Consider the following 57026-nt stretch of genomic DNA (forward strand, 5'->3'; position numbering starts at 1 on the left):
CAACAGTTCTGGGGCAACGCGTGTTCAGTCGGAGATCATGACGTACCTGAACAAGGTGGGCCCCAGATGCCGCTTACGTCAGAATCTACTGTTACCCTTGTCGATGCGAATGTCCGCTTCTCTGTTTTCGTGTCCGGAAGTCGCCAGTCAGCAGGCGGTCCCATTCCCGTCATTCGTTCCGACTGCAACAAATGACCGCTCCCCACCCTCTATAGACCTTTGCACGTCGCGCAAACAACGACCGCTTTGGAGGTTGGGCGGAAATCCAGCGAACGTCCGTCTTGGCGGCGCTTTCCGGACCGCGGTAGCTTCCATCAATACCGGTAACAGCGGTTCCGGGCAGTGCCGTGGTCCGGAAAGCGCTCAAAGGTGTGTCGGAACCGGTCCCGTTCATCGGCTGTCAGCAAGAGGCTTGCAGCATCCCGAGATAGTCGTCAGCGGTTGCGTCAATGGGGTTGGTCTTGTGGCTGTGGTCGGCCAGTGCACCGGAAATGATGCGGTCGAAGAGATCTTCCGAAACACCCAGCTCCGACAGACTGACCGGCAACCCGATGGCCGCCGTCATCTCCTTGATGGCCGCTCCGATTTCCGTTCCGGCAGCCAGACCCATGGCGGTGGCCATCCGGGCATACTTGTCTTCGCTGACGGACGCCGGGGCCGGCTTGTTGAATTCCAGAACCGCGGGCATGAACACCGCGTTCAAAGTGCCGTGGTGCAGCTTCGGATTGAGCCCGCCGAGCGCATGACTGAGGCTGTGCACACAGCCCAAGCCCTTTTGGAAGGCCATCGCGCCCATGGTTGCGGCAATTGCCATGTTGGCGCGGGCGTCCTTGTCATCCGGTGTTTCCGTCGCCTTGCGGATATTCGCCCAGGCGCGGCGCAGTCCTTCAAGCGCGATGCCGTCTGCCGGCGGATTGAAGGACGGGGCAAGATACGTCTCGACGCAGTGCGAGATAGCGTCCATTCCGGTGGCTGCAGTCAAAACGGGCGGCAGCGTCATGGTCAATTCCGGATCGACAATGGCGGCTTTCGGGATGAGGAATGGAGACAGCAATCCAACTTTCCGGCCGTCATCCAGTATGACAATCGCCCCGCGTCCAACTTCGCTACCGGTGCCTGACGTTGTCGGAATAGCGATGGTCGGCCAGGTCCTGGCCGTGATCTTTTGCAGGCCGCCCTCGATGACCGCATAGGTCTTCAGGCTCCCGCCATGTGCGGCGAGGATGGCAACTGCCTTTGCAAGATCGATGGATGATCCGCCGCCAATGGCGATAATCCCGTCGGCTTCGACCTCCTTGAACAAATCCGCCGCGACACGGACGGCCGCCTCGTTCGGGTTGCCGGGGGTCTCGTCGTAAATGCCTGCCGGCGCCTCGCCGAGGACGGCTTCAACCTTGTCGAGAAACCCGAGATTACGGACGCCCTTGTCTGTCACCACGAGCGGGCGCGAAATTCCGGCGAGCGTCAGTTCTTCCTTCAACGTGACAAGCTCGCCAAAACCAAACTGGACTCGGGTTACGTAATTGATCAGAGGCATGTCGCTCACTTTGCTGATATGCCCAATGGAAACTGATCCGGACAGAAATTAAGCCATTGGGCGAATATTTTCCGATTGGCCGCAAGATAAACTCTAAAGGCGACCTGTAAATCCACTCTCTTTCAATTCGGGTATAACGAGAAGGGAATTGACGCTTACTGCAAAGCCTCTTCGTCAGTTCTCTGTCATTTCGGCGATCAATGATAACGGCTGACTGGCAACGAACGGCGGTTTTCAGGGCCGGCCGGAGACCAACCGAACGACCGACCTTGGGGGGTGAAGTTGTCGTTCGCAGCGGTGCGACCGATATCTGTTTCGACCTGAGAAATCGCGCCGGATGTCCTGGATCCAGAGTGCCCCGTTTCACTCTTTCCGTCGCAACCGGATCAGGCCTTCCTGGGCGGTGGAGGCGATCAGGGTGCCGTCTCTGGTGTAGAGCGCGCCCCGGTTCATGCCGCGCGATCCGGAGGAAGACATGCTGTCGGTTGCGTAGAGCAGCCAGTCGTCCGCGCGGAACGGCCGGTGGAACCACATGGCATGGTCGAGGCTGGCGGCCTGGATCTTCGGGCTGAAAACGGATGTGCCGTGAGGAAACAGCGACGTGTCCAGCAGCGTCATGTCGGAGGCATAGGCGAGGACGCATTGGTGGATGCGTTCGTCGTCCGGCAGCGGCCCGCTGGCCCGGACCCAGACATACTGCTGCGGCGGCAGGGGCTTCTTGCTGAAATAATGGGTCATGTCGACCGGGCGCATCTCGATCGGCCGTTCGCGTTCCCAGTAGCGGCGGATGTTTTCCGGCGCCATGGTCAGGAACTTGTCCTTCAACTCCTGCTCGCTCGGCAGGTCTTCGGGCGCGGGCACGTCCGGCATGTCGCTCTGGTGCTCGAGGCCTTCCTCGATCACCTGGAACGATGCGGACATGGAAAAGATCGCCTCGCCATGCTGGATGGCGACCACCCGCCGGGTGGTGAAGCTGCCGCCGTCGCGGATCCGGTCGACCTCGTAGATGATCGGCACTTCCGGATCGCCGGGGCGCATGAAATAGCCATGGAGGGAGTGAACGTGCCTGTCCTCCACCACCGTCCGGGACGCCGCGACAAGCGCCTGGCCGATGACCTGGCCGCCGAAGACACGCTGCCAGCCGACCTGGGGGCTGCGACCACGGAACAGGTTGCGCTCCAGCGGTTCCAGGTCAAGTATCTGCAGAAGGTTGTCGATGGCCCTGTTCATCGGCGCGATCCCTGTTAGATAGAGTGCCGGGTATTGAAGCCGGGACAACCGGCCTTACGTGCACTCTTGAACGTCACCTGACGTTAAAGTCAAGATGTCGTTCGGGAAGGTGGCGGCAAGGAGATAGAGACGATGGCCAAGAAGGCAAAGACAAGCGGTTCGTCGGACATGTTCGATGTCGTGATCGTTGGCGGCGGCTATGTGGGCCTGTCCCTGGCCGTGGCCCTGAAGCAGGGCGATGCCGGTCTGACATGCGCGGTGGTCGATCCCAAGCCGATGGATCAGCTCCACAAGGACCCGCGGGCGTCAGCCATTGCGGCTGCTGCCTCGCGCATGCTGACACAGCTCGGTATCTGGCAGCAGATCGAGGCCGAATCCCAGCCGATCAACGAAATGATCGTCACCGACAGCCGGCTGCGCGATGCCGTGCGTCCGGTGTTCCTGACCTTCGACGGCGAGGCCACCGAAGGGGAAGCCTTTGCCCATATGATGCCTAACGGCGTCATGATGCCGGCGCTCTACAAGGCGGCCAAGAAGCTCGGTGTTTCCTTCTTCGCACCCGCGACCGCCGATAGCTTCCGCACGCTTCCGGACCACGCGGAAATTACGCTTGAAGACGGCTCCCTGCTGAAGAGCCGGTTGCTGGTCGCGGCGGACGGCGTGCGCTCCAGGCTCCGCGATCTGGCGGGTATCCGCACCGTCAACTGGGACTACGGCCAATCCGGCATCGTGACGACGGTCTCGCATGAGCGCCCGCATGAAGGCCGGGCGGAAGAGCATTTCCTGCCCGCCGGCCCGTTCGCCATCCTGCCCCTGCCCGGCAACCGGTCTTCTCTGGTCTGGACAGAAAAGACGGCGGATGCGGACCGTCTGGTGCGCTCCGACGATTTTACCTTCGAGCTGGAGCTGGAGCGGCGGTTCGGCCATCACCTCGGGGCGCTCAAGGTGGAGGGCCCACGCCGGGCCTACCCGCTGGGGCTGAAACTGGCCCGGGATTTCGTGAAGCCGCGCTTCGCCCTGATCGGCGATGCCGCGCACGGCATTCATCCGATTGCCGGACAGGGTCTCAATCTCGGTTTCAAGGATGTTGCCGCGCTGGCAGAGGTGCTGGTGGACGCGCGCCGCCTCGGGCAGGACCTGGGTGGTCTCGACGTTCTGGAGCGCTATCAGCGCTGGCGCCGGTTCGACACGTTCCAGATGGGCGTGGTCACGGATGTGCTCAACAGGCTATTTTCGAACGACAACGATTTTCTGCGCGCCGTGCGGGATTTCGGTCTCGGTCTGGTCGACCGCATGCCGGGCCTCAAGACACAGTTCATCCGGGAAGCTTCCGGCTTTGCGGGGCCCGTTCCGAAATTGCTTTCAGGGGAACCAATCTGATAGGAGTTCGGGACCGAAATATTTCACCACCGGATTCTTCCTGAATGAGTGGCTACCCCGACAGTTTTCCTGAACCGAAATCCATACTGATTACGGGGTGTTCTTCCGGCATCGGAGCCATGGCATGCCACAGGCTGCGCGGGCGCGACTGGCGGGTGTTCGCGTCCGCCCGGTCCCAGGCGGATGTGGACCGGCTGCAGGACGCCGGATTCGAGGCCTACCGTCTGGATTACGAGGATGCCGACAGTATTCGGGCGACGGCCGATGCCGTGCTCGAGAGAACCGACGGCAAACTCAATGCGGTGTTCAACAACGGCGCCTTCGCTGTGCCCGCGGCCCTGGAAGACCTTCCGACCGCAGCACTGCGGTCGCTTTTCGAAGCGAATTTCTTCGGCTGGCACGATCTGACCAGGCAGCTCCTCCCCGCCATGCGGGCCAACCGGTCCGGGCGTATCGTGCAGTGTTCGTCTGTGCTAGGGCTTGTGGCGCTGAAATACCGCGGTGCTTACACCGCCTCGAAATTTGCCCTGGAGGCCTATTCGGACACGCTGCGGCAGGAATTGGCCGGGACGGGTCTGCATGTGTCGCTGATCGAACCGGGACCGATCGCAACGAAGTTCACCGAAAATGCCCTGGCGAATTTCGACCGCTGGATCGGTGAGGACGGATCGAATTCCTCTGTCTATCGGGAAACCTACGAAAAACAGCGCCGGCGCATGGAAGCGGGAGAACCGGGACCGTTCAAGCTGGGCCCGGAAGCGGTCGTCAAGAAGCTCATTCATGCGTTGGAAGCAAAGCGGCCGAGGGCGCGCTATCATGTCACTGTTCCGACAACCGTCATGGCTGTGGCAAAACGGGTGTTGCCGACGGGTCTTCTCGACCGTTTCTGCATATGGGCCGCCGACGGCGAAAAATAGCTTCTCCGGACCGCGGGCTCATGAAACGCAGGCCGGGTGCGGCGCGGGGCTGAAAAGGATAAAAAATGGCTGATATCATCAACACTCTTATTCCGATCGGGCTGGCGGCCGTGGCTATCGTGCTGCTGCTCGGCATCTGGAACATGTTCCGCAACGGACCGGCGAACCGTTCGCAGATGCTCATGCGCTGGCGGGTCGGGCTGCAGTTCCTGGTCATTGTCCTGGTGATGGGCGGGCTCTATTTCTTCGGAAACCGCTGACGGAAATCGTTGACGGAAATTTGGGGGACGGCGAGCAATGGTTATTCTGAACAAGATCTACACAAAGACCGGCGATGACGGCACCACCGCGCTGGGGTCCGGCGAGCGCCGGCCGAAGAACGATCTGAGGGTCGAAGCCTACGGCACGGTGGATGAAACCAACGCGGTTGTCGGGCTGGTGAGGCTGCACACGGGCGAAACCGCGCCGGAGGTCGATGTCTTTCTCGGCTCCGTCCAGAATGACCTGTTCGATCTTGGCGCCGATCTCGCGACGCCGGAGACGGACAAGGATCTCGGCTATGAGCCGCTGCGCGTCACGGATGCCCAGGTGGAAGCCATCGAGCAGGCAATCGATGTCCTGAACGCGGATCTGTCGACCTTGCGGTCTTTCGTTCTGCCCGGCGGCAGTGCCGCCTCGGCGCAACTGCACCTGGCCCGGACCGTGTCGCGGCGCGCGGAACGGCTGATCGTGGAGCTTGCCGGCAGAGAGAAGGTCAATCCGGCCGCCGTGCGCTACATGAACCGCCTCTCGGACTATTTTTTCGTCGCATCCCGCTATCTCAACGACAAGGGCGGGCAGGACGTTCTCTGGGTGCCCGGACAGAACCGGTAGACGCCAGCCGGTACGCCACGGCGCAGGCCCGGAGGGCTGATGTTTATTCCACTTTACGATCACAAGCGGCGGGTCCATGTCCCCCACCCTTATGTGAACCTGACGATCATCGCCGCGAATGTGTTGATTTTCCTGTTGTATCAGGGGGCGGGCAACCAGCTGGCTGTCGGGGCCTCGTCGTATTCCTTCGGGCTGATACCGGCGGTGTTTTTCGATATTCGCGAACTCGCGCCGCAGCTGCAGATGCTGCCGGAGTGGATGTCGATCGTGACATATGCCTTCCTGCATGGCGGCTACATGCACCTAATCGGCAACATGCTGTTTCTGTGGGTGTTCGGAGACAATGTCGAAGATGCCATGGGGCATGTCCGTTACCTGGCTTTCTACCTGATCTGCGCGGCGGCGGGAGGCTATGCCTATGCCGTGCTCGACATGAATTCGGAAGTGCCGCTGATCGGGGCGTCGGGCGCCGTATCGGGTGTGGTCGCCGGCTATCTGATGCTGCATCCGCGCGTGAAGATCTGGGTGCTGGCGCTCGGCCGGATCCCGCTGCGGCTGACTGCCAACTGGTTGCTGGGTGCCTGGATCCTTTACCAGATCGTCAACGCCGTCGTGGTGGAAGGGGGACAGGTGGCTTTCATCGCCCATGTGGGCGGACTGGTTGCCGGAGCGGTTCTGGTTGTCTTCTTCCGGCGCAAGGGCGTGCGGCTTTTCGACAGGAACATTGCCTGAAGATTTTCCGGATCGTGGCGGGTGCCGGGTCCTCCAGGGTCTCTGGGGCAACGGTCTCGACGCAGCGTTGAACTGTCATCTTTGCGACCCTCGATTTTCCAGGTGCGGCAAATTGCGGCGTTAGAGCGTGTCTCATCACTATGGATCCATTTGATGTCGATAAACGGTTCACTCGGCAAGGCGCGTCGCGCAGCGCGATGCAGTGCATCGGGCAAGCGGGGCAACGCTGCCGATGGGCCGTTTATCGACACCCTGGAAAGATCAGAGCTATCGGAATTGCAGCTGGATTGGGCCGAACAATCTTGCCCTCAGGCGTCGTTGGTTTGCGCTTATGGTGGGAGGCACCACTGCGCGCAAACCGTCTAGCCTGAGACCAAAATTGTCTCGGTCAAATGAATCCATATTGATGAGATACGCTCTAAACCGATTAGCCCGATTGACAGCTGCCGTGCTGGTCATTACGGTCCCCCGCCATGCGCTACGATTGGCTCATTTCCGCCGTTTGTACCCTAAGGTCATCCCGGGGCGGAGAGCCTGAAAATGCGGTGCGGTGAAAGCCGGCCCAGCAAGAGGTTGAGACCAGATGAAAATCCTCGTACCCGTCAAGCGGGTCATCGATTACAACGTGAAAGTCCGTGTTAAGGCGGATGGTTCGGGTGTCGATCTTGCGAACGTCAAGATGTCCATGAACCCGTTCGACGAAATCTCCGTCGAAGAAGCCCTGCGGCTGAAGGAAGCCGGAAAGGCGACCGAGGTGATCGTCGTGTCCGTCGGACCGCAGCAGGCGACCGAAACGCTCAGGACCGGCCTTGCCATGGGCGCCGACCGGGGCATTCTCGTGAAGACCGATGCCACCACCGAGCCTCTGGCCGTCGCCAAAATCCTCAAGGCGATCGTGGAAGCCGAAGAGCCGGGTCTGGTGATTCTCGGCAAGCAGGCGATCGACGACGACTGTAACCAGACCGGCCAGATGCTGGCGGCCCTGCTCGGCTGGAGCCAGGGAACTTTCGCCTCGAAGGTCGATCTCGGCGAAGGCACCGTCGATGTGACCCGCGAAGTGGACGGCGGCCTGCAGACCATCAAGCTGAAACTCCCGGCAATCGTCACCACCGACCTGCGTCTCAATGAGCCGCGCTATGCTTCGCTGCCGAACATCATGAAGGCGAAGAAGAAGCCGATCGACGAGAAATCGCCGGAAGACTTCGGCGTCGACATTTCGCCGCGGCTGACTGTTGTCTCAACAACCGAACCGCCTGCCCGCCAGGCCGGTATCAAGGTCGGATCCGTCAGCGAACTCGTCGACAAACTCAAGAATGAGGCCGGTGTCCTTTAAGGGCGTTGCAGGAGAACCAAAATGACAACACTTCTTGTGGCTGAACACGCCGGCGGCGCATTGAACGACATGACGGCCAAGGCCCTGACGGCAGCCGTCGCGCTGGGCTCCGATGTCCATATTCTCGTGGTCGGCAAAGGCGTCCAGGGCGTCGCGGAAGCTGCCGCGAAGCTGACCGGCGCTTCCAAGGTGCTGGTCGCCGAAAGCGACGAGCTGGAGCACCAGCTCGCCGAACCGACAGCTGACCTGATTGTCGGACTGGCGGGCGATTACGACGCCATCGTCGCGCCAGCGACGGCCAACGGCAAGAACACGCTGCCGCGCGTCGCCGCTCTGCTGGACGTGATGCAGATCTCCGACATCACCGCCGTTGTCGATGCGGACACTTTCGAGCGTCCGATCTATGCGGGCAACGCCCTTCAGACCGTCAAGTCCGGAGACCCGAAAAAGGTCATCACGGTGCGGACCTCCACTTTCGCGGCCGCGGAAGAAGGCGGTTCTGCTGCCATTGAAGCCGTCGCGGGTACCGCATCGGGCGGATTGTCGGAATTCGTCGGTGAGGAGCTTTCCAAATCCGATCGTCCGGAGCTGACGTCCGCGAAGATCATCATTTCCGGTGGCCGCGCGCTCGGCTCGGAAGAAAAGTTCCAGGAAGTCATCATGCCGGTGGCGGATGCGCTCGGTGCTGCCGTCGGTGCGTCCCGTGCCGCTGTCGATGCCGGATATGCTCCGAACGACTGGCAAGTCGGGCAGACCGGCAAGGTCGTCGCCCCGGATCTCTACATTGCCTGCGGCATTTCCGGTGCGATCCAGCACCTGGCCGGCATGAAGGATTCCAAGGTGATCGTCGCGATCAACAAGGATGAGGAAGCGCCGATCTTCCAGGTGGCCGACTACGGTCTCGTCGCCGATCTGTTCGATGTGCTGCCGGAATTGAAAGCCGCCGTCGAGTAAAGCCTGCGGCAAATTCATCACGGACCCCGTAGCGATTGACAGTTTTCGCTACGGGGTCCTTGCTGTTCGGCGCAAGACTTGCCAAAAATAGCCTCAACACGGCGATCGGGCCGGCGATCAGGGTATTTTTTTAAAAGATCGGATTCTCAGGATGGCTGTCGAAATCAAAAAAGTCGGCATTATTGGCTCGGGGCAAATGGGCAGCGGTATCGCGCATGTGTGCGCGCTTGCCGGCTACGAGGTCGCCTTGAGCGACATATCCATGGAACGGATAGAGTCGGGGCTGGCTTCGATCAACGGAAACCTGGCGCGCCAGGTTTCCAAGTCGCTGATCACCGAGGAAGCGAGAAAGGCGGCGCTCGACCGGATCAAGCCGGCCGAAGACCTGGATCTCGTCAGCGATGCCGATCTGGTGATCGAATCCGCGGTGGAGAACGAACAGGTCAAGCGGAAGATCTTCTCCCAGCTCTGCCCGATCCTGAAACCGGAAGCCATTCTGGCCACCAACACCTCGTCGATTTCCATCACCCGTCTGGCGGCGTCGACCGATCGCCCCGAGCGCTTCATCGGCATCCATTTCATGAACCCGGTTCCGTTGATGGAACTCGTGGAGCTGGTTCGCGGCATCGCCACCGAGGACGAGACCTTCGAGGCTTCGAAGGAATTCTGCGACCGGCTCGGCAAGCAGGTCGCGGTCGCCGAGGATTTCCCGGGCTTCATGGTCAACCGCATCCTTCTGCCGATGATCAACGAAGCCATCTACGTGCTTTATGAAGGTGTCGGATCGGTGGAGTCCATCGACAAGGCCATGCGTCTCGGTGCCAACCATCCGATGGGCCCGCTGCAACTGGCGGATTTCATCGGCCTGGATACCTGTCTGTCGATCATGCAGGTGCTGTACGAAGGCCTGGCGGATACCAAATACCGCCCCTGTCCGCTGCTGGTGAAATATGTCGAGGCCGGCTGGCTCGGCCGCAAGACACAGCGCGGATTTTACGATTATCGTGGCGAGACACCTGTCCCGACGCGATAACTCCCGATGAATCTTGCGCGGTATTGTCTGACCAGGGCCGGCGCCGACCCGGGCAAGACGGCGCTGGAAGTGGTCGGTCCGGGCGGGGAACTTCTGGAAGTCCATACATTCGAAGCAATCACGCAATCGGTTCTGTCCGTTGCGGGAGGTCTTGCGGCCGCCGGTCTTCAGGCCGGGGACCGGGTTCTGCTGCGCATCGGACATTCGAGCGATTTTCCGCTGCTGTTTTTCGGCGCGATCGCCGCTGGCTTCGTTCCCGTGCCCACGTCCGCGCTGCTGACGGCGCTTGAGACAGAGGCGATCCTGAAAGATTGCGGTGCGTCGATGGTGCTGCACGACGGCAAGACCACGCTGCCGGTGAGCACGAACGTGCCTTTTCTGGGGCCCGAGGGCATCGACGGGCTGAAACGCTCCGCTCCTGCGGATTTCGCGGATACCGGTTCGGATGACCCGGCCTTTCTGATCTACACCTCCGGAACGAGCGGCTCACCGAAGGGTGTCCTGCATGCCCATCGGGCGGCTGCCGCCCGTGCGCCGATGTACCGGGGCTGGTATGGCATTTCCTCCGCCGACCGGCTGCTGCATGCGGGTGCCTTCAACTGGACCTATACGCTCGGGGTCGGACTGATGGACCCCTGGGCAAATGGGGCGACCAGCATCGTCTATGACGGTCCCCGGGACCCGGAGATCTGGCCGCTGGTCCTGGAGGCCAGCCAGGCAAGCCTTTTCGCCGCCGTTCCGAGCCTCTACCGGCGCATCCTGAAATACGGGGAGGTCTCGAGAGACGCCTTTCCGGCGCTGCGTCACGGACTGACCGCCGGGGAAGCGCTTTCCGCCGCGCTTTATAACGACTGGAAAGAGCGGTCGGGCCGCGAGCTTTATGAAGCCCTCGGCATGAGCGAAATTTCGACCTATCTTTCCAGCGGCCCCGATGTGCCGGTGAAACCGGGTTCACCGGGGAAACCGCAGGCCGGACGCAAGGTGGCGATTCTGGAAGAGGACCCGACGGCAGATCCGGAGCTTGCGGCTGCGGAAAAAACCGGACTTCTCGCCATTCACCGCGACGAGCCCGGTCTGATGCTGGGTTACTGGAACCGGCCGGAAGAGACAGCGGCGGCGTTCAAGGGGGACTGGTTTCAGACGGGAGACCGGGCCCGCCGGGACGAGGATGGTTACTACTGGTACGAAGGCCGTTGCGACGATCTGATGAATGCCTTCGGCTACCGCGTCGCGCCGGAGGAAGTGGAACGGGTTCTGGCGGCCGATCCGCAAGTGCTGGAAGTGGCCGTCACATCGGTCGCTGCCCGTGCGGGCGTAAGCTTGATCACGGCGTTTGTCGTTCCGCGCGATCGCCACAGTTTCGATGCGGATCGCCTTGCTGCCCACGCAATGTCCGCCCTTGCCGACTACAAGCGTCCGAAGGACTACCGGGTCGTCGATCAACTGCCGCGCACACCCTCCGGCAAGGTGCGCCGGAAAGCGCTCGGCAACGACGGGAATTGAAAAGGTAAGCCTTTGTTAACGCTTGTTTAAGGGCTGGAAGTTAGGGTCCGGTTTCAATCAGGAGACCCGTTCGGTATGGACAGCGCCGGAATCGCCAACACCTATGTTGCCATGACTCAGGCCCAGACGGGCCAGCAGCTGCAGTCGGCGATGATGAAAATGGCGGCCGAGCAGGACGCCAGCCTGGTTGCTCTCCTGCAGGAAGGCGCTGACAACCTTCAGGCGGTCCAGGCCGCTCCGGCCGAGGGTCTGGGGACCCAGGTCGACGTAACCGCCTGACATCTTTCTTTCTTCAAATTCTTAACAGCAGACCTGTTCCGAGCCCTTCGGAAGGCGATTCCTCGCGTCCAGGCACCTCTCTCGGGATGTGACCGAGCGATTAAGAACGATCACGCGTCTTTTGGGATACTGAGCAACTTCAATAGATTGCTCAAGAGTACTTAAATTTTTATATAAAATTTCTATTGTCTGTCAGTAGCTTCTCAATCAACTGAAGCGTTTCATTTTAAAATTTACCTTTGAATTCAGTTGTGTAAGGCAAAATACCCTTCGAACGAATTTCAGGGATTGGAAAGACCATGACCGCTTCAATAGGAAGTGGAACATCTCAGGCTTTTCAGCCCGCGCTCAGTTCGGCGCGGACGGAAAAGGCTGCTGAGCAAGCGGAAGCGGCCAAGGCGCGGCAGTCTGAAGCCGTTGCTGAGACGGTCAAGCGTCAGGCCAATTTCAGCTCCAATCGCGCGGAGGTCCTGTCGCGGCAGGCCGAGCAGATCGAAAACCGCGTGCAATCGCAGGATCCCGGAAAGGGACTCGGCGGTCAGGTCGATATCACGGTCTAGAACATTCCGGTTTCAGTCGAGAGCAGGATGCTCTCGACAAGCAAAATACGGTGAGATCTCTTCACCACGCCAAAGGAGTACGGCTTATGTCGAGTATATCCGAAACGTCTTCTTCCGCTGCCTACAGCGCTGCCGACACGCGCAGCCAGCTTGCGGCCAATGCCGTTCGCGATCAGAACGAGCAGGAACGTCAGGTGGCCACCAGGCTTGACGAGGCGCAGGAAACCGACCAGACGCGCCGCGAAGCCCGCAAGATCCCCGGCCTCGGCGAAGCGGTCGATATTTCCGTTTAAAATTTACCTGTCAGGCCCATTGATATTCCGGCGCGCGCTCAGCCCGCCGGTTTTTTCATGACGCTTCGAACAAGCTCCTTGGCCTCGCCCGAGGCCCACTCGGCGGGGCCGTACATGGTGCCGATCTCGCAGCCTTCCGGACTGACCAGGATGGTCGTCGGCAGGCCTGTCGCGCGGGCAACCTTTCTCAGGTCCTTCAGGAGCCCGTTCGAGCTGTCCTGATAGTAGGTCAGGTGGCTGACACCGATTTCCTCAAGGAAGGCCTTGGGTTTGTCCGGCCCGCCGCGATCCAGATTGACCGCGACCACTTCAAAGCTTTCATCGCCCATATCCGCCTGAAGCTGATCCAGAGCCGGCATCTCCTTGCGGCAGGGGGCGCACCATGTTGCCCATAGATTGAGAAGAACGGTCCTGTCGCTGAAGTCGGCGAGGCTGACCTGCTCGCCATCCGGTCCCATGAACGTCAGGCCCTTGAGATCAAGCGGCTGGCTCGCGGGCAGGAACGCGGCCACTTCGCCGGTGGCGTGGGGTTTGGCCGACGCCGCGGTCTCCAGGGTGGCCGAGCAGGTTTCGGCGCCTGCAATGTTGCCATCGGGTCCGGCGATCACGTATAGAGCCGCTACAGCAGCTACGGCGCCTGCAAGCCCGGCGGCCAGAAGGCCGCGACCGGAGCGTTTTGCGGGTTCGGTTGGCTTCGTCATTCGTTCACACCTCGCAAGAGGCGCCTCTTAAGGGACAGGACATGAGCAATCGCATGTGGGGAGGCCGGTTCGCAGAAGGACCGGACGCCATCATGGAGGAGATCAACGCCTCCATCGACTATGACCGGAAACTATATAAGCAAGACATCGACGGCTCGAAAGCCCATGTGCGCATGCTCGCCGAAAAAGACATCGTCACGCAGGACGATGCAGACAAGATCGTTCAAGGTCTAGACACAATCCTGTCAGAGATCGAAAGCGGCAAGTTCGTCTTCTCCCGGGCGCTGGAAGACATCCACATGAACATCGAGGCCCGGCTTGCCGAACTGGTTGGCCCTGCGGCCGGACGCCTGCACACCGCGCGCTCCAGAAACGACCAGGTCGCCACGGACTTCCGCCTCTGGGTGCGTGACACGCTGGATACTCTGGACGACCAGCTCAGTGAACTGATGCAGGTGCTCGCCGAAAAGGCGGAAACCCATGCGGGCGACGTCATGCCCGGTTTCACGCATCTTCAATCGGCCCAGCCGGTGACCTTCGGGCATCATCTGCTTGCCTATGTGGAGATGTTCTCCCGAGACCGCGGCCGCGTCCGCGATGCGCGCAAGCGCATGAACGAAAGCCCGCTCGGCGCGGCCGCACTGGCCGGCACGTCCTTTCCGATCGACCGGAAGATGACGGCCGAGGCCCTCGGGTTCGACCGGCCTGCCGCAAACTCGCTGGACGCAGTCTCGGACCGGGACTTTGTCATCGAGGCGCTCGCCGCAGCGTCCCTTGCCGCGATGCATCTTTCCCGCCTTGCCGAGGAGATCGTCATCTGGTGCTCGGCGCAGTTCGGGTTCGTCAAACTGTCGGACAAGTTCTCGACCGGCTCTTCCATCATGCCGCAGAAGAAGAACCCGGACGCGGCGGAGCTCGTGCGTGCCAAGACCGGCCGGATCTACGGTTCTCTTCAGGCGCTGCTGGTGATGATGAAGGGCCTGCCGCTCGCTTATTCCAAGGACATGCAGGAAGACAAGGAGCAGGCGTTCGACGGTCTTGCCAGCATCTCCCTGGCGCTTGCGGCCATGACAGGCATGGTACGGGATCTGGAGCCGGTGACGAAAGTCATGAAAAAGGCCGCCGGATCCGGCTATTCTACCGCGACGGATCTCGCCGACTGGCTAGTGCGGGTGCTTGGCCTGCCCTTCAGGGATGCCCATCATGTGACCGGGCGGATCGTGGCCCTGGCCGTTGAACGCAATATCGAGCTGCACAAGATCCCTCTGGAAGACATGCAGTCGGTGGAGCCGAAGATCAGCGCGGAAATTTTCTCGGTGCTTTCCGTCGACAAGTCGGTCCGCAGCCGCACAAGTTACGGCGGAACCTCGCCTGTAAATGTGCGCAAACAGGCGCGCCGCTGGCTGAAAGAGCTGTCCAGGGGGTGAGCAGCGTTCAATCTTGGCATGCGAAGGCGGTGTGAGCTTGCCGAATTCGGTCTGTCATGCGAGGAGAGAACCTGTAAGGGTTTTGCGAAAAGGGCACGGATGGTCATGAAATCCCGATTGAAAATTCTGACACTGCTCGGCCTTTGCCTGGGCCTGACCCTGGCCGGTTGTGGACGCAAGGGGTCTCTGGATAACCCGGGCGCTCCCGCTCCGTCGCAAGGTGCTGCCGTCGATCCGGCGGCCGCCGCCGTCCAGCCGCAGAAACCGGAAAGCGACGAGCCGTTCTTTCTGGACTTTCTGATCAATTAAGGCCGCCTGCACCGTCAGCGCCTCCACCCGCATGAGGGCACCCCTTGCATCACTTCGCCTATAAAAACGGAGAGCTGTTTGCCGAAGACGTGGCGATCGAAGAGATCGCCCGTGAGGTCGGCACGCCGTTCTATTGCTATTCCACGGCGACCTTGACCCGGCATTATCAGGTCTTTGCATCCGCATTCGACGATATCCCGTCGCTGGTCTGCTATGCCATGAAGGCCAATTCGAACCAGGCGGTACTGAAGACGCTGGCAGACCTCGGCGCAGGCATGGACGTCGTGTCCGAAGGCGAGCTGCGCCGGGCGCGGGCTGCGGGTGTGCCCGCCGACAAGATCGTTTTTTCAGGGGTCGGCAAGACCGAGGCGGAGCAGGCTCTCGCGCTTGAAGAGGACATCCTCTGCTTCAATGTCGAATCCGAACCTGAATTGCGGCAACTGTCGCGGGTCGCCAGCGAAATGGGAAAGAACGCGCGTGTTTCCGTGCGCATCAATCCGGACGTGGATGCCAGGACCCATGCCAAGATCGCGACCGGCAAGGCAGAGAACAAGTTCGGCATTCCCTGGCAGCGGGCGCGTGAGGTTTATGCCGAAGCCGCCGCTTTGCCGGGTCTGAAGGTTACCGGCATAGATATGCATATCGGTTCGCAGATCACGGAGCTGGAACCGTTCGACCAGGCGTTCGCCCGGCTGGGGGACCTGATTTCGGGCCTGCGGGCCGAAGGTCACCAGATCGATCACGTCGACCTCGGCGGCGGGCTCGGCATTCCCTATGTCACCGACAACGCTCCGCCGCCGGACCCGGGCGCCTATGCGCAGGTGGTCAAGAAGCACGTGCGGGAGCTGGATTGCAGGGTGATGTTCGAACCGGGCCGCATGATCGCGGGCAACGCCGGCATTCTGGTGACCAGCGTCATCTACGTGAAGGACGGCGCGGACAAGACGTTCGTGATCGTCGACGGTGCGATGAACGATCTCATCCGCCCGACACTTTACGAAGCCTATCACGAGGTCCGCCCGGTCCGCGAAAACGTCGGTGAAAGCGGCCGAATCAAGGCGGATATCGTCGGTCCCGTGTGCGAAACAGGTGATTTTCTTGCCCAGAACCGGGACATGGCGCGAGTGAATGCTGGGGATATGTTGGCGGTCTATTCCGCCGGCGCCTACGGTGCCGTGCAGTCCAGCACCTATAATTCCCGATTGCTGGTGCCGGAAGTCCTCGTAAACGCTGATCAATTTGCGATCGTGCGGCCGAGGACCACTTACGAGGACCTGCTCGACCTTGACCGTATTCCCGACTGGCTCAAGGGTTCGTGACCGAAACTTCCGACAATTAGTTGATTGTACAGGTTGCCGCAAAGGCCTCTTTGCCTCACCTTGATAAGAGGTGGGCAGGTCCTGCGCTGCGCCTTACGGGGCAGTAGCATTTGCGGGATATGAACCGGAGGTGCTCTTGAGCCCGAATGACAGCCAGCAGGATATCAACCGACCGGTAACGCCCGGATCGAACGAGCGCCGGAGTTTCATCGAAACCCGCCTTGAGAAGCTTGTCCGTTTCAGTCGGCAGGCTCTGTTCCTGGAACGCTTCTGGCGCGCGCTGCTGCCGGTACTGGTGGTCGCCGGTATCTTCGTCGGTCTGTCGTGGCTTGGCCTCTGGCTGATGCTGCCCGCCTGGGCGGGACCGGTGGGCGTGATCCTTTTTGCGCTCGCGGCGATCTGGGCGGCAAGAGGCCTGTTCAGGCTTGCCTGGCCGACACGCGATGAGGCGCTGACCCGCGTCGAGAAATCTTCCGGCTATGCACACCGGCCGCTGACCACTCTTGAAGACGACCTTTCGGTCGGAGCTGGAAACCCGGAAAGCCAGGCTATCTGGGCGCTGCATCTGCGCCGCACGGCGGACGCGGTCGCCGCGATCCGTTCGAAGGCGCCGGATCCGCAGGCCTACCGCCGGGACCCCTGGGCGTTCCGCGTGCTGGCGGCCAGCCTGCTCATCATCGGGTTTTCCACCGCGAGCGGTGATCGCCTGACCCGTCTCGGGTCCGCATTTCAAAACCCGTTCAACACCACCGAAGCGCCGAGCCGGCTCGACGCCTGGGTAACCCCTCCTCTGTATACCAGCGAAGCGCCGATCTATCTTACCGGAGAGAGCGCGCAGCTCCGCGAGCCCGGAGCGCCCGTCTCCGTTCCGGAGGGATCGATTCTCGTCGTCAGGTCACAGGGCGCGCGCCAACTTTCGATGACCTTTGCCGGAGCCGATGATGCGGAACCCCGGGTGATAGAACCGGAAGAGACAGCTGCAACCGAGGATCCGGCCCTCAACAAGCTCCTGCCGGTCGAGCGGCGCCTCGAACTGGAAACCACGGGGATCGTCGAGCTTTTGAACGGCGACGAGCCGATGATGAGCTTCGTGTTCGCGGTCCGCCCGGACCATGCGCCGGAAATCCGGCTTACGGACGATCCGGAAGAACAGCTCAGCGGAGCTTTGAAATTTTCCTATCTCGTGAAGGACGATTACGGCGTCGTGGCCGCGGAAGGACGCATCTCGCCGTTGCCGAATGTGGATCATGGAAACCGGGTGGCGCGGCCGCTTGTCGATGCTCCGGTCTTCCCCTTGTCTCTTCCGCCGCGGGCGGGCACCGCCAAGACGGCGGAAACCATCCGCGACCTGACTTCGCATCCCTGGGCGGGTGCCGAAGTCGACCTGACCTTGATGGCACGGGACCAGGCAGAGCAGGAGGGATTGTCTCCCGCCTACAGGATAACTCTCCCGCAGCGCCGTTTCGGCAAGCCGCTGGCACGCGCGGTTGTCGAACAGCGCCGCAATCTGGCGCTCGACGCGCAAAGTCATCCGCAGATCATCACGGCTTTCGACGCATTGCTGCTCGCGCCGGAAACCTTCGATTACAAGGCGCGCGACTATCTCGGCATGCGATACGCCTATGGCGAGCTGACAAGCGCGCGAACGGATGAAGAGCTGAAGGCGCTGTTGCCGCTTCTGTGGGACCTTGCGCTATCCATTGAGGATGGAGACCTCTCGGAGGCCGAACGCAAGCTGAGGGACGCGCAGGAGGCCTTGCGCAAGGCTCTGGAAGAGGGGGCGAGTGACGAGGAGATCGCCAAGCTGACCCAGGACGTCCGCGAAGCCCTCCAGGAATTCATGCAGGCACTTGCCGAACAGATGCGGCAGAACCCTCAGGCGATGCAGAACTTCGAGAGCAACCAGCAGACACTCAGTCAGGACGATCTGAGCGAGATGCTGGACAGGATCGAGGAACTGGCACGCACGGGCTCTCGGGACGCGGCCCGCGAGCTTCTGGCACAGATGCAGCGGATGCTGGAAAACCTGCAGGCCGGCCGGCCGCAGATGACGCCGAACGCCATGTCGAGCGAAATGATGGAAATGCTCAACCAGCTTGGCGAGATGATCCAGCAGCAACAGCAGCTGATGGACGAGACGCACAAGTTCAATCAGGATCAGCAGCAACAAGGGCAGCGCCAGCCCGGTCAGCAGGGCGAGGGACAACAGGGCCAGGGGCAGCAGCTGACCATGGAACAGCTGGAACAGATGATGCAGCAGCTTCAGCAGGGCCAGGGTGACCTTGCGCAGCAACTCGAGCAGCTGATGGAGCAACTCGGCCAGAACGGCATGGGGCAGAATGAAGCGCTGGGCCAGGCAGGCGATTCCATGGGCGAGGCGCAGGACTCGCTCGGACAGGGTCAGGGCCAGCAGGCTGTCGGCCAGCAGGGCAATGCCCTGGACGCGCTGCGGCGCGGGGCGCAGAGCCTGAGCGAACAGATGATGGGGCAAGGCGAAGGGATGGGCTCTCCGAACGGCCCCTCTCCGCTTGACGAAGACCCGCTCGGCCGTCCGCGCCGCACCGAAGGCCCGGATTTCAACAACCGGGTGCGCATTCCCGATGAAATCGACGTCCAGAGGGCCAGACGGATCCTAGAGGAACTGCGCCGCCGCTTTTCAGATCCCTCGCGGCCGAAGCTGGAACTGGATTATCTGGAACGGTTGTTGAAGCGGTACTGACGCAATCCCGAGTGTCCAAAGAGCTTGTGCCACCGGACGTTCGCCGGTTCTGGAGAACGTCGGATAGCCGCGCTACGTCTTTGCAATAAAAAACCCGCCGGAACAGACTTGCTCAGGCGGGATCAATTTTCGTGGCAGCCCGGTCCGGGCGTCAGGCGTAGCGGCGGGCCTCGCTTACCGTTTCTCCCGCGATGGCGTGGCGTACGGCCTTGCGGATATCGGCGAGGGAAAACGGCTTGGTGACCACGTCATGAACCAGTGCGTCTAGGCCGTTCGCCCGTTCTCTCTGGTCTGCGAAACCGGTCATCAGCAGGATAGGCATGCGCGGGTAGTCGCGCGCGGCCTGCAGCGCAAGCGCTATGCCGTCCATGACGGGCATCTTGATGTCGGAAAGCAGGAGGTCGTAACCACCCTTGTCGCGGGTGAGGATTTCCACCGCTTCGCCGCCGTCTTCAGCCGCTTCGACGCTGTGCCCGTCGAGTTCCAGGGCACGCTTCACGAAGCTGCGGACCGCTTCATCGTCTTCCGTAAGAAGAATGCGAGCCATGCTCACTCTCCTGTCTTTCCGTCTGCTGGCGCCTCGTCCGAGGCCACGACGTATCCAATATAGGGCAACTGCCGCCAAGCGTGACCCATATCCATACCATATCCGACGACGAACTTATCTGGACAGGCAAAACCGACATAGTCGGCAGATATGGCAGCTTTACGGCGCTCCGGTTTGTCCAGCAAAGCTGCGATTTTTACCGAGCGGGCCCCGCGGTTCATGAGCCGCTCCCTGGCAAAAGCGAGTGTGCGGCCTGATTCGAGGATATCATCCACCAAAATGATATCGCGGTCGTTAACGTCACTTTCGACATCGCGCAAAATCCGGATGGAGTCCGAGCCTTCCGTTCCGGCGCCGTAGGACGACAGATGGATGAATTCCATTTCCGGCTCCAGGCCCGCCCGGTGCATGGCGCGGACAAGATCGGCGGCGAAGATGAAGCTGCCCTTGAGAACGGCGACGACCAGCAGGTCTTTCGCGTGTCCTTCGGCGATTTCCTCCGCGAGCGAGGCGACCCGCACGGCGATGGCGTCTTCATCGAACAAGGTGAGAATATCGGTTGTCATGGTCACTCGAGAACTATTTGCTTGTTGCCGCGGTCTACAAACCGGACCTGAATATCCGTCGCCCCTGTGGGCGGGTCGGAAAGGATGGTTCTGAACCTGGTTTCATCAAGGGCGTTAAGGGATCTGGTGCGGGGCTCCACGGTCCAGGCGTAAACTTCCTGCAGATCGCCGCTGCGAATGGCCAGCCGGATTGCGGGAACCACGTTGGTCTCGTCAAGAATGTTGCGGATCGAACCCTCGACGACCAGCACGCGATTGCCGTCCTCGACTTCGGTAAAGGTCCTGAGGTTCCTGAATTCCAGACCGCGCAGGTTGACGTCGAAACCGATCATCTGGAACAGGCTGGCAAGATCCGGCGATTGCTTGACGATATTGTCCCGCATCAGCACGAACAGGATGCAGGCAACCAGGGCGAAGCCGAACAGAGCCAATCCACCCAGGCGCCGGAAGTTGCGCCGGAAGAGCCAGTTGATCACGGCGCTTATGTGATCGCGGCGAAACTTGTTCGGGTTGACGATGATCTTGGGACGCTTGGCAAGCGATTCAATATCTTCGGCCCCGGTCTCCTCCTCCTCGCGCAGGTCCTCGGCGAACTTGCCTTCGTCGGATGTGGGGGGAGGCACCGGTGCCGGTGAAGGCGGTGCGATATCGAGAGGATCGTCCTCATCCGCGTCAGGCCCGTCCGCGTCTTCCTCAAGAGCGGCGGCGCCAGTATCTTCTTCGGCGTCGGCAGTCCAGTCGGCTTCCTCGGCGGCTTCGTCTACGTCTTCCTTGGCGGCAGCTATTCCGGGCTCTTCCGCGGTTTCGAAGTCAACCTCGCCTTCCTCGACATCGGACGAGACAAACCAGCGATTTCCGCATTTGGCGCATTTCACGCTGCGCCCTTCCGAGCCGAGCGCTTCGGCCTTGATCTCGTAGGACGTGCTGCAGTCCGGACATGTGATCTTCATCGGCGAAGACCTTTCGTCATGGCTTGCTCAAACGGTTCGTTCATCAACTTCACATGCTTCATGCAATTCACGGAAAAGCAGGTTGATCGCTCTCAAGTGCGGGAACATCCTGTTACAGTCCACCAGATCGCAACCGCGTCAGGTTAACGGTTATCATGATTGGGCCGCGGATCGGTCTTCAATTGAAGAAAAGCACAGGAAAGTGCGGCTCCTGCCCGGTATTTTTGACGGTGCCGTGGTACGGAGACGGCAAACGCCTGTCGAACGAAGCGCCAGGTCCATTGCCGATGCGAAATCGCGGTGGCCGGCACGACCGTTCACGGGATGCGCATGGTGATCTATGGCTTGCATGGTCTTTCCGCGCGCTCCTCAAACAGGTTCTGTTTCATGCGGCGGCGCTCTCCCTCGTCTTGTCAGGGCGGTCTTGTGAGGGCGGTCCGGCCGGCGAAGGTCGCCTTCCGGCAGGAAATACTGGACAAAGACCGGCAAATCCCGTGACGGGGTTTCAGCTGTCCAATGGACCTTTATATGATTAATGCAGCGTTAACGCGCAGGACGTAGCGTCTGTCCATCAACAGGAGTCGCACTTGTGATCCGCTTCGAAAATGTCGGATTGAGATATGGGATGGGTCCCGAAATCCTGCAGGATCTGACATTTCAGATCGAACAGCAGTCGTTTCAGTTCCTGACCGGTCCTTCCGGGGCGGGAAAAACCAGCCTGATCAGACTTCTGTTCATGTCGCTGCGGCCGACGCGCGGCCTGATCAAGGTGTTCAACCGCGACCTGAGCATCATCGAGAAGCAGGAACTGCCCGCGCTGCGGCGCAAGATCGGGGTGGTTTTCCAGGACTTCCGTCTGCTGAACCATCTGACGACCTACGAAAATGTCGCTCTGCCGCTCCGGGTGGGCGGCAAGGAGGAGAGCGAGTACCGGTCCGACGTGATCGATCTCCTCAAGTGGGTGGGGCTGGGTGAGCGCATGCACGTCCTACCGCCGGTCCTGTCGGGAGGGGAAAAGCAGCGTGCGGCCATCGCCCGAGCCTTGATTACCCGGCCCGAGGTGCTGCTGGCGGACGAGCCCACGGGAAATGTCGATCCACCGCTGGCGCGACGGTTGTTGCGTCTTTTCATCGAATTGAACAAACTCGGCACCTCCGTCGTGATCGCGACGCACGACATCACTCTTCTGGAACAGGTTGATGCCAGACGCATGGTTCTGACGGACGGGCGTCTCGCTATCTTTGACTAGGCAGGAAATGGCACAGCCGGACGAAACAAAAAAGCGCCGGGCGAGCGCTGCGGACGTCAAGTCGCCGCGCCGCAAGGAACGGCCGAAACGTCCGAAGCGCAAGGCGTCACCGCGACCGAAGGATCCGGATGGGAGTGATGACGCGCGGCTTCGCCCGGCCGCTGCGATCGTTCCGCCGCAATCGGTCGCCGGACGGGCGCTGACCCTCGTCGTCGCCATCATGAGCTTTCTCGCCTGCCTGACTGTCGGCGGGGTGTCCGTCGTCTGGGATGCCGCGGATGCCTGGCAAAACGATCTGGTGCGCGAAATCACCATCCAGATCCGCCCGACGGAAGGTGTCGAGATGCTGCGCGAGATCGACAAGGCGGTCGCCCTGGCGCAGGAGTTTCCGGGCATCGATTCGGTCCGGGCCCTGTCGGATGCGGAGACCAAGGCTCTTCTCGAGCCCTGGCTGGGGGAAGGCCTGCAGCTCGACGGCCTGCCGGTGCCCCGGCTTATCCAGATCAACGTCGGCGACCCGGCAGAGTTGAACCTGGAACAGCTCAAGGAAACGGTGAGCCGCAATGTGACGGGGGCGAGTGTCGACGATCATTCGATCTGGACCTCACGTCTTTCAGCCATGGCGGGTGCGGTGGTGGCGGCCGGTATCGCCATCATGATCCTCGTCCTCAGCTCGATGGTGCTCAGTGTCGTCTTCGCCACGCAGTCGGCCATGGCGGGCAACAAGGATGTGGTTTCCGTGCTGCATTTCGTAGGAGCGGAAGACAGCTTCATCGCACGGGAGTTTCAGAGGCACTTCCTGATGCTCGGGCTGAAGGGCGGCGTGTCGGGAGGCGTTGCCGCGATTGTCTGTTTCGTCGCCCTGGACATGTTCACCCGGGAAGGGTCGGGGCAGGCCGGCTCCGATCAGATGTCGGCGCTATTCGGCGGCGTCTCCGTCAGCCTGCCGGGGTACTTCGGCGTCTTCGGTGTCGTTTTTCTCGTCGCCATCTTGACCGCGCTCACCTCGGGTCTTGCGGTCAAGGCGCATCTGGCCAAGGTGGATTGATCCTGGGCGGCGGGGAAAACCGGTTTTCGGCCGGAAATCCCGAGGGGAATGCGGGTTTCATGGCTCGCAACGCTTCCATTGCGCTGGAAAACCGGCCAACATTGCTTGCGCTTTCGTCCAGTTCGGAAACGGGCGCGACTTGCAGCAGGCGAATCGCTGATGCATCAATACCGGGCGATGCCGTGAAATTGGCCGAATCACTTATCATAGTTGCGTGATGATACATGCCGACACAGCCATAGACCCCGCTTTGGACGATGGTGTTTCCATCGTCGCGGAACGTCGTGCGTCCGCATCGAAGGGCGTGGCTTCTGACGGGAAGGCCGAGATGCAGCTTGCTGGCAGGCGCAAGAGGCGGTTCGGGCTGCGCGTGTTGGCCGTCGCCCTGGTGACGGCCCTGCTGACCGGGACAGTCGTCCATTTCGCGCTTTTCGCCAACAGGATCGCCGGTGCTCAGGTTCCGCATACGGCGAACGCCGATGCAATCGTCGTTCTAACGGGCGGACACGCAAGGGTAAACGAGGCGGTTCGTCTTCTGGAGGAAGGCCGCGCCAGCCGGCTGCTGATTTCCGGCGTTCATCCGGGGACGACCCGCGAGCAGCTTGCCGCCGTCACGTCCTCGCCCATGCCGCTGAAGAAGAGCACGGTCGAGCTGGACAGGGTTGCGCTCAATACCGCCGGAAATGCAACGGAAACGGCAAGCTGGGTTCGGAAAAACGGGTTTTCCTCGCTTCTCGTCGTGACCAGCGCCTATCACCTGCCGCGGGCGAAGGTGGAATTGTCCGGTGCGCTGCCGAAAGTCGACCTCATCGCCTATCCGGTCTTTTCCAAGGATCTGAAACTGGAGAAATGGTACAGGGAACCGGCGACGATCCGGCTTCTCATGCGCGAGTATGTGAAGTATATGGTCGCGAGACTCCGGTTAACCCTGCAGGGCGTGAGCTGACAGCCGTCGGACCGCAGTTCCGGCTCTGTTTCGGGACATCTTGCCCTGAGCTGACCGTTCCAGTAATTCAGGTGCCATGATTCTTCTGCGCTCCACCCTTTTCCAGATCCTTTTCTACGTTCTCAATCTGGTTCTGATGATCCTGTTTTCGCCTGTCCTGCTGCTGCCGCGCAAATGGGGCTGGTGGGTCGTGCCGGTCTGGTCGAAAGCCCTGCAGCTCCTGATGCGCCTCGTCGCCGGCATCAAGGTGGAGCTGCGCGGCCGGGAAAACCTTCCGCAAGGCGGGTTCATTGCAGCGTTGAAACATCAGTCCGCCTGGGAAACGGTTGCGCTCATTCCGCTCTTTTCCAGCCCCACTTTCATTCTCAAGCGCGAATTGCGCTGGATACCGATTTTCGGCTGGTACACTGCGAAATACCGGCAGATTGCCATCAACCGCGGCAAACGTTCGGAAGCCCTGGCGGCGATGATGCTGGCGGCCAAACAGGCCATCGCGGAAGGTCGGCAAATCCTGATATTTCCGGAGGGCACCCGCCGTCCGGCCGGGGCGGAACCCAAATACAAGTTCGGCATTGCCCATCTCTACCGGGATCTGAAGTGTCCGGTCGTGCCGATTGCCCATAATGCAGGACTTTACTGGCCGCGATCATCCTGGAGGGTCTATCCGGGAACGGTGATTGTCGAAATCCTGCCGCAGATCGAGCCCGGGCTCCCGGCCGATGTCTTCCAGACGCGGATGGTGGAGGAGATTGAAACGGCAAGCGACCGTCTGATCGAGGAGGCACGGCGGGAACCAACCCCGTCGCCGGTGCTGGAACAGGCGGACAGGCTCAGGCAGGCCCGCGCAACTTAAGTCTCCGATGCGCCGCTCAACCGGGCCGCCAGCGAAGCCAGAGCGGTGTCGGTGATGCCCAACTCCTCGAGGTGGGCGGCGGTGTTGAGAACGTATTCCGGATTTGCACCGGATTGTCCGACCGCACCGGTGACGATCCCCAGCTGCTCTTCCAGCGGCAGGGCGCCGGCATATTGCGGATGACCGTGGTCGACCATGTAGACGAGCGCTTCCACCTTTTCGCCGCTCACCAGCTCGACCGGATGCCAATGCTCCTTGTAAACCATCGTGGCCTGCTCGCGGGCACGCAGATAATCGAGCGTTTGCGGCCAGATGTCGGCGGAAACCTGATAGGCCTTGCCGTGGCAGGCGCCGCCATTGTCGAGGCCGAAGACAAGCCCCGGCCGTTCCTGGGTGCCACGGTGAACCCAGGAATACACACACAGCGACCGATGAGCTCCCCTCAGGAGCGCCTGTTCGGTGCGCAGGTGATCAAATCCCGGATTCCACATCAATGACCCGTAGCCAAATACCCAAAAATCGCTCATATCGTCCTGTCATCGTTCCCGCAGGCGCGTGGATCCCTACCAGCGCCAACCTTTGGAGCGTGTCGCACCACTCAGGGTTCATTTGATGGCGATAAACGGTTCACTTGGCAAGACGCGCTGCGCAAGCGATGCGGCGTATCGGACAAAAGAAGCCATATTGGCAAGACATGCTCCAGTCGATGGTGACCGCCCAATTCAACAGGGAGAGTTCGAAACGTGACGCCTACTGCAAAAAAGACAACAAGATCCATGAAGCGCCGCTACATTCTCCTGTTGTCCGCCGTTGTGCTGGTGACGGCCGGCTGGTCCGCTGCCTGGATCTACGGCCGGTCGGTCCTGGCCGATCAGCTCGACCTGCAAATGACCCGGATGGCAGAGGCCGGACTGGTGGTCTCGTGCACAGACCTCGCCATAGGCGGGTTTCCTTTCCGGTATGAAGTCAGTTGCCCGGACATGCGTTCACGCGACCGGAACGGAATGGCCGCATCGCTCGGCGGTCTGAATGCGGTCGCGCTGGTTTATAATCCCCGCCACGTGATCTTCGAGGTCAAGTCACCGGCGGCATTGACCAGTCCGATGACCGGGGTTTCCGGTGACGTCACCTGGGAGACTGCCCGGGCCAGCCTGAAATTCCGGCAAAACGCGCTTGGCGAGTTCAATGCGGTCGTCCAGAAGCCGGAAGCCGAATTTGAAAATGCTATCTCCGCGGGCGTTTTTTCAGCGGAGAAGGCTGAAGTACACATGCGCGAAGCACCGGATCTGCCGGGTGCGCTGGATGGTTTTGTCTCAATCGATGCGCTGAAGCTGGAGTCCCTGCCGGATCTCCAGGACACGGTTGACCTGCGCGGAGGTATTCGGATTGCCGGAGGAACCGCTTTGCTGGCCGGTACGGATCTTGCCACCCTGGTTCGCATGAACGGCGAAGACCTGCCCGTCAGGCTTGACCGGCTCGAAGCTTCCGTTGGGCAGAGTTCCGTGGCGTCCAGCGGCGAGATGCTGGTTCACGGTGACGGGACGCTGTCCGGTACGCTGGCGCTGACACTCGGCAATGCAACGGCGCTTCTGCAGTCACTCAAGCCGATGTTTCCACCGAAGGATCAGACTTTCGCGCTTCTGGAAGGCATCATCGGCAGTCTGGAGCCGGCGCAAGGGGCGGATGGCGTTGCCACGATCACTCTTCCGGTGAAGATAGACCGCGGCGTCGCCAGCGTTGGTTTCCTGCCGCTTGGCCGGATCCCCGCACTGTTTCCTGCGGGCATTTAGCCACGCGGCCTCACGCAAGATTCCTGAAGAGAATCCGTGGCGCCGAAACCGGTCAAACCCGGCTCAATCTCCCGCGAGGCGGTCTATCGGGATGATATAGCTCTTGCGATGATCGGGCTCGGCGATCTTCTCATAGAGTGCGACGGCAGGGGTGTTCTTGCCCGGTACAATCCAGCGCAGATGCAGCCAGCCGCGGCTCTGGCCTTCGGCTACCAGGGATTCGATGATCCGGCGGCCGATGCCATGGTTGCGGTGATCGGGATGGACATAGATGTCGTCCAGCTGACCGATCCGCAGGCCTGTGATCAGTTCGGGCAGATCGAAGAAGACCGCGAAGCCGACCAGTTTTCCGTCCTCAAAGGCGCCGACGACCTCGGCCGTCTTGTCGCCAAGGATCCGCTCCGCGTAAAATTCGTCCGGACGGCGCGGCGCACCGCGTTTCAGCGCCTGGGCGTTTTCGGCGATAAGCGGGGCGAGCTGGTGTGCATCATCCAGACCAAGGGCCCTGATTTCCGTCTTAGACATGAATTCCCCGGAAGTGACAAATCGTTGAAGCAAATCGCACCATGTCCCGAAACCGGAGCAAGGATCAAGGACTTCGAGAAAATTCGGGCGAACTCTTTCGTCGTTCCCGGTTTCATGCGAAGTGCTCAGGCTGGACTTGAGGCAGGGGTGTCATGTCAGACGCAAAACGGGTGAAAGCAACGGTCATCGGATTGAGCGCCGTCCTGATGTGGGCGACGCTTGGCCTTTTCGGTGCGGGCTCCGGTCAGGTGCCGCCCTTTCTCCTCAACGCGCTGTGCTTCGGAATTTCGGGAAGCCTGGCGCTTGTCTGGCTTCTGGCAACAGGCAAGCTGAGACTGCTGCGCCAGCCGCTGCGGGTCTGGGCTTTCGGAACCTTCGGTCTGTTCGGATTTCATTTCTTCTATTTCACCGCCATCCGGAACGCTCCACCGGTGGAAGCCAACCTGATCAACTACACCTGGCCCTTGCTGATCGTTCTGTTTTCAGCCTTCCTGCCGGGCGAGAAGCTGCGCCTTCACCATGTCATCGGCACGATCCTGGGGCTCGCCGGGGCGGTGCTGCTGATCTCCGGCGGCGAAGGTCTCTCGTTTTCGGGTGGATCGGCTCTCGGGTATGCTGCCGCGGTAACTTCCTCGCTCTTCTGGTCGAGTTACTCCGTCCTGTCGCGGCGTCTCGGGGCCGTGCCGACGGAAGCCGTCGCCGGTTTCTGTCTGCTGACCGCGCTCCTGTCTGCGCTGTGCCATGTGATGCTGGAACAGACGGTCTGGCCTTCGGGCGGGCTGGAATGGGCGTCCCTGCTCGGGCTTGCCCTCTTTCCGGTGGGGCTGGCGTTCTTCACCTGGGACATCGGCGTGAAGCGCGGCGACATACAGGTTCTGGGCGCGGCAGCCTATTCGGCGCCGCTCCTGTCCACGCTTCTCCTGATCGCCTTCGGGTTCGGCGCGCTGACGTTTTCGGTTGCCATTGCCTGTGTGGCCATAACGGTCGGGGCGCTGATTGCGGCGAAGGACATGATCTTCAGAAAGCGGCAAGACAAACGCGCCCGTGAGCAGGCGGGCGATACCGGCCTCCCCCCTTCGGAGCATTCCACTTCGCCTCATGATCCTCTAGGTTGACCGAATTCTGTTTCGACAGCCAGCAGGACCCGACGATGACCGCAGTTTTCAAGCCCCGCCGCTCCGCTCTTTACATGCCGGGTTCGAATGCCCGTGCGCTGGAAAAGGCCAAGACGCTGGATGTCGATTGTCTCATTCTGGACCTGGAAGACGCCGTTGTCCCGGATGCGAAGCAACTGGCCCGGACGCAGATCGTCGATGCGGTGAGCACAGGCGGTTATGGCGAGCGCGAGGTGGTCATCCGGATCAACGGCCTTGGCACGCCCTGGGGTGAGGACGATCTTGCAGCTGCCGTCAAGGCCGGGCCGGACGCGATTCTGGTGCCGAAGGTGAATAACCCTGCCGATCTGCAGCGCATTGCCCACAAGTTGTCCGTACACGGCGCGGCGCGCGAGTTGAAACTCTGGGCGATGATGGAAACGCCGGAAGCGATGCTGAATGCCGGGGCCATCGGTGCCTGCGGCAAGGATCCGGAAGTGCGGCTATCCTGCTTTGTCATGGGCACCAACGATCTGGCCAAGGAAACCCGTGCCCGACTGATCCCGGGGCGGGCGGCCATGACGCCCTGGCTGATGACCTGCGTCGCGGCGGCGCGGGCAGGCGGTATCGATATCCTCGACGGTGTCTTCAACGCCTTTCAGGATGAGGATGGTTTCAAGGCCGAATGCGCGCAGGGTGTGGAGATGGGCATGGACGGCAAGACGCTGATCCATCCGAAGCAGATCGATCCCTGCCACGCAGCTTTCAGCCCTTCGGAAGAAGAGGTTACCTGGGCGCGCCGGATCAATGCTGAATTCGACAAACCGGAAAATGCCGACAAGGGTGCGATCCAGGTGGACGGCAAGATGGTGGAACGGCTACATGCGGAAATGGGCCGCCGGGCGATTGCCATCGCCGACGCGATTGCGGCTCGCGGCTGACTTGAAGAGACGAGAGATAGTCATGAAGCTTTATCGGTTCATTACCGGCATCGACGACAGTGAATTCTGCCACCGGGTTACCCAGGCGCTCAACAAGGGCTGGGACCTGTCCGGCTCCCCGTCGCTGACCTATGACGCCACACGGGGCGCGACCATTTGCGGTCAGGCGGTGACGAAGGAAGTTCCGGGTGACTATTCACCGGGCATGAAACTCGGCGACTATTAAAAGCCTGGGCCTGAAACGCGCGCGGCTTCCGGGACAACCGGAAGCCGTGAGGCGTTTTCGTTGTTTCAAGCGGGCCGGTCAGGACCGCTTGGTGAGCGCATCGATGCTGAAGCGGCCGGCGCCATAAGCAGCAATCTGCAGGAGACCGCCTGCGATGCTGATATTCTTGAAAAAGTGAATGAACTGGTTCTGATCACCCAGCGCGTTGTGGAAAGCCAGCGCGGCGGCAATTGTGAACAAGGCCATGATGGCGGCGACGTAGCGGGTCTTGTAGCCGGCAATCAGCGCGATGCTGCCGATGATTTCCACCGCAACCGCTCCGACATAGGCAAGGGTTGCGAAAGGAAGGCCAGAGGCGCTGATCCAGGCGATCGTGGCGTCCGCTGCTCCGAGCTTGGTCAGGCCGGAGAGAAGGAACAGGGGAGCGATCAGCAGACGGCCTGCGAGCGGCAGGGCGCCGTCGAGATTGCGGCTGATCAGGGTTGAAGTTTGTTCAGGGTTTGCAGTCACATCCAAGTTTGCCATTTCACCAGTCCTTGTCAGTCGGGTCATCACCGTGATGCCCTTTGTCTGACTGCAAGATGGTGTCTATTCAAAGTGGCATAAACACCAAATTCATGACCATATTGTCCACTAAACAGAAACAATAATCTGTGGCCATGTTGGCGTTCGAGGCGTTCGGGCAAGGCACCGCAGGGGGCAGACCCGTTGTCTTAAAGCCGAAAGTGCTCGCTCGTTCCGGTTCAGGGCCGCTTCACGGAATTTCCGGCGTCGATGATCCGATTTATCAGCTCGGCAACGGCAAGGTGCGTCTGCCTCACCTCATCTGGACCGACTGCGTTCTCGTGGGTTGCTGCCGCATCGCGCAGAACCCCCTCGATTTCGTGCTCGGGGAGAAGGTTGTGATCGCCCAGGGCAAGCAGCAGCGCCTCGCAGATCGAGAGGGCTGCCATGCCTGAAAGGTCTTTCTGGTCGGGCATCATGGGTCGCCCCTCTTGGGTATCAGGTTTCAGGACCGGTCGGGAGCCTGACGAACTTCACCACACTTGCAGAAAGTGCGGTATGATGGACTGATCGAAAGCAGTCCTCGTGCAGACGTCTTCGAAAGTTTTTCAACGGGTTGGGAGTTGCTGTTGCGCGCATATGAAGAGAGCCCCTTCACCCGGAAGCTCGCCGCATTTGTGGCTCTTTCAAAGGATGAACTCTCTGTGCTGGAGCGTTTGCACCAGCGGCGCCGCTCCTTCAGGGTCGGTATCGACCTCGTGCACCAGGGTCAGTCCGAACAGACCGCGTATATCCTGTCGGAAGGCTGGGTTTGCTCCTACAAGATCCAGCGCGACGGGACGCGGCAGATCGTTGATTTCCAGATACCCGGGGACTTTCTCGGGTTGCGCAGTGTTCTGCTTCGTACCTCGGACCATAGTTTTGAACCGATCACGGATATTCAGGCGGCCGAAGTTTCGGCCAGCGACCTTCTGGAGGCATTCGCACAGACCCCCCGGCTGGCGACGGCCATTCTGTGGGCGGCTTCACGGGACGAGGCGATGGTGGTCGAGCATCTCGTCGGTCTCGGCCGCCGTCCTGCCGACGCGCGCATGGCCCATTTCCTGCTCGAACTCGGCGCGCGGCTGCTACTCGTCGGCCTGGCGGACAAGTCGGGATATGCCTGCCCGCTCACCCAGTATCATCTTGCCGATGCGCTGGGGCTCAGTGCGGTTCACGTGAACAGGGTTCTGCGGCATTTGCGGGAAGACGGACTGGTCACTTTCCGCAACGGTCATGTGACATTCGATGACTATGACCGGCTGATCGACTTTGCCGAATTTGATCCCGCATATCTGGATCAGGCCGGTCCGGTGTTGTTGTGATTGTGATTGGCCACAAGGAAATTTCGAGCCTGAGCTAACACCGATCAGCATGCGGCGGACGGTTGCTGCGCTATGATAATGAAGGACAGCTCACGCTCGGAAACGGCGTTTCGTGCGCGCGCATGAAAAGGCTTGCGTCCGGCCGAAAGAAAAAGAATGACCGCCCGGTCGATCGGGAGCCGGATGAGCAGGCCTCCGGGTGGAACCGATTGGTAGTTCGGGCGTTGATCTGTTTGACACGTCAGTGGATCTTAACCGCGTTCAATTGAAGGCGAGGATGCTCCCGCCTGAAAGAGGAACGCACATATGAGAATAAGCCTAGGCTGCCGTCTTAGTTACCAGTTGCCGCAGGCGACACCGATGATCGCGATGCTGAACGTGCATTATTCGCGTTTCGGCGATCTCGAACGCCCGGATTATCTGACAACCTCCCCCAGCGTGCCGTTGGAAAGCTATCGCGACGGCTTCGGAAACTGGTGCACGCGGCTTGTCGCACCGCCCGGAGCCTTCACGCTGACCACCGACGGTATTATCCGCGACCTTGGACAGCAGGATCCGGCATCTCCCGGCGCCAAACAGCATACCGTCCAGGATTTGCCGTCAGAGACGCTCGTCTATCTCCTGGGAAGCCGCTATTGCGATACGGATCTCTTGTCCGACGAGGCCTGGCGATTGTTCGAACGAACGGAACTCGGCTGGGCCCGGGTTCAGGCTATCTGCGACTACGTCCACAACCATGTCACTTTCGGGTATGAGCACGCGCGGTCCACACGTACAGCTTCCCAGACGCTGGCGGAAGGGCGCGGGGTTTGCCGCGATTTCACGCATCTGGCGATCAGCTTCTGCCGCTGCATGAATATTCCGGCGCGCTACTGCACCGGTTACCTCAGCGATATCGGCGAGCCATTGCCGCATCCCCCCGGAGATTTCGCCGCCTGGATGGAAGTCTATCTCGATGGCCAATGGTGGATGTTCGATCCGCGCAACAATGTGCCCAGGTACGCCCGGGTTCTCATTGCCCAGGGACGCGATGCTTCAGATGTGCCTCTGACCCAGACCTTCGGACAGAATACTCTGACTGAATTCAAGGTGTGGACCGAAGAAGTGCAATAGCACGGGTCCGGATTTTATTTCCCGGCGAGATTGGTCATCGCCCTCACAGTGCAGCCGTTCACCGCGCAGGCAGAACGGCCGCGCTGGGAGTCTTGCGGTCAATATTCCGTTCGCTCGAATAGAGCCTCTCAAAGAAATTCACCATACAAACGCGCGCTCCGAGCCACCGCAGCGGTGGCAATGAATTTTTCTTCGAGCGATGCAAGAGGCCGTGACGCCTGATGTATCGACCGGAAAGATTCCGGCCGACGCTAACGTCGATCAGGGCGAAAGGTCTTCGTACTTAATACGTTCATTGAAATCTTTACGCGCCGCGATGATCTCGCGGGCAAGTGTTCGGTGACGCATTTCAGAAAATCTACAGCAAGTCCATGGAGTCCGGCGATGAAAACACGGTCATCCAGATCGACAGTGACTTTTTTCCGCCCGTTCACACTGGTGGGTAATCCTGACGTGATCCCAGCCGGCGACTACGAGGTTCTTATCGAAGAAGAACGTCTGGAAGGCCGGGGTTTCCTCGCATACCGGAAAACGGCGACTTACGTGCTCGTCGCCGGCAAGGGTGGCAGAGCCGGCCGGATGGAAAAACTCGAGGTTTCCGGGACCGACCTGGAAACAATGCTCAGTCAGGACCGGGACATTCCCGAAAACATCCAAAAAAGCGATGCGGCGCTCTCTCCGCAGGAGGACTTGAAATGAAAACTCCCGAATGGTTGAAACCTGCCCTTGTTGGCGCCGGTGTTGGCGCGGTGGCCCTTGCCATCCTCGGTTTCTCTTGGGGTGGCTGGGTCACCGGCGCAAGCGCGAGCAAGATGGCGAACTCGATGTCGGAAGACAACGTCGTCGCAGCATTGGTGCCCGTTTGTGTGGACATTTCCCGTTCCGATGCGGAACGTGTGAGCAAGCTGGCCGCGATCCGCGAAGCTTCCACCTACAAGCGCCGTGATGTTCTCATGGAAACGGGCTGGGCGACGGTCCCGGGCTCGGATGCTCCCAGCCGGGATCTGGCAAAAGCCTGCCTGACCGCGCTCGAAATCGACAAGTCGTAAACGGGAACCGGCAGCACGGCCGCGAACCCGCGGCCGGCGGCAGGCAGGCCAAATCCGGTCTGGCGGCCAACGGGCGCACCGGACCCCGGATTGCAGAGAAAGTGGACGAGATGGCGCTAGAGAGTGCCATCCACTGCCTCGCATTCCCTCAAAACAGCAGGAAGAAACCTCTTGGCTTCACAGAATTCCGCATCGGACAACCAGGGACCGTGGAACAACACGCCCCCTCGCGCACCACCCGAGATCGAAGCCCTTTTCCGGCAGGGCAAGCAGATGTTTGGCGGCATGGGATCCGGAGGTCCGCCGTCCTTCAAGGGCATTCTGGCGTTCGGCGTGATTGCCCTTGTCGCGGTTGGCGCATGGTCCTCCTATTACACCGTTCCGAGCGACTCGGTCGCGGTTGTCCAGCGTTTCGGCAAATACATTTCGGAAGTTCCGCCGGGCCTGCATTTCAAAATCCCGATGGGTATCGATGTCGCCACGATCGTTCCGGTGGAACGCCAGCTGAAGCAGGAGTTCGGCTTTTCGACACCCGGTGCGGTAGATCCCTATCAAAGTCCGTCGGACGGCCGCCGCGAGACGGAAATGGTCACCGGCGACCTGAACGCCGCCCTTGTGGAATGGGTGGTGCAATACCGGATTTCCGAGCCGTTGAAGTTTCTGTTCGAAGTGCGCGAACCCGGTGCAACGCTCCGATATGTTTCGGAATCGGTGATGCGCGAAGTGGTCGGCGACCGGACAGTCGATGAAGTCATCACCATCGGCCGGCAGGAAATCGAGACCGAAGCGCTTTTGAAGATGCAAACCCTGACGACGAAATATGCTATGGGCATCAGCATCGATCAGGTCCAGCTGAAAAACATCAATCCTCCCGAACCTGTTCAGGCTTCCTTTAACGAAGTCAATCAGGCGCAGCAGGAGAAGGAGCGCCTGATCAACGAGGCGCGCCGGGAATACAACAAGGTCATACCGCTGGCCGAAGGCGAAAAGGACCAGCGTATCCGCGAGGCCGACGGTTACCGGCTGAAACGCATCAATGAGGCTGAGGGCGATGCCGCACGATTCAGCTCGCTTCTGGCGGAATATGTGAAGGCACCCGCGGTCACAAAGCGGCGGATCTACATCGAGACGCTTCAGGACGTGCTGCCTTCAATCCAGTCGAAGATCATTGTCGACGGATCGACCGGAAGCATCCTGCCTCTTCTCAACCTTGACCGGCAACAGGGCGGCCAGCAACAGGGGGCAAAACCATGAAGCTCGTATGGGGAATTCTTGCCACAATCGCCGCCGCCGTCGTGGTGACGGCCTTTGCCGCCGCCTACACGGTCAACGAGGTCGAGCAGGCCATCATCACACAGTTCGGCAAGCCTGTGGGCGAGCCTGTCACGACGGCCGGCCTCAAGTTCAAGCTGCCGTTCGTCCAGGTCGTCAACCGGATCGATCGCCGGGTTCTGGAGTGGGACGGCAATCCATCCGACATGCCCACCAAGGACAAGCTCTACATTTCCGTCGATCTGTTCGCGCGCTGGAAGATTACAGAACCTCTGCAATACTTCCTGCGTCTGCGCGACGAACGCAGCGCTCAGTCGCGCCTCGATGACATTCTGGGCAGCGAAACGAGAAATGCCGTTGCCAAGCACGAGCTGATCGAGATCATCCGCACGACAAAGGGGCGGACCCCGTTGCGGGATTCGCTTCTGACCGATGACGAGCTCGCGCAGGATATCGGCGCGCTGCTTCCGATCCAGAAGGGCCGGGCTCTCGTCGAGCAGGAAATCTTTGCAGCCGCGGCGGAAAAGGTCCGCGTCTTTGGAATTTCCCTTCTCGATATCCGGTTCAAGAGGATCAACTACAACGAGAGTGTGCGGCCGAAGATCTACGACCGGATGGTTTCCGAGCGGCGCCAGATCGCCGAACGCTTCCTGTCCGAGGGTAATGGCGAAGCGGCGCGTATTCGCGGCAACAGGGTGCGGGACCTGAACAAGGTCCAGTCCGAAGCCTACCGGGCCGTTGAGGAAATCCGGGGCGTGGCCGATGCCTCGGCTGCCGACATCTATGCGCGGGCCTACAACATCGATCCCCGGGCAGCGGAGTTCTACGAGTTCACGCGAACCATGCAGGCGTACAAGGACATGATCTCCGGGGGAACGACGCTTGTTCTTTCAACGGAAAGCGATCTCTTCAAATTCCTGAAGGGAGTGGGGCCGGAAGATTCAAATTACCCGAATCAACTTCCCGCTTCCAGCCCGGCAATATCAAGCAAGGCTGGCTCTCCCGGAGAATGATCCGGGCGGTCTTCCGCTTTGAAATCGTTCATCAGACCTCCCCTTAATTCCGATTGGGGGTCTGATGAATTGAGGGGCGGATTGTATTCGATTGCAGCGCCGGGTTGTCGAACCGGGTTCACCCGATTTTCCCTAATATCCTTCACGTGACAAAAAGCATCGCGAAAAGCGCTTCATATATTTTTTCAACCAGCGCGGCCTCCTGTGCGCCCTGCCGGGAAAGATTGCTCAGGCCAGGTGCAGCGTTGACTTCAAGAATGAAGGCGGGGGTGTCCGGGCGTGTTTCGTCGGGCAGGATCAGGTCCACTGCGGCATAGCGCAGGTTCAGGATCTCAGCCGCGCGCCGGGCAATGGTGGCCAGGCCGGGAGGGAGGTCCGGGGTGACGATCCGGGCGGTGCCACCGGATGAAAGATTGGCGATCGGCAGAAGCGTGACGGTTTCTCCCGGTACCGGGACGGTTTCCAGATCCCGGCCATGTTGCGACAGCTCGAAATCAAGCCTACCGTCGGCGGTATCGATGCGCGGCTCCGCCTCGACCAGTTCGGCGAGGGTTCGCTGGCCGTCGCCTACCACCTCAGGCGGATGCCTTTCGACAGCGGCAAGGATCTCGCCGTCCAGGACGATCACCCGCAGCTCCGTGCCGACGATTTCCTCCTGCATCAATAACTGGTCGTGTCGCTTTGCCAGAATATGCAGGGCGCTCTGAAGCGTGTGACGCGTGTCGATCCGCATCACGTCCTTGCCTTCGCGTCCGGTATTCGGCTTTACGAACAACGGGAAACCGGTTTGTTCAGCGAAATCCAGAACACTGTCCGGCAAGCGTTTGCAGCCGCGGATCTCGGCGCCGGAAATGAACTGCCCGGCCGGGACCGCCAGTCCGGCCTGCTTCAGGAACATGGCCGCATAGGCCTTGTCATTGGCGATTTCCGCCGCGCCGTAGCTGTTGAGATCGAAGCGCGTGCCCTTGAAGAACCAGCGTTTACCGGGGGGACTTTCGACAAGACCCGCGTGCCCGTGCGGGTCGGCAGCCGTCAGGCGCAGTTCGTTGCGCTGGCAATAGGTTTCCAGCAACCGGAACACCAACGAGCGGGTTTGGGCTGAGGGTGTTTCGGTCATGCTTTGCGGGGTCCTGAGGGCTGGCGCGTTTGCGGTTCGACGGACCGCAGAGCCCAGGGCGATATCGGCCCGCCAATCCTGGTTAGTTCTGGTTCTGGCGGGCGTTGGCCAGGTAGTCGATCTTGAAGAGGTCCGGATTGGTCGGGCCGTTGGAGACTACATTATAGACCGCGACGGAGGTGTCGTAGCCCTGCTGGTCCGTGACGGTCCATTGCTTCAGGGCGTAGTCCTTGGCATCGAAAATCAGCGTCAGTGTGCCGGAGTTGAACTTGGTCTTGTCGAGGATCGTTACGGTGACGAGATCCTCTTCGACCAGAACGTTGGTGACGTTCGTGTCCTTCTGAAGATTGATGTCGTCGGACAGCAGAAAACGCAGCGGGGTCTGGCCGAGCGGCCAGATGTCCTGGGTGTTCAGTTTGCGGTCCTTCACGGAAACGGACGTCCCGTCCGCGACGATGTCCAGAACCGACGGCTTGTTGTAGTAGAAACGCACCTTGCCTGGACGGGCCATGTAGAACTTGCCGTCCGACTGGCTGCCGTCCGGGCCGAACTGGATGAAGTCGCCATGCATGGTCTTCACGGAATTGAAGTAGGCATTCAGATCCTGAAGAGTTTCCTGTTCCTCGGCGGTCAGGGCTTGCGCGGCCGTCAGTGCCGTCACCGACAGGACTGCGGCGAGCGCCGTCCGCAGGAGAGGCTTGACCAGGCTTTGAGCGAAGCGTTTCAGCATGAGACAGTTCCCTAAGTCGTTAGCGTCGCCAACTGTTTTCTTGTTGCTGCTGCCTAGTTAGTCACCGTGTGTGGCAAAGCTTTGGCAGAGCGGCCTAAAAATCTTCCTCAAGACCGTTTTGCACGAGAATTTCGCGCTTTCCGGCGTGATTCGCGGAGCTGATCAGACCTTCCTGCTCCATGCGTTCGATGAGCGAAGCGGCACGGTTGTAGCCGATCGACAGGCGCCGCTGGATATAGGAAGTCGAGGCCTTCTTGTCCTTGAGAACGATGGCGACCGCCTTGTCGTAAAGGTCGTTGCCCTCTTCGCCGCCCGCGGAGCTGCCGCCGTCATACGGGCTGTCTCCGCCTTCGTCCTCTTCGGTGACGGCTTCCAGATATTGCGGCGTGCCCTGAACCTTCAGGTGCTGGACGATGTCCTCGACCTCGTCGTCGGCGACGAAGGGGCCGTGAACGCGCTGGATGCGGCCGCCACCGGCCATGAACAGCATGTCACCCATGCCGAGAAGCTGCTCGGCGCCCATTTCGCCCAGGATGGTACGGCTGTCGATCTTCGAGGTCACCTGGAAGGAGATACGGGTCGGGAAGTTCGCCTTGATGGTGCCGGTGATGACGTCCACGGACGGACGCTGTGTCGCCATGATCAGGTGAATTCCTGCGGCACGGGCCATCTGGGCGAGCCGCTGGATCGCGCCTTCGATGTCCTTGCCGGCAACCATCATCAGATCGGCCATCTCGTCGACGACGACGACGATATAAGGCATCGTCTCGAGCGGCAGGTCCTCGTCCTCGTAGATCGGCTGACCAGTGTCGCGGTCGAACCCGGTCTGGACGGTTCTTGTGAAGCTCTCGCCCTTTTCCAGCGCCTGCTTGATGCGGGTGTTGAAGCCGTCGATGTTGCGGACGCCCATCTTGGACATCTTCCTGTAGCGGTCCTCCATTTCGCGGACGGTCCACTTTAGGGCGACGACGGCCTTCTTCGGATCGGTCACGACCGGTGTCAGCAGGTGCGGAATGCCGTCATAGATGGACAATTCCAGCATCTTCGGATCGATCATGATCATCTTGCACTGCTCGGGTGTGAGCCGGTAGAGCAGGGAGAGGATCATGGTGTTGATCGAGACGGACTTGCCCGAGCCGGTGGTGCCGGCCACCAGAAGGTGCGGCATGCGGGCCAGGTCGGCGACGACGCTCTCGCCGTTGATTGTCTTGCCAAGCGCAAGTGCCAGTTTCGACTTGGATTTCTCGAAGTCCTGCGCCGCCAGCAATTCACGCAGGTAAACCGTCTCGCGGCGGGCGTTCGGCAGTTCGATGCCGATGGCGTTCTTGCCCGGAATGACCGCCACGCGGGCGGAAATCGCGCTCATGGAGCGGGCGATATCGTCCGCAAGCCCGATGACACGGGAAGACTTGATACCCGGCGCCGGTTCCAGTTCGTACAGGGTGACGACGGGTCCGGGGCGCACTTCGAGGATTTCGCCGCGCACGCCGAAATCTTCCAGAACACCTTCCAGAATACGGGCATTCTGCTCCAGTGCGTCCGGGGAAAGCCCGGGGATCTTGCCACCCACCTTGGGTTCGGACAGCAGGCGCAGCGGTGGAAGTTCGTATTCTTCCGGTGCGCCGAGGAAGGACGGCTGCGCTTCGTCGATGGCGCGCTTGCTCTGTTTCGGACGCGGGGCCGGGGGGATCACCCGGCCGGCCTGAGGTGCCGATCCGGCAGACTGCGGTGCGGCGGCCTGCGGGACGGGGTCGGGCGAGGCAATGCCGACCGGAACCGCCGGACGGCCGGCAACCGGTCCCTTGTCGATCAGAAGTTCGTCCGGCGCAAATGTGTCGCCTTCGTCCTCGAGAGGATCGTCCGCATAGATCTCCTCGCCATCGGCATAACGGCCACGCTGGTAGAATTCGTCCAGGCCGTCATCGTCCCCGCCGGGCAGCAGACGGCCGGTCAGGGCACGGCGGAATGCCTTCAGGCGGCTGCCGTGATGTGTGTCATCGGCCTCAAGGTCGTCATCGACGTCGTCCTCTTCGTCCCAGATCTCCTCCTCAGGCTGCGAAGAGCGCTTCAGACCCGTCATGCGGCGAAGCTGGGCGACGGACTGCAGTCCCCAGTGCGCCAACTGGCCGACAAAGGCACTCGCCATGAGGCTGAGACGGGATTCGCCGTCCTCGTCGTCGAGGCCGAGATCCTCTTCCAGAGACTTGCCGTGACCTTTGGGCGTCGCGGAGGGTTCGACGCGTTCCGCCGGGCGGCCGGCGGAGCCGAGCCAGCCGGCTGCGGCCAGAAGGAAAAGCACGGAGGGCACGCCCAGGCCGAGGCCGCCGACGATCGTCGCGGCGCCGCTGGTCATATTGGATGTGATCACTGCCGGAACCTTGTGGACCATATCCCCGAAGAAACCGCCGAGCCCGGTAGGCAGCGGCCAGCTATCGGGAACCGGTAGAGCCGCCAGCGCGCCGGCGGCGAGACCGGAGCCGATGATCCAGTAGAACAGGCGCTTGCGGCCGATGCCAAGGTCATGACCGGTCAGCAGGCGCCATCCCCACAGGACCAGGGGGATCAGGAAGACGGCGGTCGCCAGACCGATGGTCTGCATGACAATATCGGCAAGGACGGCGCCGGGCGCACCGAGGGCGTTGCGAACCGGTCCACCCGTTGCGTGGTTGAGGCTTGGATCGCTGACCGACCATGTCGCCAGCGCGGCTGCCAGCATCGCCGCGATTGCGATGATCGCAAGACCGGCTGCTCCGACAAGATTGCGCCGGAGGAAGCGTTTGATCGGGCTTTCGGTATCCAGCAGGTTCACTGAAGACCGGCGGCCGTTTCCGCGGACTGCGCTCGCCCGTCTCATGCTTTTTCTCCCAACCAGTTTGCCATGCGTTCAAGTGCGATTTCGGTCTTTTCCAGCGGTGCGACCAGACCGACGCGAATGTAGTTTCGTCCCGGGTTGCCGCCATCGGGCTGATCCGATGCCAGGTAACTGCCCGGCAGGACCTTGACGCCGGTCGCCCGCCACAGATCGCGGGTCACGGTGACGGAGTCTCCCCATCTGCCGGTATCGAGCCACAGGAAGAAACCTGCTTCCGGAGTGACAGGACCGAGGATCGGGTTCAAATGCCGCTCCGCCGCCGCGTATTTCTCGTTGTAGAGCCGCCGGTTCTCGATGACGTGGTCCTCGTCCTGATAGGCCCGGACTGCAACGGCCTGCGCCGGCAGCGGAACCTGCGGCGCGGCCAGGCCGCGGAAGCGGGCCCATTTCGTCAGAAAAACTGGGTCGCCTGCTGCAAAACCACAGCGCAGCCCGGCCAGATTGGATCGTTTCGACAGCGAATTGAGCACGATGATATTGGAAAAACCGCCGCCCATCGCTTTTGCGGCTTCCAGAATGCCGGGGGGCGGGGTCTCGCGGTAGATTTCCGAATAACACTCGTCGGAGAAAATGAAGAACCGGTGCTTGCGCGCCAGTCCGATCAAGCGCTGCCAGTAGGGAATATCGGCGATATAGCCTTCCGGATTGGTCGGCGAGGCAATGTAGAACGCCACCGTTCTTTCAAGGAGATCCGTATCGAGACTGTCGAGGTCGGGCAGAAAGCCGTTGTCGGCGACCGCATCCAGCAGGACAGCTTCGGCGTCGGCCACATGAGCCGCGGCGGCGTAGGTCTGGTAGAAGGGGTTGGGCAGAATCACCACCGGATGATCCAGTTCCTTGCCCAGCTGGTCCCGTGCGGCGATGGCGCCGAAGGACAGGCCTTCACGGGAGCCGTTGAGCGGCAGGACCCCGTGTTCTGCATCTATCATGCCGTCCAGATTGTAGCGCCTGTCCAGCCACGAGGCGACCGCGGCGCGAAACTCCGGCGTGCCGGTGATCGGCGGGTAGCGGCGGAAACCGTCGATATTTTCCATGAGAACATCCGCCGTGAAGGCGGGAATTGCATGCTGCGGTTCGCCGATTGTCATGACGATCGGGTCGAGGCCGGGCGTCTCGCCGTCCAGAAGTGCGGCAAGGCGTTGAAAAGGATTGGAGTGAGGCAGGGAAGCTCCCCGCCTGTAGGCTTTCTGGCTGACATTCATGACCGGTCCGGCAGTCGTTACGCAAAACTTTAAGCCGACCCTAGCGCGTCCTTGGTAAATCTCTTATTAACCAAGGATAAATGCCAGTGTTTCTTTCGTGGAATTATTGGCGCGGACGTGCCGGGAACTGCTCTGCTCCACGGCGCAGCAATTTGATCCGATAAAGAAGGGTTCTCATGCCGGAAGGAACTGAACCGATTTCCGTGATCTGTTTCGGAGATTCCCTCACCTGGGGATTCAACCCGGTCGATAAATCCCGCTACGGTCACGAAATTCGCTGGACGCGGCGGATGCAAAAAGAACTCGGGCCCGGGTTCTATGTCCTGGAGGAAGGCGTCAACGGGCGCACCACCGTTTACGATGATCCGGTGATGGGCGACAGGAACGGTCTTGAGCACCTGGGAACCGTCCGCCGGACCCATATGCCCATCGATATCCTGATCATCATGCTGGGGACCAACGATCTGAAGACGCGGTTTTCGGTGAATGCGGAAACCATCGCGGCTTCCATGGGCCGCCTTCTGGATTTCGCCCGCAGGCCGACCGATGACACGGAAGGCCGGGCGCCGAAAGTGCTGCTCATGTCACCGCCGCCGCTCGGCCCCCTGGCGGGAACGCCCTTCGCGGCGCAATTCGATGACAGGAGTTACAAGGAATCCCATCGGCTTGCCGGTTGCTACCGGGAAAAGGCCGCGGAATACGGCGCGGCGTTTTTCGATACAGGCACCGTCATTTCGGCCAGTCCGATCGACGCCATCCACTTCGATGACGATCCGCAGGCGGATCTGGCCAAGGCGGTTGCCGGCGAGGTTCTCAAGCTGGTGGAAGCCTGAGTCGTCTTTACCCTCGTGAAGACCGGTTCTCAGAAATCGACCGTCAGACCCTTGATCTCCCAGTCGTCATAACGCGTCGGCTCGAGCCCGCCGCGGCCGTTCACTTCCTCGGGCATGGCCTGCTGTTTGGCATCGATCTGCTTGCGCCGTTCCTCGGCTTCCAGCAGCGCGCGCTGGGCCGCGGGGGGCAGGTCCTCGAATTTTCTTCTCGGCGCGCTTTCAGTTTCCGCTTTCAGCGAGGGTACTTCGGTCGATGTATAGGCGGCGGTGGGTTTATCTGTCATCGGCTCATTGTCTTCAACATTACGCTTCTGTCAGACTCATATAGTGCAATCTTGCCAAGAATGGCAGCAATCCCCATCTTCAATCAGGAGGCGGGCGCTCGGAATGCTCTCCTCCGGCCATATCTGAAACTGAACAGGAAACGGATCACAGCGACGATGAACTACGTTCGCACAGCGATGCTTCTGGCGGGGATGACCGCCCTTTTCATGGGGATAGGCTTCATGATCGGCGGCCAGTCGGGCATGATGATTGCCTTGGCGGTGGCTGCTGCCATGAACCTGTTCAGCTACTGGAACGCGGACAAGATGGTCCTGCGCATGCATCATGCGCGCGAGGTGGATGAACGCAGCGCCCCTGACTATTACCGCATGGTACAGGGGCTGGCGCGCAATGCCGGCCTGCCGATGCCCAAGGTCTATATCATCGACAATCCGCAGCCGAACGCCTTTGCCACCGGCCGAAACCCGCAGAATGCGGCGGTCGCGGCCACGACAGGCCTTTTGAACATGCTGTCGCCCGAAGAGGTCGCCGGCGTGATGGCGCATGAACTCGCGCATGTGAAGAACCACGACACGCTGATCATGACGATCACCGCGACGATTGCCGGTGCGATCTCCATGCTGGCCAATTTCGCCTTCTTTTTCGGCGGCAACCGGAACAATCCGCTCGGGATCGTCGGCGTCATCCTGATGATGATCGTTGCCCCGATGGCGGCGATGGTCGTCCAGATGGCGATTTCGCGGACACGGGAATATGCGGCCGACCGGATGGGCGCGCAGATCTGCGGCGAGCCGCTGTGGCTGGCCTCGGCGCTCGGAAAGATCGCGAACGGCGTGGAACGGATCCACAATCCCGACGCGGAAGCCAATCCGGCGACAGCGCATATGTTCATCATGAACCCGCTGTCCGGTGAGCGGATGGACAATCTGTTTTCGACGCACCCCAACACCCAGAACCGCATCGACGAGCTGCGCAAGCTTGCAGCCGGCGGCCTGGGCACCGGCGGCCGGTCCTCTTTCAGTGGCGGGTCCGCCTCCGGGTCTGCCGGACCATGGGAAAGATCGGCGCGGCCGACCCGTTCCGCCACCGTGACCCGGCCGAAAGGGCCGTGGGGATAAGGCGCTGCCGGGTGAGGTGCGCAATCAGGCCTACTTTTCTGGTTTGTAGCGCTTTCACATGAAAGCACGTTGATCTAGAATGCACTCATTGCGCCGCAGCCGGACGACCGGTCTGCGGCGCTTGGTTTTCATGCAGGTCCGGGTGTCCGGACCGCGATTGGGACAGGTAGTTGAAAAGTCCGCCGAAAAGATCCCCGGGACCTGCCGGGAAGCAGGATCAGGAGAGATCCGAAAACCCCGGATTTGCAGCCCGCAAGGTGGCTGCGGATATCCTCGGGAATGTCGTTTACAAAAAGCGGCCGCTGGACGGCGAGTTCGATGCCGCCTCCGGTCATTCGGGCCTGCGTGCACTCGCCGGCAACGACCGCTCGCTGGTGCGCGCCATCCTGGGTGCGGCGCTGAGGCATCGCGGAGAGATTGCCATTATTCTGGACAGGCTGCTGGACCGGGGCATTCCGGAAAAGACCGGCCGGGTGCTGGATATCCTGCATGTGGCGATCGCGCAGATGCTTTATCTCGACATTCCGGACAGGGCCGCCGTTTCTCTGGCGGTTGAACATGCCGGGGCGGACCGCCGGGCGCGGCCCTACAAGGGGCTTGTCAACGGTGTGCTGCGGCGCCTCGGACGGGAACGGGACGACGTCACGGCGGATATCGACGCGGAAATGGTGAATACGCCGGACTGGCTCATGGAAAGCTGGCAGGCGGCTTATGGCGCGGAGACGGCGCGCGAGATCGCAAGGGCGCATCAGAACGAGGCGGCGCTGGATCTGACGGTGAAGTCGGACCCGCAAGGCTGGGCCGAAAAGCTCAGTGGCCAGGTTGTCGGCGCCGGCAGCGTGCGGCTTACGAGAAAAGGCTCCGTGGAAGCCGTCGAAGGATTTGAAGACGGCGAATGGTGGGTGCAGGACGCGGCCGCCGCGCTGCCCGTCCATCTCCTCGGCGATATCAAAGGCCTCAAGGTTGCCGATCTTTGCGCCGCGCCCGGAGGCAAGACAGCGCAGCTCGCCCTGGCAGGCGCCGAGGTGACGGCGGTCGATATCTCCAAGGGACGGCTCAAGCGGCTGGACGAAAACATGGCCCGTCTGGGCCTGACGGTTCGCACCATCGCCTCCGATCTCAGAAACTTCGTGCCGGATGAGCCTTTCGATGCGGTTCTGCTCGACGCGCCTTGCGGGGCGACGGGGACGATCCGTCGTCACCCGGATCTTCCCTGGATCAAGCAGGCGTACGACATTGAAAAACTGAGCGAAATCCAGAGTGATCTCCTGGACAGGACCGTGGCCTGGGTCAAGCCGGGCGGGGTGATCGTCTACTGCACCTGTTCACTGGAACCGGAAGAAGGTGAAGCGCAGGCGGCAGCCTTTGCCGAGCGTCATGCGGGTCAGCTGCGGCTTGAGCCGATTGACGCAAAGGAAGTCGGCGGCCTCGATCATCTGATCACCGAGAGCGGATATTTGCGCTGTCTTCCGTGCCATCAGGTGGGCCCCGGTGCGGACGTGAAGGGTATGGACGGGTTTTTCGCTGCCAGATTCAGGCGGCTTTAACGCGGCATAAACGGTTCACTTGCAATGATTATTTAAATGAAATGCTAACCTTAATGCCTTGTTTTCAAATTATGACGCCGGAGATACCCAATAAACGCGCATAGACCATCAGTTGCGGGGATGGTTTGGTGAATATCGCTAGCCTCAATGAAAGAAGCCTCGTCTGGCGTCTTGTGGCACTGCATGTTTGGCAACGTTCCCTTAAATGGATGCATGGCGGACCGATCTTCCGCATGCAGCCGTTTACGGCTGTGCCGTCGCGTCTGCTTCTGGCCCCGCAAGATCTGCGCACCGCCGATGCGACCAATGCCGCCGACATCTACGGCGGGCGTTTCCTGTTTTCGGGCCATCTGATCGAAACCCAGGGAAGGTCTCCCTTCGAACTGGAGACCGCACACGAGGACTGGCAGCGCGAGCTGCATTCCTTCGGCTGGCTGCGCGACCTCAGGGCCGCCGACAGCCATATCGCCCGGCAGAACGCCCGGGCGCTGGTCGAGGACTGGATCCGCTATTGCGGTCGCTGGCATCCCATCGGTTGGGAAGCCTCCGTGGTGACGCGGCGTATCCTGTCGTGGCTGGCGCATTCCCCTTTCATCCTTCTGGACGGCGATCACGAATTCTACCGCGGGTTCGTCAAGTCTCTCGCCCGGCAGATCCGCTATCTGCGCCAGACCATCAACGAAACGGAAGACGGCGTTGAGCGGCTGCATGCGGCGCTAGCCATCTCCTCGGCCTGTATCTCCATGGCTGGCCAGGGCCGCTTCGCCCGGCAGAGCATCCGCCGTCTGGAGCATGAGCTGAACCGGCAGATCCTCCCTGACGGGGGGCATATCTCCCGCAATCCGCGCGCCCTTATCGACATACTCGCCGATCTTCTGCCCGTTCGGCAGGCGTTCGTCGCCCAGGGACTGGAGATGCCGCCCGCCATGCTGCAATCGGTGGACAGGATGATGCCGCTCCTGCGGTTCTTCCGTCACGGTGACGGCGCCCTGGCGCATTTCAACGGCATGGGATCGACACCCAACGACCTGGTGGCGACAATCCTGGCCTATGACGATGCAAGGGGCGCCCCGCCCCTCAACGCGCCGCATTCCGGATATCAGCGGCTGAGCGGCGGGGACTCCGTCGTTCTGGTCGACACCGGCCCGGCGCCCGAACCCGGCGTGTCCGGCGACGCCCATGCCGGGTGCCTGTCCTTCGAGTTTTCCTCTGCACAGAACCGCATTGTCGTGAATTGCGGCGTATCGCCGAAATCCAATCCGCTGTGGCGCAAGGTGAGCCGGTCAACCGCCGCGCATTCCACCGCGACCATCGAGGATACATCCTCCTGCCATTTCCTGTCTGAAAAGCCCTTCGGCCATCTGCTCGGCGCGCCGATACTTTCCGGTCCCGTCAAGGTTCCGGTCGAACGCGAGGATGACCTGGCCGGAAGCCGCATCATTGCGTCTCATGACGGCTATGCATCGCATTTCGGTGTGGTGCACAAAAGGGATCTGCGCCTGTCGGGCGATGGAACGGTGCTCGACGGTATCGACACGTTCTCCGCCGTCGGAGCCATCGATCCGGAGCACCGCTACGCAATTCGCTTCCATCTTTACCCGGGACTGAAAGCATCGCTCATTCGCGGCGGAACGGCGATCCTGCTGGTGTGCCGCGACGGTGAGGCGTGGGAGTTCGATGCCCATGGAAGCGAGCCGCTTCTGGAAGAAAGCATCTATCTGTCGGATGTCTACGGTCACCGGAGAGCCGAACAGATCGTTATCGCGGGTTCCGTGCAGGAAGAGCCGTCCGTCGGCTGGCAATTCCGCAAAACGGCAGCCGCCAAACTGAGCAGGCGCGGTACCAGCGATTTCGACGAACCGGATGAACTGCCGCTTCAGGACCCGGTGCCGGACGCGTCCTGACATCTAGGATCTTCCGATTTGCCTGAAGACGTGTTAGGGCGACCTTTCTTCCCGGATCTTCCCTATCGCGAGGCAAATTCATGGCCATTGTGTCCAAAGCCGTTCCTGTTCCCGACCTGGTTCCCGTCAAGCGCGCGCTCCTTTCCGTTTACGACAAGACCGGTCTCGTCGACTTCGCCCGGGCCCTTGCGGACCGGGGCGTCGAGCTGGTGTCGACCGGCGGGTCGCACAAGGCGCTGAAAGACGCCGGGCTGGCGGTTCTGGACATTTCCGAGGTTACCGGATTTCCGGAGATCATGGATGGCCGGGTGAAGACCCTGCATCCGATGGTTCATGGCGGGCTTCTGGCAATCCGGGGCGACGCCGATCATCAGGCGGCCATGGCGGAGCACGGCATTTCCGGCATCGACCTGTTCTGCGGCAATCTTTATCCCTTTGAAGAGGTGGTTGCTTCCGGCGCCGATTATGCCTCCGGCATCGAGAATATCGACATCGGCGGACCGGCGATGACGCGGGCCGCGGCGAAGAACCACGCCTATGTGACGGTGGTGACCGATCCGGCGGATTACGACACCGTGATCGCCGAACTGGACGCAAACGACGGACAGGCGCCGGTTGCCCTGCGCAAGAAGCTGGCGCTGAAGGCCTTCGCGCGCACGGCAGCTTACGATGCGGCGGTTTCCAACTGGATGGCAGACCAGCTCGACGAGGCCACGCCCGCCCATCGGGCGGTAGGCGGTGCGCTGGCCGAAGTCATGCGGTATGGCGAAAATCCGCACCAGACGGCGGGTTTCTACAAGACCGGCGAAAAACGTCCGGGTGTGGCGACCGCGCGTCAGCTCCAGGGCAAGACACTTTCCTACAACAATATCAACGACACGGATGCAGCTTTTGAGTTGGTCAGCGAATTTGATCCGGACCGTACTGGCGCGGTCGCCATCATCAAGCACGCCAATCCGTGCGGTGTGGCCGAAGGGGCGACCCTGAAGGACGCCTACGAGAAGGCGCTCCGCTGCGACCCGGTCTCCGCCTTTGGCGGGATCGTCGCGCTGAACAGGACACTGGATGCAGCGGCGGCGGAAGAAATCGTCAAGATCTTCACCGAGGTCATCATAGCCCCCGGCGTGGACGACGCGGCCCTCGAAATCATCGCGGCAAAGAAAAACCTCAGGCTGCTCGTCACCGGCGGTCTCGCCGATGCCCGCGCCAAGGGGCTGTTCGTCAAATCCGTTGCAGGCGGCCTCCTGGTCCAGTCGCGTGACAACGGGGTGGTCGACGATCTCGACCTGAAGGTTGTCACGAAACGCGCGCCAAGCGAGCGGGAGCTGGCGGATCTGAAATTCGCCTTCCGGATCGCCAAGCACGTCAAGTCCAACGCCATTGTCTACGCGAAAGACGGGGCGACGGTCGGTGTCGGCGCCGGACAGATGAGCCGGGTGGATTCAGCCCGGATCGCCGCCCGCAAGGCGCTGGATGCAACCGAGGCCGCAGGTCTTGCAGAACCGCTGACCAAAGGCTGTGTGGTTGCCTCCGATGCGTTCTTCCCCTTCGCGGACGGGCTTTTGTCCGCCGCCGAAGCCGGGGCGACCGCCGTTATCCAACCGGGCGGCTCCATGCGCGACGATGATGTTATTGCAGCGGCAGACGAAGCCGGGCTTGCGATGGTCATGACGGGCATGCGGCATTTCCGCCACTGAGGGTGGCTCGCCGTAACGAAGAAAATACCGCGTCAGATCGCTGAACTCTCGGCGTGATAACGGTGTCTTGACGGTCCAGTCAGTAGCGAAACGCGCCGGTGTCACCGCCGGCGCGTTTTTCGTTTCGCGTCCGTCCTTCCCGCTCCGGCATTTCAACCGCCGGGTCTTTCCTTCACCAGAAGCAGCAGGATCAATCCGACTGCGAAGAACACCAGAATGACCGACATGCCGGCCGACTGGCTGGCGGTGAGCGCGGTAACCACGCCGACGGCCAGGGGCGCGAGAAAGCTGGTCACCTTGCCTGAAAGGGCCAGCAGGCCGAAATACTGAGTCATGTGCTCATGGGGGGCAAGACGCACCAGCAGGCTGCGGCAGCAAGCCTGCAAGGGACCCGATACGGCGCCGATCGCCGCACCGAGACCGATGAAGACCTGTTCCGGCAGGGACGCGAGCAGGGCGCCTTCGGGTGCCGCCTGCGTCTTGATGACGAAAAACACCGTGGTCTTGTCGATTGAGATCATGCCGAGGCCGCAGATCATCAGCACGATCAGCGAAAACACGATGACCGGGCGCGCTCCGAACCTGTCGTCCATCGGACCGCCCAGGACAAGTCCGAGCACGCCGGTGATCGTGAGAATGATGCCGAATGTGCCGATTTCAATCGATCCCCAGCCGAGCTGGCCCGCAGCGTAGATGCCACCGAAGGCAAACAGTGCGACCAGGCCGTCCTTGAAGATCATGTTGGCAAGCAGAAACACGAAAATGTTCCGGTTGGACCGGGCCCGCGACAGGTTGCCGGCGAGATCGTGCAGGCCCTTGCGGATGGCCGGCCCCAGTCTGGCCTTGTGCGGCATATCGGGCACGAACAGGAACATCGGCAATACGAAGACGAGATACCAGAGTGCGGAGAAAGGTCCGACGACACGGTCGCCTTCCTGCGTTGCCGCATCCAGACCCAGAACCGGCTTGAACCCCAGGAGCGTCTTGCCGGTTTCGGGACTGGCGGCGAAAAAGCCGAGCGCTATCACCAGCGTGACGAGGCCGCTCGCGTAGCCGATGGCCCAGCCGAAGCTCGACAGGCGTCCGATCCGGGCAGGCGGTACCAGAGAGGGCATCATGGCGTTGTTGAAGACGGTTGCGATCTCGATGGAGAGCGTGCCGATGGCAAAGGCCGTCAGCGCGATGGCAATCGCGTGCGGGTTGCCGGGAGCGGCATACCAGATGGCCCAGCAGCAAATGAGGAAGGGAATGGAAAAAACGAAAATCCAGCGCTTGCGGCCGCCGCTGGCGTCGGCGACGGAGCCGAGCACTGGCGCCAGAAGTGCGATGCACAGTCCGGCTGCGGCGGTGGCATAGCCCCACAGGGACTGTCCTTGCGCCGGGGTCGCGGCCAGTGTCGAGGCAAAATAGGGTGCGAAGACAAACGTCGTGATCAGCGTGAAGAAAGGCTGTCCCGCCCAGTCGAAAAGCGCCCAGGACAGAATGGCGCGCCGGTCGGTTTTCTCGGGAAAAATATCCGGAACGACAGTCATGTGATGCTCATCTCAGGGGTTGGGGCCTCAATATCTTACGGACACCGTCAGACTTTCCTCGCATGCCGGAAGCGACAAGGCGATGAGAAGGCCGGCAGCGGGACTGCCAGCCTTCTCAAGCCCTATCATGTTTTCCGCACTCAGGCGTGCGTATAGATTTCCGACAGCAGGCTGGCCGCTACGGAGAACTTGGAGACGCTCAGGCCGCCATCGAGCATCTCGGTGACCGCGCGCTGGCGGCGGCCGACCTCGACCTCGTGGCTTTCCAGCCAGGTGGCGAAGCCGCCGCATCTGACCGCCTCGATGGCAAGCGACCGGTGTGCGGAAACCAGGGTGGCCCGTGCCCTGTCGAGGGCAAGACCGTCGTAGTAGTCCTGAACATTGAGGTCGTTGGCAAGCTCATGCATCGCGCCGATGCGGAAATGGTGTCCGATCTCGAAATAGGCCGTGGCGGCGGTGTTGAGATCGGCATCGGTTTCCTCCGAGACGATGACGATGTCGGGGATGGTCCGTTCCGCGGGCAGCCAGGCGATCCGTTTTGCAAGCGCTTCCGGAACGCCCTGGGCGACGTAGTCCGCGGCCGTGTTGTTCAGGAATGTGGCCTGCTCCTCGGGGAGCAGGCTTTCCAGGCGGTCCCTCAGGGCGGTGATGCCGGAGCCGAAGCGGTCGACAACGGCGGACAGGCCTTTCTCGAAGGAGACATTGCGCTTGAACCAGACCACCCGTTCCAGAAGCAGCGTCTGCACTTCCAGATAGAGCTCAAGCTGAAGCGCGCCGTCGATCCTGGTGTCGAGCGCGTCGATCTCGGTATTGAGATCGGTGAGGTCGTAACTGTTGCGAACGGCGACGAAGCTCTGGGCGATATCCGTCGGGGTCGCCCCGGTCTGGTCCATCAGGCGTGTGAGGAATGTCGCTCCGCCGCGGTTGATCATCGAGTTTGCCAGCATGGTCGCGATGATTTCGCGGCGCAGCCGATGGCCGTTGATCTCTTCGTGATATTTGGTGGCCATCTGATCGGGGAAATAGCGGAATAGTTCCCGGGCCAGATAATCGTCATCTGGAACCGAGCTTTCCAGCAAGGCGTCGTAGAATGTGAGTTTCGCATAGGCGAGCAGGACACCGAGTTCGGCACGGGTCAGCAACTGGCCAGCCTTGCGCATTTCGGCGAGCTTTGCCTCATCCGGCAACTGTTCCACCGCCCGGTCGAGAAGCCCTGCCTGTTCCAGCTGGCGCATCATGCGCACCTGGTAGCCGAAATCCTCCGAGCCGCGAAGCTGGGTCATGGAGATTGCCAGGGTCTGGAGATAGTTGTTTCGCAGAACCAGTTCGGCAACCTCGTCGGTCATCTTCGCAAGCAGCTGGTTGCGCTGCTTGAGGGTCAGCTTGCCGGATTTGACGGCAGCGCCGAGGGCGATCTTGATATTGACTTCCATGTCCGAGGAATTCACCCCGGCTGAATTGTCGATCGCATCGGAGTTGCAGCGCCCGCCCTTCTTGTTGAACTCGATGCGGGCAAGCTGGGTGAGACCGAGATTCGCGCCCTCGCCGATGACTTTCGCGCCGACTTCGGGGGCCGTGATGCGGATAGGGTCATTGGCCCGGTCGCCGGCCTCTGCGTCGGTCTGGTCCGTTGCGCGGATATAGGTTCCGATACCGCCGAACCAGAGCAGATCCACTTCCATCTTGAGGATGGCGGTCATGACTTCCTGCGGCGTGGCGCTGGACTTGGGAAGGTTCAGAAGCGTCTTGATTTCCGGCGTCAGCGGAATGGACTTGAGCTGTCTGGAGAAGATGCCGCCGCCTTTCGACAAAAGGCCGGTGTCATAGTCCTTCCAGGAGGAGCGGCCCAGGTCGAAGATGCGTTTGCGCTCTTCCCAGGTTACGGCCGGATCCGGATCCGGATCGATGAAGATGTCCCGGTGGTCGAAAGCGGCGAGGAGCCGGGTGGTCTTCGACAGCAGCATGCCGTTGCCGAAGACGTCTCCCGACATGTCGCCGACACCCGCGGCGGTGAACGGCTCGCTCTGGATGTCGCGGTTCATTTCCCGGAAGTGGCGCTTGACCGCTTCCCAGGCGCCGCGCGCCGTGATGCCCATCTTCTTGTGGTCGTAGCCGGCGGAGCCACCGGAGGCGAAGGCGTCGCCCAGCCAGAAGTTGCGGCTTTCGGAAATGCTGTTGGCTGTGTCGGAGAAGGTGGCCGTGCCTTTGTCCGCGGCGACGACGAGATAGGGATCGTCACCGTCGAAGCGCTGCACGCGCTCAGGAGGCACGACCGTGTCTTCGTCCAGGTTGTCGGTCACGTCCAGAAGCGCGTTGATGAAGATCTTGTAGCTCTCGGTGCCTTCCTTGAACCAGGCGTCCCGGTCGGTCATCGGCGGCAGCTTTTTGGGAACGAAGCCGCCCTTTGCGCCCACCGGGACGATGACCGCGTTCTTGACCTGCTGCGCCTTGACGAGACCGAGAACCTCCGTGCGGAAATCCTGTGGACGGTCGGACCAGCGCAGGCCGCCGCGCGCAACCTTGCCGAAGCGCAGGTGAACGCCTTCGATACGCGGGCTGTAGACGGAAATCTCGCGGAAAGGACGGGGCTGGGGCAGGTCGTCGATCTGCCGGCTGTCGATCTTGAAGGCGAATGTCTGCCTGGGCTGACCGTCGTCCTCGAGCTGGTAGAAATTCGTCCGCAGGATCGATTCGATGGTGTTCTGGAAGCGCCTGAGAATACGGTCGTCGTCGAGGCTCGAGACGTCCTCCAGGTCGGTGTTGAGCTCGCCCTGCAGGCGCTCCGTACCGAGGTCGCGGTCCTTTTCGGTCACATCCGGATTGAAGCGCAGATGGAACATTTCCACCAGTTTGGCGGCGATGGCCGGATAGTTGTTGAGCGTCGACCACATGTAGTCTTCGGAGAAGGGAATGCCGGTCTGCCGCAGATATTTCGACAGGGCCCGGACCACGGCAACGTCCCTCCAGGCGAGGTCTGCCGTCAGGACGAGGCGGTTGTAGCCGTCATCCTCCGCGCTGCCGGTCCACACGGCCAGGAACATGGCTTCCAGACGTGCCTGAAGCTGGTCGGAGAAGTCGAAGTCCTCACCGGCCCGGGTTTCAAGCGTCATCTCGTGAAGATAGGAAAGCGGCGCATCCGCAGGGGTGACCCGGTAGGTTCGTTCGTTGATCACCCTGAAACCCATGTTCTCCAGAAGAGGGACACGGGCGGACAGGGGAATGGGTGAGCCTCGGTGATAAACCTTCAGGGCCAGCCGGTTTTCCTTCGTGCCGGCGGGCCGGTGGAAGGTGATGGTGGTCTCGGTTCGCTCGGACAGCGTTTCCAGCTTGACGATGTCGAACAGCGCGTTCTGCGCGTTGTAGACTTCCTTGTAACCACCGTGGAAGGAGAGGGCATAGCGGTCGGCGAGCTTGCGCGCCTGAGGCGGTGCGAACTGAGTCTTGAGAGCGTCGCGGACGCTGTCGGACCAGGTGCGCACCATTTCTGCGACGGCGGCTTCCAGGTCCTCCTGGTCCGGCCTCGGCGTTTCCCCCTTGTCGCGGCCGACGATGTAGTGAACCCGCGCCAGCGGACCTTCCAGATAGGTCACATACCATGCGGAGACGCGGCCCTCATAGACGGACGCGAGATAGGTGCCGACATTCAGGCGCACCTCGGTCGTGTAGCGGTCGCGCGGTATGAAGACGAGGATGGAGACGTAGCGGTCGAATTTGTCCGGTCGCGAGAGCACGCGGATGCGGGGGCGTTCGTCCAGCTGCAGGATGGCGATGGAGAACTCGAACAGGCGGTCGCGGTCGATCTGGAACAGTTCGTCGCGCGGGTAGGCTTCCAGGACGTTCCTGAGCGCCCGACCGGAGTGGCTTTCCGAATCATAGCCGGCGCGCGCCAGCACACTGGCCACCTTGCGGCGCAGGAACGGGATGGTGCTGGTCGGTTCGGTATAGGCGGTCGAGGCGAACAGGCCGACGATGCGCAGTTCGCCCATCATGTTGCCGTCGTCGTCGTAAAGCTTGGCGCCGACATAATCCATGTGAACCCGGCGGTGCACATTGCTCTTCACATTCGCCTTGGCGATGATGAGCGGCTCCGGCTTCTTCAGGAATTCGCGGATTTCCGGTGTGATCTGGACGAACTCGCTGCCGCGGCGCAGCACCCTGACATCCGGATCGGCCAGAAGTCCGAGCCCTGTTCCCTCATGCGGGGACAACTCCCCCTCTTCCACGCCGCCCTCGAACTTGTATTCGCGCATGCCGAGGAAGATGAAGTTGTCGTTTTCCATCCATTCCAGGAAGTGGATGGCCTCCCACAATTCGTCGCTGCTGCCGGGGATCTGCGTGGTCTTGTAGGTATCGATTGCTTCCCCGAGGCGTTCCTGCATCGGCTTGAAGTCGGTGACCACGGCACGGACGCTGCTGAGAACCCCGTCCATCCGGGCCTTCAGCTCTTCGCGCGTCTTGTCGGAATCGATGCGCGTCACGTGAATATGGATCAGGCTTTCCTGGCGGTCCCTGCGCTTCGGGGGTTTCTTGCGGCCAACCGCAGACGAGAGCCTGCCCTTGTCGTCGCGCTCGACAATGAAGATCGGATGCAGAACCAGATGAACCTCGAGCTTGCTTTCCTGCAGCTCGTCCATCACCGATTCGACCAGAAAAGGCATGTTGTCGTTGACGATCTCGATAACCGTCAGGTTGCTTGCCTTGCCGCCTTTGACGTTGAAGGAGGGGTCTGAAATGGAAACCCTGTGGGTTCCCAATTTGTGATCCTGGAAATCCTGCCAGGCATGCCGCGCAAAGCCGGTCAGTTCCTCGGGACTGTAGGTGACAAGATCCTCCGCGGCGCCCCGGTCATAAAAGGCGCGAGCGAACTCCGCGAGGTCTGTGTTTTCCTTGCTCAGGCCTGCTTGGACCGCGTCGATGAGTTTGAGTTTCTCGACGTCGTGTTTGTCCGGCATAATCATCCCCCTAGACGATCTTATGGTTGGCTCTGTCGCATGGTAGTCTTGTTTATTGCGGCGACATAGAATCTTTCATGACGGGAGTTACAAATTGTCAAGTAAAGTCACGGCCTTGCAAATCAAGCCCGGCGAGGCTCTCAGCGAAAAGACGCAGGCGTATTTCGATCTTTGCCAGGAAAAACTGGGAATGGTGCCGAATGTGCTCAAGGCCTATTCCTTTGACGAAACCAAACTGCGCGCTTTCACCGACATGTACAATGACCTCATGCTTGCGGAGTCCGGACTGACAAAGCTCGAGCGTGAAATGATTGCCGTTGCGGTATCTTCCGTCAATCACTGTTTTTATTGCCTAGCCGCGCACGGGGCTGCGGTCCGGGAGCTTTCAGGCGATCCGATTCTGGGCGAAATGATGGTGATGAACTACCGCGCGGCAGATTTGAGCAGCCGTCAGCGGGCCATGCTCGACTTTGCCGTCAAGCTGACGCAAACGCCTGCGGAGATCGTCGAGGACGACCGCCAGATGCTCAGGGATGCGGGGTTTGGCGACCGCGACATCTGGGATATCTCTTCGGTGGCGGCGTTTTTCAACATGACGAACCGGGTGGCGGCCGCCTCGGACATGCGGCCGAATGATGAGTATCATTCAAGGGCCCGTTGAGCTCACGGCACGTCCGCAAGCGGTGACAAACCCGGGAATTGGGTGTATGACGCATCAACTTTAAAACGAGGAGAGGAGCGGGCGATGGTTGCGCGCGTATTCATAGATGGTGAAGCCGGAACGACGGGTCTGCAGATCCGCGAACGCCTTGCCATGCGCCGCGACCTGGAACTGATCTCCATTCCGGAGGAAAGCCGCAAGGATCCGGCCGCCCGGGCGGAGTATCTCAATACCGCCGATGTCGCCATTCTCTGCCTGCCGGATGCCGCGGCAAAGGAAAGCGTCGCGCTGATCGAAAACGACACCACGCGGGTGATCGATGCCTCCAGCGCCCACCGGGTCGCCGAAGGCTGGGCCTACGGGTTTGCCGAAATGGATGTGGACCAGGGCGATATCATCGCCGCTGCCATGCGGGTCGCCAACCCGG

At 61.0% G+C, this 57026-nt stretch carries 54 protein-coding genes (1 of these 54 running past the window's edge); 37 read left to right on the plus strand and 17 right to left on the minus strand.

The genetic code is table 11. The features are described from left to right. Positions 1 to 400: 400 nt before the first annotated feature. Both Q1B40_RS18960 and tesB read right to left on the minus strand, forming a co-directional pair. Positions 401 to 1537 carry an iron-containing alcohol dehydrogenase gene (locus Q1B40_RS18960; protein ID WP_299817791.1) on the minus strand — a complete coding sequence of 379 codons (1137 nt, stop codon included), beginning with the start codon at positions 1535 to 1537 and terminating at the stop codon, positions 401 to 403. 363 nt (positions 1538 to 1900) lie between these two features. Next, a complete protein-coding gene (gene tesB / locus Q1B40_RS18965; protein WP_299817793.1) occupies positions 1901 to 2767 on the minus strand; it encodes an acyl-CoA thioesterase II in 867 nt (288 codons plus the stop codon). Between the two features lie 132 nt (positions 2768 to 2899). Between tesB and Q1B40_RS18970 the strand changes: the two genes are divergently transcribed. The 12 genes from Q1B40_RS18970 to Q1B40_RS19025 all read left to right on the plus strand — a co-directional run bounded on the left by Q1B40_RS18970 (position 2900) and on the right by Q1B40_RS19025 (position 12624). Then, on the plus strand, positions 2900 to 4147 hold the full coding sequence (locus Q1B40_RS18970; RefSeq protein WP_299817795.1) for a ubiquinone biosynthesis hydroxylase: 1248 nt from the start codon (positions 2900 to 2902) through the stop codon (positions 4145 to 4147). A 44-nt stretch (positions 4148 to 4191) separates the two neighbouring features. Next, complete coding sequence (locus Q1B40_RS18975; protein WP_299817797.1) at positions 4192 to 5064, plus strand: SDR family oxidoreductase; 873 nt, start codon at positions 4192 to 4194, stop codon at positions 5062 to 5064. Between the two features lie 65 nt (positions 5065 to 5129). Beyond that, positions 5130 to 5324 (plus strand): twin transmembrane helix small protein, encoded by a 195-nt coding sequence (locus tag Q1B40_RS18980; protein WP_068408376.1) that lies wholly within the window; start codon positions 5130 to 5132, stop codon positions 5322 to 5324. A 37-nt stretch (positions 5325 to 5361) separates the two neighbouring features. Then, on the plus strand, positions 5362 to 5937 hold the full coding sequence (locus Q1B40_RS18985; protein WP_299817802.1) for a cob(I)yrinic acid a,c-diamide adenosyltransferase: 576 nt from the start codon (positions 5362 to 5364) through the stop codon (positions 5935 to 5937). A 39-nt stretch (positions 5938 to 5976) separates the two neighbouring features. Beyond that, a complete protein-coding gene (locus Q1B40_RS18990) occupies positions 5977 to 6669 on the plus strand; it encodes a rhomboid family intramembrane serine protease (protein WP_299817805.1) in 693 nt (230 codons plus the stop codon). Between the two features lie 583 nt (positions 6670 to 7252). Continuing rightward, the gene (locus Q1B40_RS18995; protein WP_299817808.1) at positions 7253 to 8002 is read left to right on the plus strand and encodes an electron transfer flavoprotein subunit beta/FixA family protein; all 750 of its coding nucleotides are present in this window, start codon (positions 7253 to 7255) and stop codon (positions 8000 to 8002) included. A gap of 21 nt (positions 8003 to 8023) precedes the next feature. Continuing rightward, a complete protein-coding gene (locus Q1B40_RS19000; protein WP_299817811.1) occupies positions 8024 to 8956 on the plus strand; it encodes an FAD-binding protein in 933 nt (310 codons plus the stop codon). Positions 8957 to 9107: 151 nt separating this feature from the next. Beyond that, a complete protein-coding gene (locus tag Q1B40_RS19005) occupies positions 9108 to 9989 on the plus strand; it encodes a 3-hydroxybutyryl-CoA dehydrogenase (RefSeq protein WP_299817814.1) in 882 nt (293 codons plus the stop codon). Between the two features lie 6 nt (positions 9990 to 9995). Continuing rightward, positions 9996 to 11492 (plus strand): class I adenylate-forming enzyme family protein, encoded by a 1497-nt coding sequence (locus tag Q1B40_RS19010; RefSeq protein WP_299817817.1) that lies wholly within the window; start codon positions 9996 to 9998, stop codon positions 11490 to 11492. A gap of 75 nt (positions 11493 to 11567) precedes the next feature. Then, on the plus strand, positions 11568 to 11771 hold the full coding sequence (locus Q1B40_RS19015) for a hypothetical protein (RefSeq protein ID WP_068408362.1): 204 nt from the start codon (positions 11568 to 11570) through the stop codon (positions 11769 to 11771). Positions 11772 to 12070: 299 nt separating this feature from the next. After that, complete coding sequence (locus Q1B40_RS19020; RefSeq protein ID WP_299817822.1) at positions 12071 to 12331, plus strand: hypothetical protein; 261 nt, start codon at positions 12071 to 12073, stop codon at positions 12329 to 12331. 86 nt (positions 12332 to 12417) lie between these two features. Continuing rightward, positions 12418 to 12624, plus strand: coding sequence for a hypothetical protein (locus tag Q1B40_RS19025; protein WP_299817826.1), 207 nt, complete (start codon positions 12418 to 12420; stop codon positions 12622 to 12624). A gap of 38 nt (positions 12625 to 12662) precedes the next feature. Here the strand turns inward: Q1B40_RS19025 and Q1B40_RS19030 are convergent, their stop codons facing one another. Further along, a complete protein-coding gene (locus Q1B40_RS19030; RefSeq protein ID WP_299817829.1) occupies positions 12663 to 13325 on the minus strand; it encodes a TlpA disulfide reductase family protein in 663 nt (220 codons plus the stop codon). Between the two features lie 41 nt (positions 13326 to 13366). Between Q1B40_RS19030 and argH the strand changes: the two genes are divergently transcribed. The 4 genes from argH (at position 13367) to Q1B40_RS19050 (ending at position 19099) form a co-directional block, all read left to right on the plus strand. Continuing rightward, positions 13367 to 14752, plus strand: a complete 1386-nt coding sequence (gene argH / locus Q1B40_RS19035; RefSeq protein WP_299817832.1) for an argininosuccinate lyase — start codon at positions 13367 to 13369, stop codon at positions 14750 to 14752. A gap of 117 nt (positions 14753 to 14869) precedes the next feature. After that, entirely contained in the window at positions 14870 to 15061 is a 192-nt protein-coding gene (locus Q1B40_RS19040; protein WP_299817835.1) for a lipoprotein, read from the plus strand. 44 nt (positions 15062 to 15105) lie between these two features. Then, complete coding sequence (lysA, locus tag Q1B40_RS19045; RefSeq protein ID WP_299817838.1) at positions 15106 to 16380, plus strand: diaminopimelate decarboxylase; 1275 nt, start codon at positions 15106 to 15108, stop codon at positions 16378 to 16380. 136 nt (positions 16381 to 16516) lie between these two features. After that, the gene (locus Q1B40_RS19050) at positions 16517 to 19099 is read left to right on the plus strand and encodes a TIGR02302 family protein (RefSeq protein WP_299817841.1); all 2583 of its coding nucleotides are present in this window, start codon (positions 16517 to 16519) and stop codon (positions 19097 to 19099) included. 151 nt (positions 19100 to 19250) lie between these two features. Here the strand turns inward: Q1B40_RS19050 and Q1B40_RS19055 are convergent, their stop codons facing one another. Genes Q1B40_RS19055 through Q1B40_RS19065 form a run of 3 tightly spaced genes read right to left on the minus strand, consistent with a single transcriptional unit; the run spans position 19251 to position 21162 of the window. Next, entirely contained in the window at positions 19251 to 19646 is a 396-nt protein-coding gene (locus tag Q1B40_RS19055; RefSeq protein WP_299817844.1) for a response regulator, read from the minus strand. A gap of 2 nt (positions 19647 to 19648) precedes the next feature. Next, on the minus strand, positions 19649 to 20212 hold the full coding sequence (gene hpt, locus Q1B40_RS19060) for a hypoxanthine phosphoribosyltransferase (RefSeq protein ID WP_299817847.1): 564 nt from the start codon (positions 20210 to 20212) through the stop codon (positions 19649 to 19651). A gap of 2 nt (positions 20213 to 20214) precedes the next feature. Beyond that, positions 20215 to 21162 (minus strand): zinc-ribbon domain-containing protein, encoded by a 948-nt coding sequence (locus Q1B40_RS19065; protein WP_299817850.1) that lies wholly within the window; start codon positions 21160 to 21162, stop codon positions 20215 to 20217. Between the two features lie 589 nt (positions 21163 to 21751). Here Q1B40_RS19065 and ftsE point away from each other — a divergent pair. The 4 genes from ftsE (at position 21752) to Q1B40_RS19085 (ending at position 25258) form a co-directional block, all read left to right on the plus strand. After that, the gene (gene ftsE / locus Q1B40_RS19070; RefSeq protein ID WP_068408339.1) at positions 21752 to 22411 is read left to right on the plus strand and encodes a cell division ATP-binding protein FtsE; all 660 of its coding nucleotides are present in this window, start codon (positions 21752 to 21754) and stop codon (positions 22409 to 22411) included. Between the two features lie 7 nt (positions 22412 to 22418). Then, positions 22419 to 23459 (plus strand): ABC transporter permease, encoded by a 1041-nt coding sequence (locus tag Q1B40_RS19075; RefSeq protein WP_299817856.1) that lies wholly within the window; start codon positions 22419 to 22421, stop codon positions 23457 to 23459. 217 nt (positions 23460 to 23676) lie between these two features. Beyond that, a complete protein-coding gene (locus Q1B40_RS19080) occupies positions 23677 to 24405 on the plus strand; it encodes a YdcF family protein (protein ID WP_299817859.1) in 729 nt (242 codons plus the stop codon). Positions 24406 to 24481: 76 nt separating this feature from the next. Beyond that, positions 24482 to 25258, plus strand: a complete 777-nt coding sequence (locus tag Q1B40_RS19085; RefSeq protein ID WP_299817861.1) for a 1-acyl-sn-glycerol-3-phosphate acyltransferase — start codon at positions 24482 to 24484, stop codon at positions 25256 to 25258. Here Q1B40_RS19085 and Q1B40_RS19090 read toward each other — a convergent pair. Next, positions 25255 to 25785 (minus strand): gamma-glutamylcyclotransferase, encoded by a 531-nt coding sequence (locus Q1B40_RS19090; protein ID WP_299817864.1) that lies wholly within the window; start codon positions 25783 to 25785, stop codon positions 25255 to 25257. The genes Q1B40_RS19085 and Q1B40_RS19090 overlap by 4 nt on opposite strands. Positions 25786 to 26034: 249 nt before the next feature. Here Q1B40_RS19090 and Q1B40_RS19095 point away from each other — a divergent pair, with 249 nt between their 5' ends. Next, positions 26035 to 27048 (plus strand): DUF2125 domain-containing protein, encoded by a 1014-nt coding sequence (locus Q1B40_RS19095; RefSeq protein ID WP_299817867.1) that lies wholly within the window; start codon positions 26035 to 26037, stop codon positions 27046 to 27048. Between the two features lie 63 nt (positions 27049 to 27111). Here the strand turns inward: Q1B40_RS19095 and Q1B40_RS19100 are convergent, their stop codons facing one another. Continuing rightward, the gene (locus Q1B40_RS19100) at positions 27112 to 27573 is read right to left on the minus strand and encodes a GNAT family N-acetyltransferase (RefSeq protein ID WP_299817870.1); all 462 of its coding nucleotides are present in this window, start codon (positions 27571 to 27573) and stop codon (positions 27112 to 27114) included. A gap of 152 nt (positions 27574 to 27725) precedes the next feature. On the opposite strand from Q1B40_RS19100, the gene Q1B40_RS19105 reads away from it, so the two are divergent. The 3 genes from Q1B40_RS19105 to Q1B40_RS19115 are packed head-to-tail and all read left to right on the plus strand — an operon-like array spanning position 27726 to position 29834. Then, positions 27726 to 28688 (plus strand): EamA family transporter, encoded by a 963-nt coding sequence (locus Q1B40_RS19105; RefSeq protein WP_299817874.1) that lies wholly within the window; start codon positions 27726 to 27728, stop codon positions 28686 to 28688. Positions 28689 to 28723: 35 nt separating this feature from the next. Next, positions 28724 to 29608, plus strand: a complete 885-nt coding sequence (locus Q1B40_RS19110; protein ID WP_299817877.1) for a CoA ester lyase — start codon at positions 28724 to 28726, stop codon at positions 29606 to 29608. A gap of 22 nt (positions 29609 to 29630) precedes the next feature. Then, the gene (locus tag Q1B40_RS19115) at positions 29631 to 29834 is read left to right on the plus strand and encodes a DUF1737 domain-containing protein (protein ID WP_299817880.1); all 204 of its coding nucleotides are present in this window, start codon (positions 29631 to 29633) and stop codon (positions 29832 to 29834) included. A 78-nt stretch (positions 29835 to 29912) separates the two neighbouring features. Here the strand turns inward: Q1B40_RS19115 and Q1B40_RS19120 are convergent, their stop codons facing one another. Then, positions 29913 to 30359 carry a DoxX family protein gene (locus tag Q1B40_RS19120; RefSeq protein ID WP_299817882.1) on the minus strand — a complete coding sequence of 149 codons (447 nt, stop codon included), beginning with the start codon at positions 30357 to 30359 and terminating at the stop codon, positions 29913 to 29915. Between the two features lie 218 nt (positions 30360 to 30577). After that, positions 30578 to 30817 carry a hypothetical protein gene (locus Q1B40_RS19125; RefSeq protein ID WP_299817885.1) on the minus strand — a complete coding sequence of 80 codons (240 nt, stop codon included), beginning with the start codon at positions 30815 to 30817 and terminating at the stop codon, positions 30578 to 30580. A gap of 150 nt (positions 30818 to 30967) precedes the next feature. Between Q1B40_RS19125 and Q1B40_RS19130 the strand changes: the two genes are divergently transcribed. The 6 genes from Q1B40_RS19130 (at position 30968) to hflC (ending at position 36149) form a co-directional block, all read left to right on the plus strand. Next, positions 30968 to 31702, plus strand: coding sequence for a Crp/Fnr family transcriptional regulator (locus Q1B40_RS19130; protein WP_299817888.1), 735 nt, complete (start codon positions 30968 to 30970; stop codon positions 31700 to 31702). Positions 31703 to 32008: 306 nt separating this feature from the next. Continuing rightward, positions 32009 to 32815 (plus strand): transglutaminase family protein, encoded by an 807-nt coding sequence (locus tag Q1B40_RS19135; protein WP_299817891.1) that lies wholly within the window; start codon positions 32009 to 32011, stop codon positions 32813 to 32815. Between the two features lie 384 nt (positions 32816 to 33199). After that, positions 33200 to 33514 carry a hypothetical protein gene (locus tag Q1B40_RS19140; protein WP_299817895.1) on the plus strand — a complete coding sequence of 105 codons (315 nt, stop codon included), beginning with the start codon at positions 33200 to 33202 and terminating at the stop codon, positions 33512 to 33514. Continuing rightward, positions 33511 to 33864: a hypothetical protein gene (locus Q1B40_RS19145; protein ID WP_299817898.1), complete on the plus strand. Its 354-nt coding sequence runs from the start codon at positions 33511 to 33513 to the stop codon at positions 33862 to 33864. The genes Q1B40_RS19140 and Q1B40_RS19145 overlap by 4 nt, the downstream gene beginning before the upstream one ends. Before the next feature lie 171 nt (positions 33865 to 34035). Then, positions 34036 to 35118, plus strand: a complete 1083-nt coding sequence (gene hflK, locus Q1B40_RS19150) for an FtsH protease activity modulator HflK (RefSeq protein ID WP_299817902.1) — start codon at positions 34036 to 34038, stop codon at positions 35116 to 35118. Then, positions 35115 to 36149, plus strand: coding sequence for a protease modulator HflC (gene hflC, locus Q1B40_RS19155; RefSeq protein ID WP_299817905.1), 1035 nt, complete (start codon positions 35115 to 35117; stop codon positions 36147 to 36149). Before hflK ends, hflC begins: the two co-directional genes overlap by 4 nt. A 142-nt stretch (positions 36150 to 36291) precedes the next feature. Here the strand turns inward: hflC and Q1B40_RS19160 are convergent, their stop codons facing one another. From Q1B40_RS19160 to Q1B40_RS19175, 4 genes are all read right to left on the minus strand, one after another. Beyond that, positions 36292 to 37266: an ATP-dependent carboxylate-amine ligase gene (locus Q1B40_RS19160; RefSeq protein WP_299817908.1), complete on the minus strand. Its 975-nt coding sequence runs from the start codon at positions 37264 to 37266 to the stop codon at positions 36292 to 36294. Positions 37267 to 37348: 82 nt separating this feature from the next. After that, positions 37349 to 37996, minus strand: coding sequence for an outer-membrane lipoprotein carrier protein LolA (locus Q1B40_RS19165; RefSeq protein WP_299817911.1), 648 nt, complete (start codon positions 37994 to 37996; stop codon positions 37349 to 37351). A 94-nt stretch (positions 37997 to 38090) separates the two neighbouring features. Then, on the minus strand, positions 38091 to 40850 hold the full coding sequence (locus Q1B40_RS19170; RefSeq protein WP_299817914.1) for a DNA translocase FtsK: 2760 nt from the start codon (positions 40848 to 40850) through the stop codon (positions 38091 to 38093). Continuing rightward, positions 40847 to 42070: an aminotransferase class I/II-fold pyridoxal phosphate-dependent enzyme gene (locus Q1B40_RS19175; RefSeq protein ID WP_299817917.1), complete on the minus strand. Its 1224-nt coding sequence runs from the start codon at positions 42068 to 42070 to the stop codon at positions 40847 to 40849. Before Q1B40_RS19175 ends, Q1B40_RS19170 begins: the two co-directional genes overlap by 4 nt. A 176-nt stretch (positions 42071 to 42246) precedes the next feature. On the opposite strand from Q1B40_RS19175, the gene Q1B40_RS19180 reads away from it, so the two are divergent. Then, positions 42247 to 42903, plus strand: a complete 657-nt coding sequence (locus tag Q1B40_RS19180) for an SGNH/GDSL hydrolase family protein (RefSeq protein WP_299817920.1) — start codon at positions 42247 to 42249, stop codon at positions 42901 to 42903. Positions 42904 to 42932: 29 nt separating this feature from the next. On the opposite strand, the gene Q1B40_RS19185 is transcribed toward Q1B40_RS19180, so the two are convergent. Beyond that, on the minus strand, positions 42933 to 43187 hold the full coding sequence (locus Q1B40_RS19185) for a DUF1674 domain-containing protein (protein WP_299817923.1): 255 nt from the start codon (positions 43185 to 43187) through the stop codon (positions 42933 to 42935). Between the two features lie 156 nt (positions 43188 to 43343). Here Q1B40_RS19185 and htpX point away from each other — a divergent pair, with 156 nt between their 5' ends. From htpX to purH, 4 genes are all read left to right on the plus strand, one after another. Beyond that, positions 43344 to 44306, plus strand: a complete 963-nt coding sequence (htpX, locus tag Q1B40_RS19190) for a zinc metalloprotease HtpX (RefSeq protein WP_299817926.1) — start codon at positions 43344 to 43346, stop codon at positions 44304 to 44306. Between the two features lie 257 nt (positions 44307 to 44563). After that, entirely contained in the window at positions 44564 to 45853 is a 1290-nt protein-coding gene (locus Q1B40_RS19195; protein WP_367279160.1) for an RsmB/NOP family class I SAM-dependent RNA methyltransferase, read from the plus strand. A gap of 128 nt (positions 45854 to 45981) precedes the next feature. After that, the gene (locus tag Q1B40_RS19200; RefSeq protein WP_367279161.1) at positions 45982 to 47757 is read left to right on the plus strand and encodes a heparinase II/III family protein; all 1776 of its coding nucleotides are present in this window, start codon (positions 45982 to 45984) and stop codon (positions 47755 to 47757) included. Positions 47758 to 47837: 80 nt separating this feature from the next. Next, positions 47838 to 49454: a bifunctional phosphoribosylaminoimidazolecarboxamide formyltransferase/IMP cyclohydrolase gene (purH, locus tag Q1B40_RS19205; protein ID WP_299817932.1), complete on the plus strand. Its 1617-nt coding sequence runs from the start codon at positions 47838 to 47840 to the stop codon at positions 49452 to 49454. Between the two features lie 152 nt (positions 49455 to 49606). Here purH and Q1B40_RS19210 read toward each other — a convergent pair whose 3' ends face one another. Continuing rightward, positions 49607 to 50986: an MFS transporter gene (locus tag Q1B40_RS19210; RefSeq protein ID WP_299817935.1), complete on the minus strand. Its 1380-nt coding sequence runs from the start codon at positions 50984 to 50986 to the stop codon at positions 49607 to 49609. 140 nt (positions 50987 to 51126) lie between these two features. Beyond that, positions 51127 to 55938, minus strand: a complete 4812-nt coding sequence (locus tag Q1B40_RS19215; protein ID WP_299817938.1) for an NAD-glutamate dehydrogenase — start codon at positions 55936 to 55938, stop codon at positions 51127 to 51129. A gap of 94 nt (positions 55939 to 56032) precedes the next feature. On the opposite strand from Q1B40_RS19215, the gene Q1B40_RS19220 reads away from it, so the two are divergent. After that, entirely contained in the window at positions 56033 to 56599 is a 567-nt protein-coding gene (locus Q1B40_RS19220; RefSeq protein ID WP_299817941.1) for a peroxidase-related enzyme, read from the plus strand. 84 nt (positions 56600 to 56683) lie between these two features. Continuing rightward, positions 56684 to 57026 carry the beginning of an N-acetyl-gamma-glutamyl-phosphate reductase gene (gene argC / locus Q1B40_RS19225; protein ID WP_299817944.1) on the plus strand. 605 nt of this gene lie beyond the right edge of the window, so only the first 343 of its 948 coding nucleotides appear in the window; it begins with the start codon at positions 56684 to 56686; the stop codon falls past the right edge of the window.

Origin of the sequence: uncultured Roseibium sp. (assembly GCF_947496995.1) — a bacterium.
GTDB lineage: Bacteria > Pseudomonadota > Alphaproteobacteria > Rhizobiales > Stappiaceae > Roseibium.

Coding starts and splice junctions, on each gene's coding strand:
- Q1B40_RS19115 (WP_299817880.1), top strand. CDS start 29,631: ATGAAGCTTTATCGGTTCATTACCGGCATCGACGACAGTGAATTCTGC.
- Q1B40_RS19030 (WP_299817829.1), bottom strand. CDS start 13,325: ATGACGAAGCCAACCGAACCCGCAAAACGCTCCGGTCGCGGCCTTCTG.
- Q1B40_RS19175 (WP_299817917.1), bottom strand. CDS start 42,070: ATGAATGTCAGCCAGAAAGCCTACAGGCGGGGAGCTTCCCTGCCTCAC.
- Q1B40_RS19185 (WP_299817923.1), bottom strand. CDS start 43,187: ATGACAGATAAACCCACCGCCGCCTATACATCGACCGAAGTACCCTCG.
- argH (WP_299817832.1), top strand. CDS start 13,367: ATGAGCAATCGCATGTGGGGAGGCCGGTTCGCAGAAGGACCGGACGCC.
- Q1B40_RS18990 (WP_299817805.1), top strand. CDS start 5,977: ATGTTTATTCCACTTTACGATCACAAGCGGCGGGTCCATGTCCCCCAC.
- Q1B40_RS19010 (WP_299817817.1), top strand. CDS start 9,996: ATGAATCTTGCGCGGTATTGTCTGACCAGGGCCGGCGCCGACCCGGGC.
- Q1B40_RS19005 (WP_299817814.1), top strand. CDS start 9,108: ATGGCTGTCGAAATCAAAAAAGTCGGCATTATTGGCTCGGGGCAAATG.
- hflC (WP_299817905.1), top strand. CDS start 35,115: ATGAAGCTCGTATGGGGAATTCTTGCCACAATCGCCGCCGCCGTCGTG.
- hpt (WP_299817847.1), bottom strand. CDS start 20,212: ATGACAACCGATATTCTCACCTTGTTCGATGAAGACGCCATCGCCGTG.
- Q1B40_RS19160 (WP_299817908.1), bottom strand. CDS start 37,266: ATGACCGAAACACCCTCAGCCCAAACCCGCTCGTTGGTGTTCCGGTTG.
- Q1B40_RS18975 (WP_299817797.1), top strand. CDS start 4,192: ATGAGTGGCTACCCCGACAGTTTTCCTGAACCGAAATCCATACTGATT.
- Q1B40_RS19095 (WP_299817867.1), top strand. CDS start 26,035: ATGAAGCGCCGCTACATTCTCCTGTTGTCCGCCGTTGTGCTGGTGACG.
- Q1B40_RS19110 (WP_299817877.1), top strand. CDS start 28,724: ATGACCGCAGTTTTCAAGCCCCGCCGCTCCGCTCTTTACATGCCGGGT.
- Q1B40_RS19140 (WP_299817895.1), top strand. CDS start 33,200: ATGAAAACACGGTCATCCAGATCGACAGTGACTTTTTTCCGCCCGTTC.
- Q1B40_RS19055 (WP_299817844.1), bottom strand. CDS start 19,646: ATGGCTCGCATTCTTCTTACGGAAGACGATGAAGCGGTCCGCAGCTTC.
- Q1B40_RS19020 (WP_299817822.1), top strand. CDS start 12,071: ATGACCGCTTCAATAGGAAGTGGAACATCTCAGGCTTTTCAGCCCGCG.
- Q1B40_RS19075 (WP_299817856.1), top strand. CDS start 22,419: ATGGCACAGCCGGACGAAACAAAAAAGCGCCGGGCGAGCGCTGCGGAC.
- Q1B40_RS19085 (WP_299817861.1), top strand. CDS start 24,482: ATGATTCTTCTGCGCTCCACCCTTTTCCAGATCCTTTTCTACGTTCTC.
- Q1B40_RS19090 (WP_299817864.1), bottom strand. CDS start 25,785: ATGAGCGATTTTTGGGTATTTGGCTACGGGTCATTGATGTGGAATCCG.
- purH (WP_299817932.1), top strand. CDS start 47,838: ATGGCCATTGTGTCCAAAGCCGTTCCTGTTCCCGACCTGGTTCCCGTC.
- Q1B40_RS19135 (WP_299817891.1), top strand. CDS start 32,009: ATGAGAATAAGCCTAGGCTGCCGTCTTAGTTACCAGTTGCCGCAGGCG.
- Q1B40_RS19215 (WP_299817938.1), bottom strand. CDS start 55,938: ATGCCGGACAAACACGACGTCGAGAAACTCAAACTCATCGACGCGGTC.
- Q1B40_RS18970 (WP_299817795.1), top strand. CDS start 2,900: ATGGCCAAGAAGGCAAAGACAAGCGGTTCGTCGGACATGTTCGATGTC.
- Q1B40_RS19165 (WP_299817911.1), bottom strand. CDS start 37,996: ATGCTGAAACGCTTCGCTCAAAGCCTGGTCAAGCCTCTCCTGCGGACG.
- Q1B40_RS19105 (WP_299817874.1), top strand. CDS start 27,726: ATGTCAGACGCAAAACGGGTGAAAGCAACGGTCATCGGATTGAGCGCC.
- Q1B40_RS19170 (WP_299817914.1), bottom strand. CDS start 40,850: ATGAGACGGGCGAGCGCAGTCCGCGGAAACGGCCGCCGGTCTTCAGTG.
- htpX (WP_299817926.1), top strand. CDS start 43,344: ATGAACTACGTTCGCACAGCGATGCTTCTGGCGGGGATGACCGCCCTT.
- Q1B40_RS19065 (WP_299817850.1), bottom strand. CDS start 21,162: ATGAAGATCACATGTCCGGACTGCAGCACGTCCTACGAGATCAAGGCC.
- Q1B40_RS19145 (WP_299817898.1), top strand. CDS start 33,511: ATGAAAACTCCCGAATGGTTGAAACCTGCCCTTGTTGGCGCCGGTGTT.
- tesB (WP_299817793.1), bottom strand. CDS start 2,767: ATGAACAGGGCCATCGACAACCTTCTGCAGATACTTGACCTGGAACCG.
- Q1B40_RS19210 (WP_299817935.1), bottom strand. CDS start 50,986: ATGACTGTCGTTCCGGATATTTTTCCCGAGAAAACCGACCGGCGCGCC.
- Q1B40_RS19015 (WP_068408362.1), top strand. CDS start 11,568: ATGGACAGCGCCGGAATCGCCAACACCTATGTTGCCATGACTCAGGCC.
- Q1B40_RS19025 (WP_299817826.1), top strand. CDS start 12,418: ATGTCGAGTATATCCGAAACGTCTTCTTCCGCTGCCTACAGCGCTGCC.
- Q1B40_RS18960 (WP_299817791.1), bottom strand. CDS start 1,537: ATGCCTCTGATCAATTACGTAACCCGAGTCCAGTTTGGTTTTGGCGAG.
- Q1B40_RS19100 (WP_299817870.1), bottom strand. CDS start 27,573: ATGTCTAAGACGGAAATCAGGGCCCTTGGTCTGGATGATGCACACCAG.
- Q1B40_RS19000 (WP_299817811.1), top strand. CDS start 8,024: ATGACAACACTTCTTGTGGCTGAACACGCCGGCGGCGCATTGAACGAC.
- Q1B40_RS19120 (WP_299817882.1), bottom strand. CDS start 30,359: ATGGCAAACTTGGATGTGACTGCAAACCCTGAACAAACTTCAACCCTG.
- Q1B40_RS19125 (WP_299817885.1), bottom strand. CDS start 30,817: ATGATGCCCGACCAGAAAGACCTTTCAGGCATGGCAGCCCTCTCGATC.
- Q1B40_RS19080 (WP_299817859.1), top strand. CDS start 23,677: ATGATACATGCCGACACAGCCATAGACCCCGCTTTGGACGATGGTGTT.
- Q1B40_RS19180 (WP_299817920.1), top strand. CDS start 42,247: ATGCCGGAAGGAACTGAACCGATTTCCGTGATCTGTTTCGGAGATTCC.
- Q1B40_RS18995 (WP_299817808.1), top strand. CDS start 7,253: ATGAAAATCCTCGTACCCGTCAAGCGGGTCATCGATTACAACGTGAAA.
- Q1B40_RS18985 (WP_299817802.1), top strand. CDS start 5,362: ATGGTTATTCTGAACAAGATCTACACAAAGACCGGCGATGACGGCACC.
- Q1B40_RS18980 (WP_068408376.1), top strand. CDS start 5,130: ATGGCTGATATCATCAACACTCTTATTCCGATCGGGCTGGCGGCCGTG.